The 42,512-nt window shown below is 71.3% G+C and carries 24 protein-coding genes; 14 read left to right on the top strand and 10 right to left on the bottom strand.

The window, feature by feature from the left end; all coding sequences use genetic code 11:
• Positions 1 to 369: 369 nt before the first annotated feature.
• A complete protein-coding gene (locus tag ACWCPF_RS38210) occupies positions 370 to 4,332 on the top strand; it encodes an NACHT domain-containing protein (RefSeq protein ID WP_451049732.1) in 3,963 nt (1,320 codons plus the stop codon).
• 389 nt (positions 4,333 to 4,721) lie between these two features.
• Complete coding sequence (locus ACWCPF_RS38205) at positions 4,722 to 5,447, top strand: hypothetical protein (RefSeq protein ID WP_451049731.1); 726 nt, start codon at positions 4,722 to 4,724, stop codon at positions 5,445 to 5,447.
• 253 nt (positions 5,448 to 5,700) lie between these two features.
• Here ACWCPF_RS38205 and ACWCPF_RS38200 read toward each other — a convergent pair whose 3' ends face one another.
• Together ACWCPF_RS38200 and ACWCPF_RS38195 are read right to left on the bottom strand one after the other, a co-directional pair.
• On the bottom strand, positions 5,701 to 5,958 hold the full coding sequence (locus ACWCPF_RS38200) for a site-specific integrase (RefSeq protein WP_451049734.1): 258 nt from the start codon (positions 5,956 to 5,958) through the stop codon (positions 5,701 to 5,703).
• A 237-nt stretch (positions 5,959 to 6,195) separates the two neighbouring features.
• Positions 6,196 to 7,461, bottom strand: coding sequence for a hypothetical protein (locus ACWCPF_RS38195; protein WP_451049730.1), 1,266 nt, complete (start codon positions 7,459 to 7,461; stop codon positions 6,196 to 6,198).
• A 1,674-nt stretch (positions 7,462 to 9,135) separates the two neighbouring features.
• On the opposite strand from ACWCPF_RS38195, the gene ACWCPF_RS38190 reads away from it, so the two are divergent.
• Both ACWCPF_RS38190 and ACWCPF_RS38185 read left to right on the top strand, forming a co-directional pair.
• Positions 9,136 to 9,456, top strand: coding sequence for a hypothetical protein (locus tag ACWCPF_RS38190; protein WP_451049729.1), 321 nt, complete (start codon positions 9,136 to 9,138; stop codon positions 9,454 to 9,456).
• A 469-nt stretch (positions 9,457 to 9,925) separates the two neighbouring features.
• The gene (locus tag ACWCPF_RS38185) at positions 9,926 to 10,363 is read left to right on the top strand and encodes a hypothetical protein (RefSeq protein WP_451049728.1); all 438 of its coding nucleotides are present in this window, start codon (positions 9,926 to 9,928) and stop codon (positions 10,361 to 10,363) included.
• A gap of 514 nt (positions 10,364 to 10,877) precedes the next feature.
• Here the strand turns inward: ACWCPF_RS38185 and ACWCPF_RS38180 are convergent.
• The 3 genes from ACWCPF_RS38180 to ACWCPF_RS38170 all read right to left on the bottom strand — a co-directional run bounded on the left by ACWCPF_RS38180 (position 10,878) and on the right by ACWCPF_RS38170 (position 14,726).
• Positions 10,878 to 11,438 carry a hypothetical protein gene (locus ACWCPF_RS38180; protein WP_451049727.1) on the bottom strand — a complete coding sequence of 187 codons (561 nt, stop codon included), beginning with the start codon at positions 11,436 to 11,438 and terminating at the stop codon, positions 10,878 to 10,880.
• Between the two features lie 500 nt (positions 11,439 to 11,938).
• Positions 11,939 to 13,063, bottom strand: a complete 1,125-nt coding sequence (locus ACWCPF_RS38175; RefSeq protein WP_451049726.1) for an NAD(P)/FAD-dependent oxidoreductase — start codon at positions 13,061 to 13,063, stop codon at positions 11,939 to 11,941.
• A 25-nt stretch (positions 13,064 to 13,088) separates the two neighbouring features.
• A complete protein-coding gene (locus tag ACWCPF_RS38170) occupies positions 13,089 to 14,726 on the bottom strand; it encodes a LodA/GoxA family CTQ-dependent oxidase (protein WP_451049725.1) in 1,638 nt (545 codons plus the stop codon).
• Between the two features lie 430 nt (positions 14,727 to 15,156).
• On the opposite strand from ACWCPF_RS38170, the gene ACWCPF_RS38165 reads away from it, so the two are divergent.
• A complete protein-coding gene (locus tag ACWCPF_RS38165) occupies positions 15,157 to 15,864 on the top strand; it encodes a DUF899 family protein (RefSeq protein WP_451049724.1) in 708 nt (235 codons plus the stop codon).
• A 21-nt stretch (positions 15,865 to 15,885) separates the two neighbouring features.
• Here ACWCPF_RS38165 and ACWCPF_RS38160 read toward each other — a convergent pair whose 3' ends face one another.
• A complete protein-coding gene (locus ACWCPF_RS38160; RefSeq protein ID WP_451049723.1) occupies positions 15,886 to 16,647 on the bottom strand; it encodes a hypothetical protein in 762 nt (253 codons plus the stop codon).
• A 586-nt stretch (positions 16,648 to 17,233) separates the two neighbouring features.
• Positions 17,234 to 18,496, bottom strand: coding sequence for an MFS transporter (locus ACWCPF_RS38155; protein WP_451049722.1), 1,263 nt, complete (start codon positions 18,494 to 18,496; stop codon positions 17,234 to 17,236).
• 368 nt (positions 18,497 to 18,864) lie between these two features.
• On the opposite strand from ACWCPF_RS38155, the gene ACWCPF_RS38150 reads away from it, so the two are divergent.
• Entirely contained in the window at positions 18,865 to 19,602 is a 738-nt protein-coding gene (locus ACWCPF_RS38150; protein ID WP_451049721.1) for a hypothetical protein, read from the top strand.
• 42 nt (positions 19,603 to 19,644) lie between these two features.
• Here the strand turns inward: ACWCPF_RS38150 and ACWCPF_RS38145 are convergent, their stop codons facing one another.
• Complete coding sequence (locus tag ACWCPF_RS38145) at positions 19,645 to 20,397, bottom strand: hypothetical protein (protein WP_451049720.1); 753 nt, start codon at positions 20,395 to 20,397, stop codon at positions 19,645 to 19,647.
• Positions 20,398 to 20,744: 347 nt separating this feature from the next.
• Between ACWCPF_RS38145 and ACWCPF_RS38140 the strand changes: the two genes are divergently transcribed.
• The 7 genes from ACWCPF_RS38140 to ACWCPF_RS38110 all read left to right on the top strand — a co-directional run bounded on the left by ACWCPF_RS38140 (position 20,745) and on the right by ACWCPF_RS38110 (position 38,789).
• Complete coding sequence (locus ACWCPF_RS38140) at positions 20,745 to 23,435, top strand: DUF6603 domain-containing protein (protein ID WP_451049719.1); 2,691 nt, start codon at positions 20,745 to 20,747, stop codon at positions 23,433 to 23,435.
• Complete coding sequence (locus ACWCPF_RS38135; RefSeq protein WP_451049718.1) at positions 23,432 to 26,962, top strand: hypothetical protein; 3,531 nt, start codon at positions 23,432 to 23,434, stop codon at positions 26,960 to 26,962. The genes ACWCPF_RS38140 and ACWCPF_RS38135 overlap by 4 nt, the downstream gene beginning before the upstream one ends.
• 57 nt (positions 26,963 to 27,019) lie before the next feature.
• Positions 27,020 to 31,648 carry a hypothetical protein gene (locus tag ACWCPF_RS38130; RefSeq protein WP_451049717.1) on the top strand — a complete coding sequence of 1,543 codons (4,629 nt, stop codon included), beginning with the start codon at positions 27,020 to 27,022 and terminating at the stop codon, positions 31,646 to 31,648.
• 2 nt (positions 31,649 to 31,650) lie between these two features.
• Complete coding sequence (locus ACWCPF_RS38125; RefSeq protein ID WP_451049716.1) at positions 31,651 to 33,369, top strand: hypothetical protein; 1,719 nt, start codon at positions 31,651 to 31,653, stop codon at positions 33,367 to 33,369.
• Positions 33,366 to 34,328 (top strand): WD40 repeat domain-containing protein, encoded by a 963-nt coding sequence (locus tag ACWCPF_RS38120; RefSeq protein WP_451049715.1) that lies wholly within the window; start codon positions 33,366 to 33,368, stop codon positions 34,326 to 34,328. Before ACWCPF_RS38125 ends, ACWCPF_RS38120 begins: the two co-directional genes overlap by 4 nt.
• A gap of 71 nt (positions 34,329 to 34,399) precedes the next feature.
• On the top strand, positions 34,400 to 36,880 hold the full coding sequence (locus ACWCPF_RS38115) for a peptidoglycan-binding protein (protein WP_451049714.1): 2,481 nt from the start codon (positions 34,400 to 34,402) through the stop codon (positions 36,878 to 36,880).
• 49 nt (positions 36,881 to 36,929) lie between these two features.
• A complete protein-coding gene (locus ACWCPF_RS38110) occupies positions 36,930 to 38,789 on the top strand; it encodes a M64 family metallopeptidase (protein WP_451049713.1) in 1,860 nt (619 codons plus the stop codon).
• Positions 38,790 to 39,705: 916 nt separating this feature from the next.
• On the opposite strand, the gene ACWCPF_RS38105 is transcribed toward ACWCPF_RS38110, so the two are convergent.
• Positions 39,706 to 40,482, bottom strand: coding sequence for a hypothetical protein (locus ACWCPF_RS38105; protein ID WP_451049712.1), 777 nt, complete (start codon positions 40,480 to 40,482; stop codon positions 39,706 to 39,708).
• A 193-nt stretch (positions 40,483 to 40,675) separates the two neighbouring features.
• Here ACWCPF_RS38105 and ACWCPF_RS38100 point away from each other — a divergent pair, with 193 nt between their 5' ends.
• Positions 40,676 to 41,071, top strand: a complete 396-nt coding sequence (locus tag ACWCPF_RS38100; protein ID WP_451049711.1) for a hypothetical protein — start codon at positions 40,676 to 40,678, stop codon at positions 41,069 to 41,071.
• Here ACWCPF_RS38100 and ACWCPF_RS38095 read toward each other — a convergent pair whose 3' ends face one another.
• A complete protein-coding gene (locus ACWCPF_RS38095; protein ID WP_451049710.1) occupies positions 41,072 to 41,854 on the bottom strand; it encodes a hypothetical protein in 783 nt (260 codons plus the stop codon). It lies immediately after the preceding gene.
• Positions 41,855 to 42,512: the final 658 nt, after the last annotated feature.

Here is a 42,512-nt window from a genome sequence, read left to right as displayed (position 1 = left end):
CGTGTCGTCCGGCGCCACGAAGAACTTCACGATGATGCTCACCTGGGCATCATGCCCGACTATCCAGAGCCATGATCGGCCGGACAAGTCCTAGCGGGGACGATGGTGTGGGCGGGCTTGCGGCGGCGGTGAGCCATGGTGGGTTTCCCCCTGGGTGGCGATGCGGATGGTGGTGCGCCGGGCCCGGCGTGGGTTCCAGATTGGGCTGGTGAGGGTGATCTGGTCCCAAGTGCGGGGTGCGTGAGGTGGGTTGGGTACTAATCTGCTGGTCCGCGCTGGTGCGGCGCGGTCGCCTGATGCACCCGTTTCAGGCGGCCGCCAGCCTTGAGGTGGCGCGGCACAGGGCCGGCATCAGGGGGGACCAGGGCTGTGGGAGTTCACCGCGAGACGCTCTACCGCAGGCTGCGCACCCTGCGCACGGACGCGGAGACCGCGTACAGGGAGCGGCACGGGGTCGGTGGCTTTCAGGCGCCGCTGGAGCGGGCGGTGCGCAGGACCGGGCTGCCGGGCACAGCCTTGTTCGAGGGGAAGGTTGCCAGCCGGTGGGCACCGCAGCGCCTGGAAAGGTTCAGTACTCCTCGGTCGGACAGTGTCGAGCAGGTCCTGGCTGTCATCGCGGTCTGGGAGTCGTGGACCAGCATCCGAACGCTCGGGACGGATGGCCGGATCCGGCAGGCATGGCTTGCTTCGGAGGCGTGCAAGGACTGGCGGCGACTCCTTGAAGCGGCCCAGCGGGAGATCGCCGATGCACGGCGGCGCGCGCAAGCGTCCTCCGGCAAGGAGGCGGAGGTGGATGCCGCTGTCGCCCGCTACTTCGAGCGGTTGGTGCAGACGTGCGGGCGGTTGAACCTCGACGTCCTCGGCCCGGGTGAGCGGGCGGGTGAGCAGCCCGCGATCCGGTTGCGGCAGGTGTTCGAGGTGCCGCTGATCTCGTGGGATCCGCCCAAACCGGAGCTGCCGGCCCCGTTGTGGCAGGAACTTGTGGAGCGTGGGGAGGTGTCGGCCGAGGATTTGCCGCCAGGCTTGCACACGGAGCAGGTCGCAGCGTGGCGCACGTCCCGTGTGGAGCGGCCGCCGGTGCCGGTGGTGGAGGCGGTGGCCTCATCGCAGGGTCGGCGGCTGGTGCTGCTGGGGGATCCCGGGGCAGGCAAGTCGACGCTCTCGCGCTATCTGGCGCTGGCGCTCGCCGGCGGCCTGGAGGAGGTGCCGGCCGAGCTGAAGGACTTGGTGGAGGCGGGCACGGTGCCCGTGGTCGTGGAGCTGCGGCATCTCGCCGACGGCGAGCGGTGGCGAGGCCGGACGGTGGAGGACTTCTGGGGGGAGTTCGACGCCACCGAACGGATGGGGCTGCCGCGGGACGCCTTCGAGTGCCTGCTGGAGCGCGCCCCTCGGCCGGTGCTGGTGGTGTTCGACGGCTTGGACGAGATTTTCGACCCCGCCCGGCGTGCCGAGGTCGCCCGGCAGGTGGCTGCGTTCGCCGAGGTCCACGAGCACGTGCGGGTGATCCTCACCTCGCGTGTCGTCGGATTCGCCCCGGGGGTGTTCGCGGCCGCAGACTTCAGCCAAGCCAAGCTGGAGGATCTGCCGAGGCGGCAGATCGAGTCGTTCATCCGGCGCTGGTACACCGCCGCGCACCCTGCAGACCCGGGCGAGGCCGCTCGCCTGAGTGAACGTCTCATCAGCGCCGTGTGGGGATTCGCGTCGGTGGCTGAACTCGCCGGCAACCCGCTGCTGCTGACCATCCTGGCCTCCATCGGCCTGGGAGCCACCATCCCCCGCGATCGCCGCGAGGTCTACCGCCATGCCGTCGATGTACTGACCGGTCGCTGGGACCGTGATGCCAAGCACCTCTCTCTCCCCCGCCAGGCCCACCCCGATGTCGCCGCTGCTATCGACGAACTCGACAGCGGCCTGCTCCAGGAGCTCCTCGAACGCCTGGCCCGCCACCTTCAGGCAAGCGCCGGCAGCGCCGAAGGCAGCACGCTCATCGCCCGCACCGACCTCACCACGATGATCGCCGAGTACGTCATCGACATGAACTACCCACCGCATGTCGGACGCATCGTCGCCCATGCCATGGTCGAGCGGCTGCACCACCGCGCGTTCCTGCTGCACCCCTACGGCGCCGGCATGTACGGCTTCGTCCACCGCACCTTCCTCGAGTATCTCGCCGCCCGCGACCTCAGCCAGCGCTACAGCAGCCGCGAATGGACCCCCGAGCAGCTCATCGACATGCTCGCCGAACGCGCCCTGAGCCCCGTCTGGCACGAGGTGATCCTGCTGTTCATGGGCCAGATCAGCCGTCAGGCAGAAGCCGAACATGCCACCTTCATCGCACGGCTGCTCCGCATGCACCGCCGCCGCAATACCACTGTCTACAGTCGAGCAGGCGGCGACTCAGAATTTATGGAATTCGCCATCCGTGTGCTCGCAGAAGCCCATCGCATCCCCCGAGCGCCCTCTGAGCCCGGCGACCATCCTGAACGCTCGCTCGCCATCCAGAGCGACGCTGTCATCGACACGCTCACCGCCCATCTTTCGAACCATTCCTGGGCAGTGCTGGACGGCGCTGTGCCCGCGTTGATGTCTTTTCCTTGGTCGTGGTCCGGCCGCGAACGATACCAACGCTGGCACCGTACGGAGATCCCTTCCGATACAGGACGCACAAAGGATGTCGTCGCAGCCTCGCTGTGCCGCACACCCCAGGAAGCCAGCCACCTCGCTCGAATTCCCTGGGGAGGCAGAACGCCAACTGCCGCGGTGCGCGTGCTGGGGGAGCGCTGGCCCGACCGCGAAGACGCCTACGCCGCCGTCCTCGAGACCGCTCGCGATCCCAATGCCAGCACATCCGCCCGCGATGTTGCCGTGGAGGTGCTGGGGGAGCGGTGGCCCGACCGCGAGACCACCTACACGACCATCCTCGACGCAGCCCGCAACGTCCACTCCGTCTCCCGAGACGTCGCGGTGCGTGTGCTGGCGGAGCGGTGGCCTGAGCGAGAAGAGGCCTACACCGCCGTCCTCGACACCGCGCGCGACCCGGACGCCGGCGGCTTCGCCCGCTCTGCCGCTCTGCGCGTGCTGGGGAAGCGGTGGCCCGACCGTGAAGATGTCTACACCGCCGTCCTCGACAGCATCCGAGACCCCAATGCCAGCACGAACGCCCGCGATGTCGCCGTCCATGTGTTGGGGAAGCGGTGGCCCGACCGCGAAGACGCCTACACCACCATTCTCGACACCGCCCGCAACATCGACTCGGTCTCCTGCCACGTCGCCATGAGAGTGCTGGGGGAGCAGTGGCCCGACCGCGAAGACGCCTACGCCGCCGTCCTCGACACCGCCCGCAATACCCACTCCAGTTCTCGCGATGTTGCCCTGCAGGTGCTGGGGGAGCGATGGCCTGAGCGGGAAGAGGCCTACGCCGCTGTCCTCGACACCGCGCGCGACTCCGACGCCGGCGACTTCGCCCGCTCTGCCGCCCTGCAGGTGCTGGGCGAGCGGTGGCCCGACCGGGAAGACGCTTACGCCGCTGTCCTTGACACCGCGCGCGACCCGGACGCCAGCACGAACGCCCGTTCCATGGTCGTACAGGTGCTGGGGGAGCGGTGGCCTGAGCGGGAAGAGGCCTACACCGCCGTCCTCGACACCGCGCGCGACCCGGACGCCAGCACGAACGCTCGCTCCGTGGTCGTACAGGTGCTGGGGGAGCGATGGCCCGACCGCGAAGCGACCTACATCGCCGTCCTTGACACTGCCCGCGACCCCAATGCCGGCGACTTCGCCCGTTCTGCTGCCGTGCGTGTGCTGGGGGAGCGATGGCCCGACCGCGAAGCCACCTACACCACCATCCTCGGCATCCAGTCCACTTGCCGTGATGTCGCAGTGCAGGTGCTGGGGGAGTGGTGGCCCGAGCGGGAAGACGCTTACGCCGCTGTCCTTGACACCGCGCGCGATCCCAACGCCGGCACGAACGCCCGCTCTGCTGCTGTGCGCGTGCTGGGGGAGCGGTGGCCCGACCGCGAAGACGCCTACGGCATCATCCTCGAGACCGCCCGCGACCCCAACGCCAGCACGAACGCCCGCTATGCAGCCTTTCGAGTCCTGGCACAGCGGTGGCCGGAGCGCAGAGACGCATGGAACTGCGCAGCGAGAGGCGTAAAGGAAAGCTCCAGCGAAATGCGTGGCACCTGGGTGAAGCTTCTGGTTTTGGTGTGGCCAGAGCTTCAGAAAACAGAGGATCTCCTGCGCCAAATGATCGAAGAATATCCGAATGACATACTCGCAACTTGTGCGCTTTCTTATGTAGTTGCAACTAAGGGGGTTGCAGAAATCTAGTCGCCTGCGAACAGTGCGAGCTTTCCGGTCCAGACCACGATTTCCCGGCCGTCGCCCGCCGGTCGCATCCTGCGGGCACGGAATCTCGACAGCCGTCCGCCCGTGCTGTGGCGGTGAGGTGATCCTGTCCGAGGCGAAACTCGCCCCCGAGGTCGGTTCGCCGAGCACGACCAGGTGTGGGTGACTGCGGCGTCCGCGCTCGACGTCGACCACCTCGTATCTGCAACTGCGATGTCCTGAAGAGGTTTTTGGGCGGCTCACGGTGTCCGCGGCATGCCGCTGACGGTTGTGGACGGGGTGGATGGCGCGGCCTTCTGGCCCACGCCGTGAGCTCCGCGATAGGGTGCCGATCTTGCTGAAATTCGCTACCTCTGGAAATGAAGTACAGGATGCACATCCTGGACAATCCCTCCGAGCTGTCGGAGCGTGCTCAGGATCTCCTCCGTCGTACAGGTCGACGAGAGAATCCGGTCAGGTTCGAAGTCCCGATAGAGATGTGGCGGGTGCACGATCGCGCGGGCCACCTCGTCCCGGCGCCCATGAACCTCATCATCCGATGCGAGGGCTTCGAGCACAGGTTCGGTGGCCTGCGCTACAAGGTGCGGAGCAGCTGGACCTTGGACGGAGAGCGATACGAGACGGCCTACAGCTGGGAATACGAGCATTTCGGCACGAGAACACGGGCCTGGCAGGATCCCGCGCGAGGCGGCTGGTATTTCGAGTGGCGCGGAGAGCGCGTGTCGAAGCCATGCCGGGACCTGATCCATACAGATGGCAGTGTCGGCACCGACGTAAACGGCAGCAGTCCCTACCTCCCCGTCGCCCCCTCGATCACCCACCTGATCGAGTCCCATGCCCTGACCGATGCCGTCTCCGTTTGGCGGCCCTGGCCTGCCGGCGGTTCTGCCGCCGCCTCGGCTGCCGAGACTCTCGACGGACTCGTCCAAGTAACAGAAGCCTCGTGGGAAAGCTCGCGATGGCGACTGTCTGAGTCAGTCGCAGTCTTCGACAACGAAAGCTGGGACCGCGAGAACCCGAGTCGTCGTGTGCGCATTTGGTCGCGGGACGAGGTCGGCCACCGTCAGGTCCAGGAGGCCTTCGAGAGCGGCCGGTGAGCGAGATCTCGGCATTTCGGGTTGCGGATGCCCAACGGCTGAGCCGTTCTCGTATCGGGCCAGGGGTCTGCGCAGAAGGAGGTTCTCGCCGTCGGCAATCTCCAGGTCCTTCCGGCTCTTGTCCTGGGCGAGGCGTGCGACCAGTGCCCGCACCGCAGATGAGGTGGACGGGCGATGGCCGGCTCCGGGGCGGGCCGCCGGGGCCGCCACTGTTTGTCGTGGTGGCTGGCGTCGGTGACGAACTTGTCGCAGGTCAGGCAAGCGTTCCCCCTGGAACAGACCTGCTTCTGCGGGAGCATGCACCACCCGTTCGGCAGCACCCGGTCGGCTCGGCGGTGACCTTCCTGTAGCGCGGAAACTCGCGCTCCGCTGTGGCTGAGGGGGTCTTGGCAACGTGCATGGTCACGGCCGGTGTCAGGTGCCCGAGGCAGCGCATCACGACGTGGATCGGCACGCCTGCGTTGATCAGGTCGGTCGCGCGGCTGTGTCGGAAGGTGTGGGTTCTTGTGATCTAAGGCTGTCGGTGATGGCCAGTGTCCGGGGCAGGGGTCGACATCCGGGGTTGGCACCACGGCGCCATCCGCTTCGGCGCCGACTCGCGGACCCAGCCCCGGAGCCGGGGCCGCGGCGGGCACGTCCGGCCGGGGCGTGGCGGACATCAAGGCCGGCAGGTGGGAACGCCGGGTTGCAGGGATGGCTGGTGGCTCCCTGTCATTCCGGGCCCGCCCGGCGTGCGTACGTGACGGCGTCACTGGGCCTTCGGGGCCGGCTCCACGACGTGTATCGCCTCGAACTTCGGCAGGGCCTTGTCGGCGTATTTCTCGTCGGCATTGTGCGCCTTGAACGCCTTCCAGGCGAGTTGCTCATCATTGAGCGCCTTGTTGTTCTTGTTCCCGATGAGTGCCGTCACCCGGTCCTTGACGTCCGTCCGTCCGAGCGTCATGCCCTCGTCGTCTTCGGCGGACTGCTTCACCTTCGCCCCGATCTCCGGCAGCGACTTCTCGACCGCGTAACGCAGCCAGGCAGCCTGGTCCTCACCCCAGTGCGGCTTACCCCGCTTGGTGTCCATCACCTTCTTCTGCTCGGCGATGTAGCGTGCCGCCGACCGCTCACCGATGCCGATCCCCGCGCCTGCGCCGGCTTTGGCCAGCCGTTCCACGACCTGCCGGTCGCCGACCACGGCGGCGAGGCCCTGGCGTTCCTGGTCGGTGAGGTCCGCGACCGTGGCGGCAGGCGGGGGCTTTTTCTTCTTGTCCTTGGCCTTTTCCTTGCGCCATTCCGCCAGGGCCCGCTGGTTCGCGGGCGCCAGGGCCTTCTTGAGCTCCTTGGGAGTGGCCTGTGCCGCGAGGTCCTCCGCGCTCAGCTTGTTCAGCTCCGCGATCTGCTCCGGCCGCTCGGGAAGCCCGGTGATGACCTCGCTGCGCCAAGCGCCGAACTTCCGCATGCGTTCGAGGTCGGCGTCGTCAAGTCCGGTCTTCGAGAGGTTCGCCGAGACGACGCGGTCCGCCTTCGCCTGGTCGAGGGTGGTTCCTGGCGGAAGCGCCATGACGGCCTGCCAGACCGCCTTGACCGCTGCCGCGCACTTCTTGGCGGCAGCCAGTTCGTCCGGGGTGAGGCCGAACTGGCCGCGGAGTTCCTTGTGTCGCCCCAGCAGGTCCAGCGTCCAGACCAGCGTCGCCTGCACCCTGCTTTTGTAGCTGGCCCGGGTTCCCGAACTGGTGTCGTAGGACGACTCCGTGACGGGCTTATCCTCGCCGCCGACCTCCATCTCCACGATCACGCGCAGGATGTCCGCGATGAGCCGCTCGATCTGCTCGGGCGTGCGCTCCGTCTTGGCTGCGGTGGCGGTGGCGGTGGCGGTGGCGGTGGCGGTCGCTGGCGCCCCGCCCCCGGCCCGCTGGATCATCACCGCGCCCAGGTGGCCGTGCACGCGTTCCGCTCTGGGGGCCTCGGCCCATGTCTGGCGCCCGGCCAGGAGCCGTGTCACCGCCATGTTGCCCGCCAGTCGCTGCAACTCCAGCAGCGAAGCCCGCCCCCGCGCCGGCCCACCCTGACGGAGCCTCTGCCGACCGGTCCGCTCAACGTCGTCCGAGTGCACTGCGGGGGCATGCTGGGTGGTTTGTCCCCGGCGTCGCTGCTCCATGCCATCAGTATTCCCCGGACCACCACCGGCGGCACGACCCGTCCCCGCCCGCTGCCGAGGACTGCCCTTTCGGGCACAACGCGCCTCCCTTCCGGCCGTAGTACGAAGGGCTGCACCTCGAGCGGTGGGCGTGCTGCTCGCTGTGCGAGGGGCGGACAATGCGAGGCCGTGCATTTGAGCTGCTGTGCAAGCCGGGTGCGCTGCCTGGGGCGGCGACCGCGCTGGACCAGGCCCGCGCGGCAGGAAAGTTCACCCCGGTGCACGATGCCTGGTGGGAGGCCGCCAGTTGCGCACACGGCGACGCGGTCGGCACCCGTGCGCTGATCGAAGTCCTGCTACTACACTGGCACATGAGCCATGACCACATCGTTGCCGGGATCGCTGCCGCCCTGCGGGCAAGGCGCTCTGACCTCGGATGCGGTGGCCCTGGAAGCCCGACTGGCCGCCGAACGCGACGCCAGCGGCGAGCCGTGCTCAGACACGGTGCCGTGCCTTTTCGCCTCTCCGGTGGTGTCGCTGACCGCGCGCAGGCTGGCCGCGCTACCCCCGGACCCCAGGCCACTGCCCTCGGTGGCCGCCTACGACCAACTGCTTCGAGAAGCTGAAGGCGAACCCCCCGGAGCAGCCACCAGTCGGCTGACCCCTGGCCAGTCCGAATGCCCGGCTCAGACGAGCACGGACAACGGGTAGGGCCAAAATACTCGTTCACATCACGCCCCCCCATGATCGCTACCTGGGGCCACCAGACTTGTTCCTGTGGGGCCAGCCGACACGTTCGAAGCCAGCCGGGGTCAGAGGCTCGCTGACGGCGCCTGGCTCGGCGCCCGGCAGTTGAGTTTGGTGTGATCCCCCTGGTTCCGTCGTGCTCACGGGCTTAGCAACGAGCGACTATGAGGTCGGCGGACCGACCGCACCCGCCCGTCCGTCCGTGCGCAACAGCGCGTCGCACAACTCGAACAGAGCGTCGCCCCGCGCGTTCAGACACGCGTACAGCTCCGTCGGGAAGCGTGACACTTCCGCGAACGCATCCCGCAGGACGCCCTGACGCCCAAACTCACGACCACGGCCTTCGTGTTGACTTCTCTGCCTCTGCGACGCAGCACATCATCAGATGAAGGCCGCGTTCATGTCCGCTGAACTGCGAGAACGCCGACCAGGTTCGAGCCGCGTTCGACGCCGGACCTCAAGCGACGAGCTAACGCCTGGGCGGGTTCTGTCGGCGAAGGAACTACCCGCGGTGGGCATCCGTGTCGTCGGTGCCAAGCACGATGCGCGGATGGCGCTGCTCGCGCCCAGGAGCGTGGGCTCGGTGCTCAGCGAGGGTCAGCCGAGTGTCAGATCCATCATGCCTGTGCGGAGGCGGTTTTCGGTAGGACGGAGCGCACGTCCGTTCGGACTTGTCGCAGGTGGTCGCCCGCCCGCAGACTCGTCGTCATCCACTCTCCGACGTCCGTGTCGGCATCCGTTCCCGGCTGCCGATGCGTTCGCTGTGCTGTCTCGTCGCGTGACGGGAGGGCCGGGGGGTGAGGGAACGAAGGGGGATCGATGGATCAGGACATGGTTCTGCGGGCGAGGGTCAAGCTGCTCGGCGCCAACCGGCGGGTGGTGCGCGGCGTCGAAGGGCTCTGGATCTACCGCCTGCTGACGCAGGTCGAGCCGGAGGTGTACGGGTCGAAGCTGGCGTACGTCCTGGTGGAAGCCAGTGCCTCGCCGCTGGTGCGGGAGCTGCCCGAGCAACGGCTGGCCCTCTTGGACGAGGCGGTGGCGGTGGGGACGGCCCTCAGCGCCGCGAATCCTTACCGGGCCAAGGTGCTGGCGAGGGCACTCGCCGCCCGGCGGGAACTCGACGGCCGACAGGCGACGTAGCAGGAAACGCGGTATCCGGTGCGCATCAGGTGCGCCGCGCGGTGCGGGGGGTGCGCGGCACCGGATGCGCACCCCCCCCCGCACCGCCGTACTGCATGGAGGTGGTGCGCGCACCCGGTGCGGGGTGCGCACCGCGGGCCCGGTCCAAGGCGGCGGCCCCCAACTGCTCCAGGGTCTCCGCGATGTCCTCGGGGTGCTCGGGTCCTTGGTGAGGATCACCTCGGCAACGCCGAAGATGGCCGAGGCGATGCCCGGGGCCGACGACGCGCACACATCGTCCTCGGTGTGCAGGACGCTCAGGAGGATGCGTCCGAGCCCTTCCAGAGCGACGGAGTCCGAGCTCGGGCCGCCTTGGTCCGGGCTGGGCAGCGCGGCGATCGGGGTGACGACGCGGTCGGCGACGTCCAGGAGCGCCGTGCGCAGCTGCGCGTACTCTCCGAACGTGCTGTCGGCGTGCCGTGCCCGGCCGATGCTGCTGCCCGTCCTCGATACCAACGCGCTGCTGGTCGAAGTTTGTGCTCTGGCCAAGGCCGGCGGTCGGCAGGACCGGGTCACCGCGCTGGCCGTCACCGGCCGCGCTACCCCGTACACCGCCGCGCACGTCCCTGGCGAAGTCGACGAACACCGGCCCAGGATGGCTGCCCACTTCGAGGTGCCGGAACGTCAGGCACGCCGCGTGCTTGATCAGCAGATCCTGCCCGCCCTTCGAGTGGTTGACCTGGAGATCCGAGACCACCTGACCGCGCAGACCCGGCACATCGTGCACGTCGACCCCAAGATGCCGCGGAAGTACCGGGGCGACCCGGACGACGCGCCCACGATGGCGCTCGCGGAGTTCCTGGGGCCGTGCGTCATCGTCTCCAAGGACAGCGTCTTCTCCCGCTTCGGATACTCAGTCATCGACTGAATCCCCGTCGCGGAGAGCGTGCTGCGCCTGGCCCGCCCGGAGGCCACCGACCCGAACGCGCTGGTACTCATCGACATCGCGTTCCAGCTATAAGGCACCGGCGTTCACCGCCTGGTGGTCCTCGCCGCGAACAACCCGCTGGCCGCGACGGCCGTCGTGGGTGGGCTGCTGTGGTGGTGCCGCCGGCCGCCACGGCTACCTGAGCCGCGTCAACGGGAGACGTCGCCTGTCGCAGGCAGGGGGTATCGAGGCCGCTGCTGGAATTGGCGAAAGCCGGGATGACCGAGTACCAGGCACTCAGCGACGCACTCCTGGTGGGCACACCGACGAGCAGAACACCGCCGACGCCATCACCGAAGGCATCAGCGGACCACCAAAATCCCGGCACAGCCGCGGCCCGGTGGCGTCGTCCGTGACCACGACCAGCCGCAGCCGGGGCGCTCCGTCACTGGCCACGCGGCCACCACGCGGTGGGCAACCGCACCCGCCCCGCCCCTGGCCGGCAGGCCGTTCCTTATGGCAGAGCAGGTGGCCACTGTGCGCCGGGACACAAGGTGAGGACGGCGAGTGCGTCCTGCGCGGCCATGGGGCCGAAGACCGTGGTCTGGGCTGCTTGTCCAGGGTGGAAGAGCACGTAGTGGGCGGCCAGGTAGGACAGGTCGCCCCAGGCTTCGCGCTTGTGGGCACGGCCCAGAAGTTGCCCACAGCGGACGCAGGCGATCCACGGGACCACGAGCAGACCGGCAAGCTCTGGCGCGGAGCTGAGCGAGGCCCCGTTCAACGTGACGGCGTCTGCCAGGGCGACCAAACGCACGCTGAGGCTGTCGGAATCAGTGGAGCGGCACTGCCTGATCTGTTCGTCAAGGGCTTCACGCTGGCCCCACTCTTCAGCGGTGACTGCCAACTGTGCACGGATTTCCTCGCCAATCGGAATGCCCTGGGCGAGCAGCCCGGAGACGACCAGGTCGAGGGCGGACTCCTGCTCTCCGATGGAGCAGGAGTCCATGACCTCTTGCGCGTGCGCAGGAGGAAGGAGGGCGGCCAAGGTCCGCCACACAGTTGCTTCATCTGCCACACAGGCAGGCTATCCATCCCCCGGAGTGGCCCCAGAAGCGGCCAGTCATGGCGACCCGCTAGAGGCGACAAGCCCCCGACTGCACGTCACGCCCGCTCGACTTGTCAGCGCGAGGATGAACCAGGCGGTGAAGCAGGCCGCGACGATGAAAGTCCAGCGAGGGCCGGAAAACCAGCAAGGGCGACCAGGGCAATGATCGTGACGACCAGGCCAGGCTATGGGGCTCCGTCAACGCCGTCAGTGCCGTTCCCACGGCGGGGTTTGGTGTCGACCTTGTGGTGGGCGGGACGGTTGGCCCACGACGAGCATCACCGGATGGCTCTGCCCGAGGCATGGGGCGAGCTGAGCCGTTGCCTGTCCCGGGTCGGCCGGTGCCGAACAGGTGGCCAGAAGCATGCGGTCCGTAGCACGGGCGCCGGCTGGGGCGTGGCGGACGCGCCGGGCGACGGCGTGTTCGACAGCCCGACCAGGACACGTTCCTGGTCGGAGAACCGCACCGCTCAGCGCCGACGGTTCCAGAACGGGGTGTCCCAGCGTTGTTCCCGGCGGTACTGCGCGGCCTGTGTCTCCAGGTACTCGGCCTGAACGGCTGTCATACGGCGGGCGTAGGCCGCCATGGCATTGGCGTCACCGGCCCGGGCGGTCAGGATCGCCCGTGCCCCGAGCAGGCCGGTGGCCAGTGCGGTGACGATCCCCCGGGCAGCCAGCGGGTCGGTGGCGGTGGCGGCGTCTCCCACCGCCACCCAGCCCGGGCCGGCCGCGGGAGCGGCGCAGGACGAGCCGGCGGCGAGCACGCGCAGCCGCCGCGGCGGTCGCTCCCAGCCGGCGATCCGTTCCCGGATATGACCGGCATGCTGCACCTGGGTCCACCACACGCCCGGGTCGAGCAGACGCACGTCGGCGAGGAGATCGGCATCGGTCATGGCCATCAGAATCCGCTCACCACCGGGTAGCGGGGCGGTGTACCACCACCCCCAGCGAGTGGACTGCACCAGCGACGTGCGGTCCAGGTGGGTGCGGTCCAGGTAGACGGCCCGCCTCCTCGGCGGGCCCAACAGCCCGGCGACCGCGATCAGGCGGTCGGAGCGGGTGCGTGCCGCGCCGACGCGACGAGCCAGCCGAGCGGCCCGGCCCGTGGCGTCCACCAGAAAACCGGCCTCCAGGACAATGCCCTCGCCAGTGGTGATCTGCCAGTGGTTCTGATGCCGACGGGCGTCGCGGACCTGTCCGGCGAGCCAGAGAGCACCACTCGCGCGGGCCGCTTCCAGGAGGGCGGCGTCGAACCGGGTGCGGTCCAGATGCCAGCCCTCGCCGTACGGACCGAGCCGATGGTCCACCTCGGTGAGCGCATCCTGGCCCCAGGCGGCCTGGTTTCCGTGGCAGGGAGTGTGCCCGGCGTCGGCGAGCCCGTCGAGCACCCCCAGTCGTTCGAGAAGCGGGCGGGCGGTGGGAGCGAGACTCTCTCCCACCCGCCAGCCGGGGGAGCTCACCGGGGAAACGAGGACGACGCTCGCCCCTGCCCGGACGAGGGGCAGCGAGGCTGCGCACCCGGCGGGGCCTGCGCCGGCGACGAGAACGTCGAAGCGCCCGCTCCTCCCACGGCCGCTCGGCCCGCCGCTGTCCAACGCGCCGCTCCCGCCTCTGCCCGGCCTACCCGGTCGCGTGGTCGGTCCGTTCCGTCTCGACCAGGATCACCTCGCCGTTCGGCAGGGTCCGGGCGACGATGAACCCGAGAGTGCTCCACTTCTCGACCATGTCGTTCATACCCTTTTCGTCGTTTTTACCGTCGCCGACACCGCGGTCCCACTCCTGGAACGCCCCGGCCGCCGCGTCCTGTACCAGCCCGTCGTGCGCCGGCTCGGGAAGGACTTCATCGGGCCGGGAGGCCGGCCACCAATGGGTCTTGCACATGTAGAAGTCGGCCTGCCAGGGCAGGGCCATGTACTTGGTGACATCACCGGCGACCAGATCCTCGCGCAGTCGGAAGGGTGCTGCCCAGGTGGACTGCACGTCAGCGATGTACGTCATCTCGATGCCCGGGAGGAATCCGCCGCCGCTCGCCGTCTCCAGCGCGGCGCGCACCAGGGCGTGGGGCTGGTCGGCCAGTGCGAGAGCCTCGAACGGGAGCGGGGCGGGCACTCCCGTCCAGTCGGCCAGGAAGTCGCCGGCGGCCCAGCGCTGCATCTGCGCGTACTGGCCGGGCAGCAGCGTCAGCCACGTCCGCGGCTTGTTGAGCTGAGCCTTCCCGTCATCGCCGGACAGGAGGGGCATGAACCCCTTGTTCGCCTGGCTGGTGTCGTCCACCAGTCCGGGCTTGCGCAACCTCTTGAAGACGTTCTGACGCGCGGTGGCGTTGTCCGGGGCGTTCGAGGACAGCCGGGCGAGACGGGCCGGCGTGAAGAAGTTGCGTCGAGGGTCGCCGTGCGTCTTCCGCGCCGTCTCGTTGACCCATGCGAACGAGACCGGGCGGGCGAGCAGCGGGTAGATGTCGCGGGTGAAGGAGACCTCCGGCGGCGTGGGCAGTCCGCCCGATGCGCGGGCGACCTCCAGGACGACGTCGTAGAGGGTGACCAGGCTCGGTACGGCGGGGGCGTAATCGGGCGGGCCCACCACGCACCAGGCCGAGGTCACCGGGACCCGGCGCCCGTCCGGGCCCAGGCGCACGGTCGCGCTGACCGAGCCGTCGGAGACGTCGTCGAACCAGCGGTCGTTGTTGGCGTAGTCGCGGACCGGATCGGCGGGCTCCACCGAAGCCGACGTGCCGAAGCCGCCGAGGACGAGCAGCCGACCGGCCTCGTCGGTGCGCAGTTCGCCCAGGGGAACCGGGGTGCCCAGGAACGTTCCGCTGTCGAACCTGGCATCCGTGCCGTCCTGGGACGGACCGGTCACGCTGCGCGGCCCCGGCCGGATGACCAACCGCGCCCGAGCGGCGGGATCAGCGGGATCGATGTGCTGATTACGGCGGGCGGAGTCGGCGGTGGACTCATGGAAGCGCCCGGCGAACGTGAACCACTCACCCTTGGCATTGGCCAGTTCGGCGGTCCAGACGATCTGAGCCTCGGCCGACGTGAGCTCGCCCAGGACGGTGCCGGCCCGGTCATAGGCGTACACACGGAACCGGGCGGCCTGACGCTTGATCCGCCCGTCGGCGTCCTTGAAACCGCCGGACGGACTCGACGGGATCCCGGGGGCCTCCGAGCCGATGAAGAACCCGTCGGGGCTGTTGCCCACCCGGGCGATGCCGATCGTGGGATGGATCTCGCAGCGTGCGACGTCATCGAGATTCATGTCAGCTCCCGGTGAGGGCGAAAGGTTCGGGATCGAAAGACCAGTGATGGTGCTCCGGCTCAGCTGGGCGCGGAGTACATGACGGCGTCCCGGAACGGCTCTCCTTCGGCTGGCCGGTGCTGTGGTGCACCGCTCTCGTCCTCACGAGGGTGCGGCAACGCTGAATGTTCGCTCGCCACCCGCTTGAGTCCGGCGGTACGGCCCAGCCGTGGAGGACGCATCCATCGTCCCCCCGATCGTGGGTGGTCGCAATCCAGTGGCGAACCGTTGCAACCCGGTGCCGGCATGTGTTCCGAGGCGATGTCCGAGGGACGAGCGGCACAACTGGTCGCTTCAGGTGAACCGCGTTGCGCGCCTGGCGTACCACGGCGGGTCGACCTGTTCTTCTGGGCGGTGAGCCGCGCCGAACGGCGACTGACGAGGAGGAAAAATGCGCGTGACCAACCTCGGCAACGAATCCGCACAGTACACCGCTGCCGTCGAAGAACTGCGCCGGGCGGAGGCCGAGATGATGCGCCGGCGCGAGCACGTCGCCGAGCTGAAGCGACGCCTGCCCGAGGGCCCGGCCGTCGAGGACTATCTGTTCCACGAGGGGCCGGCCGACCTGGCAGCCGGGGACGATCCGGTGCGCGACGTCCGGCTCAGCGAGCTGTTCTCCGGCCCTGACCGGCCGCTGATGCTCTACCACTTCATGTACGGCAAGGAACGGGACCGGCCCTGCGCCTCGTGCACGATGTCGATCGACGGCTTCCAATCGGTCGCCGACCAACTGGCCGGCACTCTTGACTTCGCCGTCGTGGCCGCCGCCGAACTGCCCGCGCTGCGCGCGTACGCCAGGGAACGGGGCTGGACGGGCCTGCGGCTGCTCAGCGCGGCACCCAGCCGCTTCAAGTACGACCTGGGCAGCGAGGACTCCGCCGGTGGCCAGGACGCCACCTTGTCGGTGTTCACCCGCGACGAAGGCGGCGCGGTCCGCCACTACTACAGCACCCGTGTGCGGATGGCCGACGGCGGCGGCTACGACGGCGACGGCGACGGCGACGGTCAGCAGGCCACCGACCTGCTCAGCCCCGTCTGGCACCTGCTCGACCTCACCCCGCAAGGCCGTGGCGGCTGGTATCCCCGGCTCCCTTGGTGACGGTCGGAAGGTGTCACTGCGTCAGCGAGGCGTCAGTTCGCCGGTTTCGAAATACAGCTCTGTGCCGGCCTCGACCTCGATCGTGACCTGCCCGCCGTTGACCGCGGCGACGGCAGCCGTTCGTTCACGTTCCCCGAGCTTCCCGCCGGGCTCGTCCGGACGACCTGTGACGGTGACCTCGATGCCATGGCGCAGCTGCTCGTCGGACACCTCCAGGCCCTGGACACCGGCCGTCATCAGGTGATCGAACTCCTGACGGCTCGTGGGCCGGAAGGGGCCGGTGATCCAATGCGCCAGGAACCGCTCGGGCCCCTTGCCGAACAGGAGGTACGTCAACTCCTCCGGCTGTTGGTCGGCCGCGGTGAACTTGTGGTGGTTGACCACGTTGGTCACGTTCACCATGACATCGGAGGCGATCTCGACAGGCGTCTCGGGGTGGGCTTGCGGCTGTTCGAAGTGGTTGCGGAACAGACTCCCGGTGAACGACGTGCGGGCGGGCGGTTCGCCGTTCTCGCCGGGATAGAGCTCGGAAAGCGTGAACACCTCGGGGGCGAAGGTGTAGAGCCGGGCCTCCGGATGCGCCTTGCGGTCGTCGCGATACGCGCGGTGGGCAGCCCCGAAGGCAGCTTGCACGATCGTCTGCTCGTTGTGCGGTGGTTCGGTCATCGGCAGGTGGGAGAGGAAGGGGGTGCCGTCGCCCACCACCGCCATGCCGTGGAAGGCAGGGGCGTCGGGTTGCGGGTGTCCACCTGGGTGGTGCATGTGGCCGCCGTGCTCGTCCATGGCTCTCCACCTGTTCGCTCGGACCCGCCGGGGGCTGCTGTCGGATGGCGGCGGTGTGTGGATTCAGAGCGCGGTCAACGATCCCGCGCGCGGGAACGACCGGCCCCGGGCGCGCGAGGAGCATCCTGGCGCGCCTGTGCCCCTGTTCCAAGCATGTGACGGGCCCGGTTGTGACGCATCTTGGGAGGGCGGCCCGGTGCGTGGGCTGGAATCCATGCGTTCGACGAGCGCCGGGGGAGAGCTACAAACCGCTCTGAATGGGACGGTGTTGTCGTCATGACGGCAGGATCTTCATCGTCTGCTGTGCCGCCCAGGTGGCGACCGTGACGGGGAGGTCTCACAGACCGACCGGGCGTTCGCCCACCGCCTTCATGGATAGCTGGCCGTCATCAGGGTGCTGCCGTCGGAGCTGAGGCAGTGGCATATCAGGGTTGCAGCGATGGCAGTGAACGCGAGAAGTGTTCCGGCTTGCGCTCGTGGCAGCGGTGGAGGCGTCGGCAACCGGACAGCCAGGCGGTGAGGTGCCCGCCGTGGCAGGTCCTGTTCCGCGCGGCCTCCCGCCGAACCGGGCATGACGGTTTCCCGGTCATCCGGCTCTGGCGGACTTCTCGAACTCGGTGGTCACCCGGGCCCCTCGGAAGAGCACCGGGAGCCACAGGAGACATGCCAGCAGGGGGACCGCGGCGTAGGCGGCCATGCCCGCGCTGGAGCCCAGCCCGTCCATGAGCGCGCCGAGGACGAGATAGCCGATGCCGATGAGGGCCGACTCCACGAATGCGATCATCGACAGCAGGCTCGCCCGGTGGCGCGACGGCACGGCCTCGTTGAACGCGTTGTCTACGATCACGGCGGTGATCTCGGGAATCCCGACCAGGGCCAGGAACGCGGCGATGGTGACCCAGACAAGGCCGAGGCCGCTCAGGCCGAGTGCCGCGGCGAGCGTCAGGAGGGACACCGGGACTATGACGCGATACCCGATGCGCCGGTCCGCGCGGTCCGAGAGCAGCGGAGTGAGCCCGCCGGCGAAGAATCCCGCCGATATGACCACGCTGACCAATGCGGTGCCCGCTCCCTGATCGGAGAGGGCCTTCTGCGTAAAGATGATGTACGGCGTCAACGTCGCATGCATCAGTCCGGAGACCACGACAAGCGTCACGAGTGCCGGCGTGGCGACTCGAAGCATCGCCCGCCATGCTGTGGCGTCGCCGTGTTCCTCGGCTTCGTCCTGCTCGTCCACCGCGTCCGCGCCGCGGATCTCGGGCACCCGTGACATCAGCACCACCACGGCCAGGGCGAGGCATGCAGCCGAACCGGCGTAGACGACTCCCCAGGAGATCTGCTGCAGTTGGCCGCCGAGGACGATGGCGGCTCCCGAGGTGACCGTCCCGAGCATGGTGAACCGGGACTTGATCCTGACGTAGTCGGCCGTTGCACCACGACGCACGAGCAGGTCGTACAGCAGGGCGGTGTCCGAGCCGGACACACATGCCATGCCCACGCCCTGCCCGATGAACAGCGCCAGGAACACCCAGTAGTGGGAGAACGTCCCCTGGCCGAGCAGACATCCGGCTATCAGCATCTGGCCGATCACGATGCTGGCACGCCTGCCGATTCGGTCGGCGAGGACTCCCGTCGGCAACTCCGACAGTCCGCTGACCAGGTAGAGCAGCGTCTGCAGTAGGGCCACTTGGCCGGCGGAGAAGCCTCGCTGCTGAAGGAAGAGGACGAATACGCCGCGCTGGAAGAGCGAGTTGGCGAGCACGGCGTACACGTAGAACGGTCGCGTGACACTTCGTGCTGCATGGTCGACTGCAGCCGAACCGCCAAGGGCCTCCGCGGTGCCGGTCACGCTGCGGGCTCCCTGGTGACTCCGGTGATCATTAGTGTTGGGCCTCCGTAGCCGACCGGAACCTCCAGCCCGTACTTCGCGCAGGATATTGGGCCGGCCATCCGCTCGTCGAGGACGAACCGGGCATCGCCGAGGCGCGCTTCAGCCGCCTTGCCCAGCTGGCCTGTGGGGCGGCGTGCTGCCCGAGGTCACGCTGCCGGCGGCATGGCCCGAAGGCGCCGGAGGTCGCCGAGCTCGGCTGAGCCCGTGCCGACGGTGTTCAGCCAGGGGGAAGCATGTCGCTGACGGGTCGGAGCGTGCCGCCGGGCTATAGGTGGAGATCGTCGGAATCTTGCCCATTTCCGGCGGTCACCGAGAAGGAGTGAACAATGGCCGACCCCGAGCTGGACGTAGACGGAATCGCCGTACTGCGCAACAAGGTGAGCATCGGTAAGTACGACCCCGACTGGGTGGAGAACGCCGCACAGCTGGAGGTGTCCAACAGCAGGGAAGGCGGCGGGAACAACAGTCACGCCGTGAACGCGTACTCCAAGACGGGCGTCGGGGTGGACGCGACCAGCGCGACCACCTATGGCGTGGTCGCGAGCGGCGGTTACAAGGCCGCCTGGTTCCGTGGCGACGTCATGGTGGACGGAAAACTCACCAAAACCACCCTTGAATTCACCATCGACCATCCGCTGGAGCCGGAGAGCAAGTACCTCAATCATGCTTCCGTGGAGAGCGACGAGAGGAAGAACGTCTACGACGGAGAAGTCGTCCTGGACGGGACCGGAGGCGCCGAAATCGTCCTGCCGGACTGGTTCCCGGCACTCAACGAGCGGTTCCGCTACCAGCTCACGGCCGTCGGCCGGGCGGCCCCGAACCTGCATGTGGGACAGGAGCTGGACGGCAATCGGTTCACCATCGCCGGAGGCGACCCCGGCACGCGCGTCTGCTGGCAGGTGACCGGGGTCCGGCACGATCCCTACGCGCGCGCCAACCCGCTGGTCGTCGAGACCGCCAAGAGCGGGGACGAGCACGGCAAGTACCGGCATCCCGAGGCGTACGGACTGTCGCTCGAGCGGCGGATCGTACCGCCCGCGTACGTCTCACCCGTGAGGGCGTGAGACGACGGCATGAGAGGGCGGCCCGCGCAGTGATCAACCGGACTAACCGGACTGCCGGGCCGCCTCGGCCAAGGCGGTGAGGATGCGCTGGGTCTTGTTCTCGGACTGCTCGGAGACCGTCAGCCCGCGCTCGCGCACCGCTTCGATCAGGCGTCGCTGCTTGCGCTCGGCCCGCGCGGTGAATTCGTCGGCGCTCTCGCCGTTCTTGGGCTTCACCCGGATCGAGACCTCCAGGAATTCCAGTCCGGCGGCCGACCAAGTCTCCAGGTTCACCTCCAGGTCCCCGAGCGGAACGTCCCGGGCCTTGGCGGAGAAGACCGGACCCAGCGCCACCAGCCCGTCGAGCCGCACCGCGGGAGCGCAGACGTCCACGAACTGGTCCTGCACCTCGTGGATCGGCGCGGCGGGATCGGCTCCGGGCTGCACCGCGGCCGCCAGCGCGCCCGGCGGGTGATCGTGCACCAGGGAGGCGGCCAGCACGCGGCCGCTCACCGACCAGTCCTCCTCGACGCCGTAGGCGAGCGGCCCCGACTCGAAGGGCGCGGAGAACCTTCCGACCAGCCGCTCCCGCTCACACGGACGCAACTTGACGGTCAGCTCGTCCGGGCCGCCACCGCCGATCCTGAACCGTACGATCACCCCGCCCTCCAGCAGGGGCAGTCGCCCCTGGGCGACGCCGTCGCGGTCCTCGGCGAACCAGATCCGACGCATCGTCATGGCGTGGCCGTCCGACCCGCCGAGGGCATCCAGCCCCGCCACCACGTTGACCTTGATCTCGACCGGCAATAGGTCCATCGCTTGGTTCCCTCACCCTTCCCCGTGCACGGAGGTCGGTCGTGGACGCCGGCGCGGATCACGCGGCGCCGCGGCCAGCCTTCGCGACGCGTCCGCCGCCTCGCCCGGTCCGGCCGCAGGACACGCCTCATTTCACCCGTGCCGCCCAACGTCGTGGACGCCCGAGCGCGGGGCTTCGCGCCGGGGGAGCAATTGCGCTGATCCGGCCGGGTGATCCCGGCGTTTCCGGGTTGCAGCGGCGACCGGCCGACGCGGATAGTCGTGCGTCGGGCGCGTGGCCGGCGGCCCTGTGCCGGGCTGCCGGGCCCCCAGTAAGGAGCCGTCGTGCCGCAAGCGGGTGGGATTCCATGAGCGGGACCGTCGCCGCACTCGCCGGGCAGCTGCGCAGCGCGCTGGGCGGAGTTCTGCCCGCTCTGGCCGCCCTCGACGACACGCACAGGCGCGCGAAGCTGGCGGAGGCGCTCGGGCTTCCGGGAGCGCAGCTGAGTCCCGGCGCCCTGCTGTCCCGCCTCGGCGCGCCGGACGCCGACCAGGCAGGAGACCTGTGGCCCGGGCTGCTGGCACTGCTCGCCGGCGCAGCCGACGGGGCGGTACCCGACTGGACGTTCACCGTTGCGGATGTCCTCGCGGTGACCGCGGACGACGTCCAGGTGCTGGGCGAGACGCTACCGGCCGACGGCACGATCACCTTCTCCCTGCACCTGGGGCCGCTCCGGCTCGCCGACGTCCTCCACGTGCGCCAGGACATCGACCTGGTCCTCACCGCGCCCCCGGCCGGCCAGGCCGCGGCCGCGTGGCTGCGGCTCGCCGTGCGCGGCGTGCGGCTCACGCTGCCGACGGACCCGCTGATCCGTCTGCTCGCACCGGGCGGGCCGGTCCTGGAAGGCGATGTCGAGGCCCGGTTCGACGCGCAGGGCGCCCGCTTCGGGGGAGGGGGGAAGAACGGCGTGTCCCTGCCGCTGCGGAGCGCGCCGCCGGGACTGCGCGCGCCCACCCTGTACCTGGCGCCGGCGCCCGCATCGGGGGCCGGCCGAGGACTGCGGTTCACCGCGGCCTTCGGCGCCTCCCTGCTGGGGCTCGCCGACGGCACCGTCGACGGCATCGGCAGCGAGCTGACCCCGGGAGGCGCGGCCACGCCGGTCCCTCCGACCGGTCTGGGACTGAGCCTGTCGGTGGGGCCCGCGCGGGGCCGTGGCTTCCTCGAACGGCGGGGCGACGAGTACCGGGGCGCCTTGGAACTCGCCCTCGGCGTGGTGGAGGTGCGGGCCTTCGCCATCCTGCGGCCGCAGCAGCCGGCCCTGCTCGTCGCGCTCAGCGCCCACTTCACCCCGGCGATCGAACTCGGCCTCGCCTTCACCCTCAACGCCGTCGGCGGCATCGTCGGCATCGGCCACGCCATCGACCGGGCAGGCCTGGGAGCGGCCGTGCAGTCGGGCCATCTCGATCGGGTGCTGTTCCCCGACGATGCGGCGCGGGCCGCGGCGCAGATCCTGGACACCCTCGCCTCGGTGTTCCCCGCCCGACGGGGCGCCGTGGTCGTCGGGCCGATCCTCCGGCTGGGCTGGGGGCGCCCGTTCTCGTTCGTGACCGCGGACCTCGGGATCGTCCTGGACCTGTCCGGCGGGGACATCGCCCTGCTCGGCCGGCTCAGGGTCGCGCTGCCCGCGCCCGAGGCGCCGATTCTCGACCTCAAGGCGTCCGTGGCGGGCTTCGTGGACTCCGGCGCCGGCCTGGTGGAACTGGTCGGCGACCTCGCCGGATCCCGGCTGCTGACCGCCGGCATCGACGGCGGGATCGCGGTACGGCTCCAGACCGGCTCCGGCACCGCGTTCGTCCTCAGCGCCGGCGGGTTCCACCCGGGCTTTCCCGTGCCCGCGGGGTTCCCCGTGCCCCGGCGGCTGTCCCTCACCATCGCCGACTCCCCGACCCTGCGCATCGTCTTCAGCGGGTACTTCGCCGTCACCCCCGGCACGGTCCAAGCCGGCGCCACGCTGAACGTCGTCGTCGGCACCCGCGACACCGGGGTCAGCGGACAGCTCGGCTTCGACGCGCTGCTGCGCTGGGAGCCCAGCTTCGGGGTCGTGCTCGACCTGCACGGCTCCTTCCACCTTCGCTTCGACGGCCTGAGCCTGTGCTCCGTCGGCCTGCGGGTCCGCGTCGAGGGGCCGACGCCCTGCTGGCACGTCGCCGGCCGGGCCTCCGTCTCCCTGTTCTTCGTCGACGTCGACTTCCCGTTCGACGAGCACTGGGGCTGCACCGCGGTGGCCGCGGCCCCGCCGGCGCCCGACATCGCGCTGCTCCTGGAACGGGAACTCGACAACCCCCGCAGCTGGGAGCCGGTCCTGCCCGAAGGCGCCACGGGCCTGGCGGTGCTGCGCCGCGACACGGTGGGCGAGAGCGCCCGGCTGCTGCACCCCCTCGGCAGGCTCCGTTTCAGCCAGCGCGTGGTCCCCCTGGAACTGAAGGTGACCCGGTTCGGCCCCGGCCGGCTCCCGACTCCGACGGCCTACAAGGTGACCGTGCGCTTCGCCACGGGTCCGGCCGTCGACTCGCCCGTCCAGGAACAGTTCGCCCGGGCGGACTTCTTCGACCTCACCGACGACGAGAAGCTCACCCAGCCCGCCTTCGAAGCCCTGCGCTCCGGCAGCGAGCTGACCCCGCCCGCCGACGGGCCGGCCGTTCCCCGCCGTACCGTGGACGTCCGTTACGAGACCAAATGGATCGGCAAGAGCGGCGAACCGCAGCAGGGCGCCTCCTGGCTGCTCGGCGCCGACCACCTGGCAGCCGCGCTGCTGCACGGCGCGGTCGCGACGAGCGCGATCCGCGGCGACCGGATCCGGTACCACGGCCCGCCCGTGAAGGCGGCCCTGAAACCCGTCATGTTCGCCGTCGCCCGCGCGGGCACCCTCACCGAAGCCGGGCTGCTGCGCAAGGCCACCTTCACCGAGGCGGCCCTGCAGTTCGACGCCCCGTCCGGGCGCACCGCGCTGCTCCACGTCATCCCCGCCCACGAGCTCAAGACGGTGGTCACACCATGACCCGGTACGCCTTCTCCTCCTGGGACCGGTCGGGAGCCGCGGCCTCCCTGACGGACGTCGACGACCTGCACCGCATCACCCCCGTGCGCGGCGACCTCGCAGCCGTCGCCCTCGTCGACGGGCGTCCCGAACGGCCCGTGCCCATGCACCTGTACGGACCCGGGGACGTACGCTCCCTCGACGTGCGGCAGATCGTACGGAGGTATCCACTGCCCGGTACCCCCGACGCCGAGACCACCAGGTTCCCGATGGTGGAGTTCGACCGCACCGACCTGCCCTGGCTGTTCACCCCGCTGGCCGCGGCGCCCGGCGGTGAACTGAGGCCGTGGCTTGCGCTGGTCTGCGTGCCCGTCCGCAGCGCGCGTCCGCAGCGGGAGGCCGGGCGGCCGCTGCCCGTGCTGCGGGTGTCCGGCCGCGAACTCCCCGATCCCGACCACCTGCACCTGTGGGCGCACGCGCAGACGATCGTCGGGCACGAGGACGACGACCGGACCTCCGTCTCCCGGCTGCTGGCTCCGCGACGGCTGCTGCCGCACACCGCGTACGCGGCCTGCCTGGTGCCCTCGTTCGAGGCCGGGCGGCGCGCCGGGCACAACGAGACCGGGGGAGACCTCTCACCTGCCTGGAAGGCGGATCCGGCCGTCGAGTCCGACCTGCCGGTGTACCACTCGTGGACCTTCTCCACCGGTGAGGCGGGCGACTTCGAGAGCCTCGTCGACCGCCTCCGGTGCCGGTCCGTCGACGGAGCCGGCCGTAGGCCGATGGACATCAGCAGGCCGAGGCCGCAGGACCCGGGGCCCGGGCAGCTCGTGCAGAAGGTCGAGAGCGCGCTGTGCAGCCCGCACCTCGACCCCCGCGAACCCTGGCCCGTCGACGCGCCCAGCAGCCAGTGGCGGACGTCGCTCGCCGCCTCCCTCGTCGGCCTGCACAGCGACGACAGCGACGAGGACCCGGAGGTGGCCCCGCCGCTGTACGGAGGGTTCCACGCGCTCGCCGACAAGGCCCTACTCGGGTCGCCGGGCTGGCTCGGCACGCTCAATCTGGACCCGCGCTGGCGCGTGGCCGCGGGCCTGGGCACCCGGTCCGCCCAACGCGAACAGGAACAGCTGATGGCTTCCGCCTGGACCCAGCTGGCCGGCGCGCGGGAAGTCAACCGCTTCCTCGACCTGGCCCGGCTGGCCAAGCTGGTCGGCGCCCGGCTGCACGAGCGGCACGTACAGCCGCTCAGCACCGACGAGTTCCTGCACCTCGTGGCGCCGCTGCGCAGCCGCAGCCTCGTCGGCGCGGCCACCCTGGCGCACACGGTGCACGCGAGCAGCCTGCCGAACGCCATGGCCACCACCACCTTCCGGCGCGCCGTCCGCCCCCTGGGGCTGCTCAGCCGGCGCGTCGCGCTGGTGAACCCGCAGGCGGACCCGTCGCACGCGGTTCGGCCCTTCACCACCGCGATGACGGCGCTGGCCGCGGCCGGGGAAGGGCTGGCCACCGTGCCCCGCCGCCCCGACGGAACCCTCGCCTTCGCCGTCGCACCGGAACGCGTCGTCGGCGCGGACCGGTTGCCCGCCGTCCTGGCCGCCTTCGGCGCGTCGGCGGCCGCGGCGCCCGCCTGGAAGAGCCTGGGCGCGGAGGCGCTCCGGCACGCCGAGGTCCGCGACCTCTCCGCCGGGCAGCTCGGCGCCCTGCCGGCCATGCGGCCCGACGTGCTCGACGCCGTCTTCCGGCTCGGCTCGGTACGGGAGATCGAAGTGCCGGCCGCGTTCCTCGCCGACACGAAGCTGACCCCCCGGGGCACCCTGGTCTTCCCGTCCGGCCGCGTCGCCCCCGTCGGACTGCTGACCGCCGCGGGCGGCACCGCAGCCACCACCGGCTTCAAGGGCATGTGGTCCGGCCACTGGGGCCCCACGGCCAGTACCGGCGGCCCGTGGACGGGACAGGCACACGGGACGTTCGGCCCCGGCGGCATCGGCCCGGGCACCTGGCGGGGCGTGTTCACCGGCAGGTACGTGTCGAACGGCCCGGGCACGCGCGACGGCGTCTGGCACCTCGTCTTCACCGGCACCTGGCAGACCCCCGACGACGAGGGCACCTGGCAGGGCGTCGCCGCAGGCGTCTGGGACGACCCGGCAGACGTCTCCCAAGGCGCGTTCCACGGCGCCTGGCGCTCACCGACCGCCTTCGGCGTCTTCCACGGAGCCTGCCCCGGCGTCTGGGACTGGGACCACACCACCAGCGAGGGGACCTGGCGCGCCGACTGCTCCGGCGGCTGGCACCGCCTGCCGGAGGGCTCCCCGCCGCCCGGCGAGGTGTGGACGCCGGACCGGCTCGGCGAGATCCTCGGCGGCTGGCAGCAAGGCGACGGGATCACCCTGGGCGACCTCTTCGGGCAGGACGGCCTGGCCCACCTCGGCGAACGGCTCCCCGCGCCCGCCGTTCTCGGCCTGACCCCGGGCGACACCCACGGCATGGCCGTGGACGCCCAGGAACAGTCCGTCCGCCCCGCCGACCTGCCGCCCGTGCCGCCCCGCGACCCCTTCCCGGCGCCCGAGGCCCACACCGCCGTCACCGAACAGATCCACCCGCACACGAGCGTGGACACCGTCGTCGCCGCCCGCGTCGAACGCCCCGAAGGCGGCGCCGGCACCGCCCCCGTCCAGTGGGCGCCCCACTTCCCCGACGCCATGTGGCGGCCGCTGGCCGCCCAGTCCACCGAGTGGATGCTCGCCGGCCTGAACAAGGTGCCCCCGGACAGCGCGGCGCTCGTCGTCACCAACCCCCAGTTCGTCGCCTCGTACATGACCGGCCTCAACCACGAGTTCGCCCGCGAACTGCGCTGGCGCGAATACCCCACCGACCAGCGCGGCACCTACTTCGACTGCTTCTGGGGCATCGGCACCGAGATGCCGAAGCTGCACGAGTGGACCGCCGGCGCCCCGCTCGGCAGCCATCTGACCGTCCCCGCCGACCGGGTCGTCCTCCTCCTGCGCAGCGCGCTCCTGCGCCGCTACCCCGGCGCGCTCGTCTACGCAGCGCCGCTCCAGGCGCCCACCGCCCCCGGGGCCGCGAGAGAACCCGACGAGGCCCAGGCACGCCAGCCGCTCTTCCGCGGCGTCCTGGACCCCGACACCGCCTTCATCGGCTTCGACCTCGGGATCGCAGAGATCGTCGACCACGACTGGTGCTTCGTCATCGCCGAACAGCCCACCGAACCGCGCTTCGGCCTCGACGACCCCACCGACGAGGTCCTCGCGAGCCCCCCGCCGCCAGGCCTGTGGGGCCGCCCCTACCGCGCGCCCGCCGACACCGATCCGCCCACCGACGCCGACGACTGGAACAACCTCGACTGGAGCCACTTCTTCGGCTCGTTCGAGGACCTCGACCGCGCCACACACGCCCCGGGGGACCGCCGCGCCAACGTCGCCCTCCCCGACCTCGTCTGGGGCGACGCCGGCGCCGCGGGCATCGCCCGGCAGTGCTTCCAGCAGCCCGTACGCGTGGTCATGCCCGCCGAGCGGCTGCTGCGCCCCTAGCGCGTCCGATCCGGGAGACAGGCCCGCACCCGCACCGACCTCAGGGAGACAGACCGGATGACTGACCTCGCACCGCTGCGCGCGGCCGTCGCCGAGGCCGAGCAGCGACGCACCGGTCTCGGCCCCGAAGCCACCCCCGCGCAACGCCGCGCCGCGTACGAGGAGGCCCGGGCCGCCCACCGCGCCCTGCACGAGGCCCTGCGCACGTTCACCGCCGTGACCGACGTGGACGAACTGCTCGCCCGGCTCGATCCCGAGGTGCCGCTCATGCTCGCGCCGGTGCGCCTGGAGACCCGGCTGCGGCCCGCCGGCGGCCCGGCCGACAGCCTCGACGTACGGATCTTCCCGGACGACGTCCACATCGACAGCCACGAACCCCTGCCCACCGAAGGCGAGGTCCAGCAGGGCAAGCGGTACTGGCGCACCGTTTTCCGCGCCGGGCGCACCGAGAACGCGGCCGGAGACCGGGACCGCATCAGGCTCGGCGCCTGGGAGCAACTGCGCGGAGCGCTCGGCGCCGCCCGAGCCCGCCGGATCGCCGCCCTGCTGGCCCCCACCGCCGACGACCGCCCCGAACTGCCCCTGGCCGAGAGCGAGACGGGCCCCGAACCGGCCTGGCCCGCCGACGTGACCACCCGCTCCCGCGGCTGGGACCGGGCGGCCACCGCCTCCACCCTGCCCGACCAGTTCCTCGTCCAGGCCTTCCAGCGCACCCCCGACGGCGAGATCCTCGTCGGCGAGAAACGAGGCGCGGCCGTACCGGACACCGTCCAGGTCGGCCCGGACCCCGACGCCCCGGCCGCCCCGCCCGGAGCGGACGACGCCGGCCCACCGATCGAACCGGGCCTGCGCTGGCTCACGGACTTCGCCGCCGCGCGCGAAGACGGCCTCGCCGTCACCGTCCCCCTCGACAGAACCGGCTACGACCCGCAACGCCGCCCGCTGCTCTCCCGCGTCATCGCCTTCGGAGTCTCCGCCTCCCTGGACCCGCAGAGCTCCGCGGAGCGGGTGGCCCGGCTGCTCACCGGACGGGCCCGCGACGGACAAGCCGCGTTCGTCGCCCAGGGCACCCCCACCAACAACGTCCCGCAGGCCCGCCGGCCCGCGGAGCCGCCCCCCGACGTGGACGCCCTGCTGCCCGCGGCACCGGCCCCCGCGCCCGACCCGTGGGCCAACGCCGCCCGCCTCGCCACCGCTCTCGGCATCCCCGAGACCGCGGCCGCCGAACTGCCCGGCGGCGCCGAACCGGAACAGGCCGACGCGCGCGCCCTCCAACTGGCCCTGTGGAGCGCCACCGGAGACTTCTTCCTCGACCAGCTCATGGAGAGCGACAGCCACACCCAGGAGACGGGCATCGACCTGGACTGGCTGCGCCTGCACCAAGCGGACCTCGTACGCGCCCGCGGCCCGCTGCCCGCCCTGCGCCTCGGCAAGCAGCCGTACGGTGTGCTGCCCCTGACGGTCATGCACCGCTGGCAGCCCGACCCGCAGGCCGACCGGGAACGCGGCCAACTCGCCGGACTGCACCGCGTACTGACCACCCTGCGCCCCTTCTGGCACGTCGGCGTCGAAACCCTGCCCCGGGTCGGCGGGCCCGACCAGCCCGACGACACCCTTCCCCTACCGAAGCCCGAACGCGACGTCCTGCGCGCCCTGGGCCTCGCCGCAGTGTCGAGATCGGTCGACGTACGCGACGTACGGGGCGCCCTCAACGCCTGCTACACCAACCGCCTCCTGGGCCTGGTGCCCGACTGCGGCACCGGACCCGAGACCCGGCTGTCCGCCGCCCTGAACCGGGCCCTGGGCCTGGACTACGAGCCCGTCGTCTCCCACCACCAGAACGCACCGCGCCCCAGCCGCCTGTGGCTGCCCGCCGCCCGCCTGACCGAACTGCCCGAAGGCGCCGACCCCGTCGCCGATCTCGCCGCGTTCCTGGAGGGGGTGGTCGACCGCTTCGAGCTCATCCACCTCCTGGTACGCCCCACCCGGGCCCGCACCCTCCTCGAAGCGCTGCTGCGGCACACCGCCAACCTGGAGTACGGCCACGCCGCCGCAGCGGCCGCGCACTCCGCACAGCTCGTGAAGGCCAACCGGCTGCGCTTCGCCGAGGTCATGCTGTCGTCCGGGGCAGCGCAGACGCTCGCCTCCCAGGCCGGCCTCAAACTCAAGCCGTTCGCCATGAAGTCCACCCTGGGCCTGGCCATGCCCGCCGCCGGCGCCGACGCGCACACCGTGCACGACGCCGTCGACGCCGAGCGCGCCCTGCTCGCCCCCGCCGTCGCCGACGCCGTCCGCAAGGACCGGGGCATCCTGCGGCCCCTCGACCTCGAACGCCCGTGGAGCGTCCGGCTGGCCGAGATCGACGCCGCCCTGCGCTACCTCGCCACCCGCGTCCACGCCTGGCACCAAGCGGGCGAGGACCCGTTCACCGTCATCGAACGGCTGCTGGGCGAGTGCCTCGACCTCGCCTCGCACCGCCTCGACGCCTGGATCACCTCGCTGGCCACCGTGCGCCTCCAGGCCATGCGGGCCGACGGCCGGCGGCCCACGGGCATCCAACTCGGGGCCTACGGCTGGGTGCAGGACCTCTCACCTCAGGAGGGCCGCCGCAGCGAAGGCTTCGTACTGGCACCGTCGCTGGCGCAGGCCGCCACGGCCGCCGTCCTGCACAGCGGATACCTGTCCCACCCCTCGGACCCCGGCGCGTTCGCCGTGAACCTGACCTCCGGCCGCATGCGCGCCGCCATGGCCGTCCTGGACGGCGTACGCCAGGGCCAGCCCGTGGGGGCGCTGCTCGGCTACCGCCTGGAACGGAGGCTGCACGAAGCGCGGGAGAACACCTCCGGACTCCTGGAACTCGACCGGGTCATCGCCCCGCTGCGCGCCCGGTGGCCGCTGCGCGCCCCGCACCACCCGGCCCCCGGCGCCCAGGGCTTCGTCGCGGCGCACGACGTCACCGACGGGGCCGCCGTGGGCGAGCTGTCCGTCGCCGCCGCGATGAGCCTGCTGGAGGGCGGCATCACGCCGCCCCTGGACCCGGACCGGGAGCAACCCGCCGTCCGGGCCGCACTGGAGGCCCTGCACGAGGACATCGACGCGGTCAGCGACCTGCTCCTCGCCGAAAGCGTGCACCAGCTCGCCCAAGGCAACTCCGACCGGGCGGGCGCCACCCTCAGCAGCCTCGCCGCGGGCGGCCAGGCCCCGCCCCGCCCGGAGTTCCTCGACACACCCGCCCAGGGCACGCCCGTCACCCACCGCGTCCTGCTCGTCGTCCCGGAGAACACGCCGCCGGCGGCCGACTGGGACGGCCCGGGCCGCCGCGAGCGGCCCCGCGCCGCGGCCGAACCCCGGCTCGACGCCTGGGCGGGCCACCAGCTGGGCCGGACCGACCGCATTCGGCTCCGCGCCGCCTGGCGGCGGCCCGGCCACGCCGCCCCGGTCGCGACCCGCACCCACCCCTGGCCCCTCACCGGTCACTGCGCCCTGGACGTCCTCGCCCTCGCCGCCGCCGGAGACCTGCGCCCCGCCCTCGGCCAGGCGCTCACCGCACACCGGCCCGACGACCTGCCGAGCGACGCCGTCGCCGAACTCCTCGACGGGCGCGGCGCCGGCTGGCCGCGCTCGACGGTCTCCCTGCAGGAGTTCGAGGCGCTCGCCGGCGCCGTCGCCGCCGTCCTCGCCACCGGCCGGCCCGGCGCGCCCGCCGACCTCGCGCCCGCCGCCGGCCCGCCCGAACAGGTCCTGGACGAGACGGAACTGCGCGGCCGCGCCCAGCGCACGCTCGACACACTGGACGACGCCGCACAGGCCGGGGACCTGCAACGGCTCGCCGCACACGGCATCGTCGTACCGGCCTCGGCCGCCGACGACGACCCGGCCGCCCGCACGAAGGCCGCCGTCCAGGAGGCCGGCGCCCGGCTCGACCTCGCACGACGAGCCCTGGCCCTTACCGGCCCGCAGGCCGCCGTGGAAGCCCTGCGGGAAATCTTCGGACCCGGCTTCCGCGCCGTCGGCCTCGGCACCGCACCGGCCGCACTCGCAGCCTCCTTCGGACCCGGCCTCGACCGCGGCGGCACGGACGGCACCATCCCGCGGGACTGGCTCGAACGCGCCGCCACCGCCCGCCCCGGCGCCGCCGCCCTCGCCGACCTGCTCGTCCACGGCGAAGCGACCGGCACCGGCGGGGACTTCGTCCTGCGCATCGGACAGACCCCCTTCACCCCCGGCGACCGGTGGGTCGGCGCCCGCCGCACGGACGAGCCGCCCCCCGCCACCGGCCTCGCCGTCCACGGCCGCCCCACCGCCGACCCCGCGGAGCCCGCCGCCGTCCTCGTGATCGACGAATGGACCGAACTCATCCCCGCCCAGCGGAACACGGCAGGGGTGTCCTTCCACTACGACGCCCCCGGCGCCCGCGCCCCGCACGCCGTCCTCCTCGCCGTGCCACCGGTCGTGGGCAGCCCCTGGACGGCCGGACTGCTCAGCGAAACCGTGCGCGAGGCCCTCGACCTCACCGGGCTGCGCCTGGTGGACCTCCAGGCCCTCGGCTGGGTCGGCCGCTATCTGCCCGGCGTCTACCTGCCCCAGGAATCGCTCGGCGCCCTCCCCGGCATCGCGCTCCTGGAAGCCATGAAGTCCCACATCTCCAAGGGCGCCATGACCAAGATCAGAGACCAGGAGGCCTGAGCATGGCCGACGACAAGGCGGTCTTCGCCCACTTCCACCGCATCGAGCCCAACGTCCGGCCGCAGGGCACCGGGGGACAGCTCGACGAAGCCCTGGAAGCCCGGATCGCCGACCCGCTGTTCCTGCTGGCCCGCCAATGGCAGCTGGCCGAGTTCCACGGCGAGGACGGCGGCTCGCCCGTCGGCTGTTCCGTGTCCACGGCGGCGGCCGCCGTGGACCGGTTCCGGCCCGGTGACACCGGCCCCGCCACGGCCTGTCCGCCCGGCGTCCCCCTCGACTACCTCGTCGAGGCGGGCCGCGACCCGGATCCCGCGGACCGCGAACTGCCGCTGCGCGCCGCCGCACGGGCCGGACTGCGCTTCCTCGGCCTGCTCCGCGCGCTGCCCGCCGCAGTCCGGGACTCCGTCACCGACCAGGCCCTGGCCGAGTTCCCCCTCGTCGACCCTCCCGCCCAGGAAGAGCCCGACGCCGGGCCGCACGCGGACCCGGCCGGGCAGGCGCTCGCCCAAGCCCTGCTCGCCCGGGCCCCGCACGGCGGCAGACTCGCCCGCGCACTGGCCACCGGCTGGCACCCGACCGGTCTCGGCACGGCCCACCTGAACGCCTTCGAGCAGGCCGCGACCGCATGGCGCGCCTGGTTCGCCGCCGAGCACACCCCGCCGACCCGCTCCAGCTGGGTACGCGACCGCCTCGAACACCACTTCGCCGTCGAGGCCTCCCACGGCAGCCGACGCATCACCCTGACCGCGCCCGAGTACCCGGGCGGCGGAGTCGAGAGCTACCACTTCGACATCGACGCCGAAGCCACCGCCCCCACGGACCCGCACCCCGCCACCCGCACCCTCCTGCCCACCCGCGCCACCTACCCCGGCATGCCCGCCGAACGCTGGTGGGAGTTCGAGGACACCACCGTCAACCTGCCCTCCGTCGACGCCGGCCCCACCGACCTCGCCCGGCTGCTGCTCGTGGAGTTCGCCAACGTCTACGGCAACAACCACTGGGTGGTGCCGCTGGAGCTGGACGTGGGCCATGTGCACGCCGTCACCGACCTCACCGTCGTGGACACCTTCGGCGAGCGTCTCAGCCTCGACGCCGCAGGCGACGAGCACTGGTCCCTGTTCCGGCCCGGCACCGCCGGCACCGGCCGTCCCGGCCCCGCCGTGCTGCCGCTGCTGCCCCGGGCGGCGGCCCGGCTCGAAGGCCCAGCGGTCGAAGAAGTGCTGTTCGTACGCGACGAGATGAGCAACCTCGCCTGGGCGGTCGAACGCACGGTGCAGAGCGCGACCGGAAGACCGCGCTCGCGCGCCGACGAGACCCCCGCCGCCGCCCCGCCCGCCCCTTCCGACGTCCCCGGCGCCCTCATGTACCAACTGGAGACGGCCGTGCCCTACCACTGGATCCCCCTGGTACCCGTACCGCTGGAACCCGGCTCGGCCGCCGTCCGGTTCCGGCGCGGCAGGATGACCCTGCCCACCGCACACGGAACCCTGCACACCCAGGCACGCGGCCGCCTGCTCGAACCGGAGGTCCCCCGCGTGTACTTCCGGGACGAGGAGATCCCACGCTCCGGTGTCACCGCCGGCCGGATCCCCGCCACCGCCCGCGGCCACGACGGCCGCCACTACTCCTGGACCGGGCGCCGCGCCCGGTCCGGACAGGGCGAGGGCGCTTCGGGGCTGGAATTCGACGGCGTGCTCCCGGCGAAGGAGACCACCGAGTGAACCACGGTCAAGGCGCGGTGACCGCCCTCGCGCTCACCCAGGGCGAGACCGAGCTCGTCAGCGCGGACGGCGCCGGCCGGCTCCTGCGCTGGCGCCGCGAGACCGGCGAGGCCCTCTGCCCACTGCTCGTCGCCCATCGGAGCAGCATCTGGGCGATGCTGCTCACGCCCGACGACGCCGAGATCGTCACGGCGGGCAGCGACGGCACCGTGAACCGCCGGCACCGCACGACCTCGATCTCGGCGGCCGACCCCGTCCCGGCCCACGGCGACTGGATCCTCGCGCTGCGCACGGCGCAGAACGGCTCCGAACTCCTCACCGCCGGCTACGACGGCACGGTACGACGCTGGAAGCGGGCCGACGGCACCTCCCTCGCCGACCCGCTGACCGCCCACGACGGGCCGGTCCGCGCCATGGCCCTGACCCCCGACGAACGGGCCGTCGCCACCGCCGGCGACGACGGGGCGGTCCGCCTCTGGGATCGCGAGAGTGCCGAACTCCTGGCCCGGTTCGGCGGCCACACCGGCCCCGTACCCGCCCTCGCCGTCTCCGCCGACGGCGGCGAGATCGTCACCGGCGGGCGGGACGGCACGGTGCGTCGCTGGGACCGCGCGATCGGCGGCCCGATCGGCGCCCCTCTCGTGGCCGGCGCGCCCGTCCACGTCCTCGCACTGACCGCGGACGGCGAGATCGTCGCGGGCTGCGACGACGGGACCGTACGCCGCTGGCGGCGGGCCGACGCCGGGCCCGTCGGCGCACCCCTGGAGACCGGCCACATGAGCGTCTGGGCGATCACCGTCACTGCCGACGGCAGGGAGATCATCACCGGAGGCTGGGACGGCTTCATCCGCCGCTGGGCGCGCGATCCGGCCGAGCCGGGAAACCTGCGGCAGGCCCGCAACCGGTCCCGGATCGTGGCCGCGCCGCGCCTGCTGATCCGCGGCGCCACGCCGTTCTGACGCACCGTTGCTCTGACCCTTCGCCGCACGACCCTCCGTCCCCACGACCGCCCGACAGCGGGGAGCAACCGATGGCCGACATCCAGATCGACACCTCGCGCCTCACCGTGCCGTCGTTCGGCGTTCCCGAGGCGGGCCTCGGCCCGGTCGACGGCTCGAAGAGCCCGCCGCCCACCCTGACGCTCCCAGCACCCGGCACCTACCACCTGCGGCAGGACCCCGCACCCGCCTCCGACGTCGTCTTCTCCGTGGCCGCCGACGGCACGCTCGACTTCGACGCCGCCCTCGACGGCATCGCCGAGGGACGGGGCACCCGCCTTCTCACCCTCCACGGGCTGCACGTCCGCGTGGACGGGACCGCTCTCGACCACGACCTCACGCTGGAGGCCGGCAAGAGGCCCCTGAAGTCGGACCGGCCCCACGACCTGTCCCTCCTTCCGTGCGGCCGGTACCGCCTCGGCGGAGGAAACGGCAAGCTGGACTTCGCCGTGGCCGTCGACGGCTCGGTCCACACCGCTGCGGACACCGCCGGCTACGCCTCCACGTCCGGCAACACCCTCACGGTCCACGGCCGCACGATCCGCATCGACGGCACGGCGTTGTCGCACGACCTGCTGCCCCTCGGCCTGGCCCGCCCCGCGGAATGGCTTCCCCGAGCTGCCGTGAACGAACTGACGGTGCTTCCGGCAGCCGGATACGGCTTCCAGACAGGGGCGGGGATCGTCGCGGACTTCCGGTACGGCGTGGACCGTGCGGGACGTGTCACGGTGGGCCAGGAGTTCTCCGGCTTCGCCGCAGCCGACGGCAGCACGCTGCTGCTACAGGGGTGCGCCGTCCGCATCGACGGCACGGCGCTGTCGCACGACCTGCTGCCGCTGGGTCTGGCCCGCCCGTCCGAGTGGCTTCCGAGAGCCACCGTGAACGAACTCACCCTTCTCCCGGCGGACTTCTACGGCTTCCAGCCAGGGCCGGGAGTCGTCGCGGACTTCCACTACGGCGTCGACCGGGACGGGCACGTCTTCGTGGCCTCTCAGTACGCGGGCTGCGCCGCGGGCGTCGGCGGCACGCTCGCGTTGGGCGGATACCCCGTCGTCATCGACACGAACGACGCGGACAGCGACCTCGTGGGGATCAGCAACATCCAGACGAGCAGCCCCGGACCCCCGCCCTTCCGGCGCGGCAGCCGCGAGGCCGAGTTCGTGCTCCTGCCCGCCGCCGGCTACGTCCCCCGGACGACGAAGGGCGTCTTCAGGAGAGGGTTCGACGTCGAGCGGGACGGCACCCTCGCCTTCCCGTATTCGGTCGCGGGCCGCTACGCCGTCAGCCCGCCCACCTCGCCCAATCCGTCGGAGGAGGGGCAGGAAGTCGTCCTCGGCACGTTCGTGCGCCCCACCGACCCGGATGCCACGGACCCCGCCGGGCCGCAGGGCACGGTCACGTTCTCCCTCCAGGGCGGCCCCCTCCTCGGGACCGCCGAACCGGACCAGCAGGGGCGGGCGGCCCTCACCACGAGCGCGCTGCCGCTCGGCGAGAGCGTCATCGTCGTCGAATACGCGGGCGCCGGGGCTTTCGCGCCCGCGGCGACGACCGTCCGCCACCATGTGATCCCACGGCTGGGCGAGCCCCTCGCGGACGCCGCCCTGCCCGAGGTCCTGGAGTGGGCCCTGCTGCCCGTACTCGCCCGGATGGCCGATCCGCACGCCGTCGACGGCCACGTCAAGCTGGCCCAGTGTCTGCTGAACGCCGTCGGGGTCGCGCAGCCCGCACTCGTCGTCGACGGCAACTTCGGAGTCCTCACCCTCGCCGCCGTACAGGCGTTCCGCTCGGGCCCGCTCCTCACCCCCGGGGACGAGGTCGACACGCCCGTCTGGTTCGCGCTCGCCGTGGCCGCCCCCTTCCCGCTACTGGAACCCGGCCCCCGCCTGCCGCCCATGAAGGGCCCGCCGGTGGCCCTCGTACAGCAGCTGCTCAACCGGAAGGGCGCCGAACCGCAGCTCGACACGGACGGCACGTACGGGCCGACCACCGAGGCGGCCGTACGCGACTTCCAGGCGGCCCACGGCCTCACCACCACCGGAACCATGACCCCCGAGACGTGGTCCGCACTCGCCGGCTCGCCGCCCGACCCGGACCCCACCCCCGCCGAACCCAGGGCCATGCGCCTGACGTTCTCCTACGACGGCGCGGACTGGGCCGCGGGCGGCCCGGTCGTGCGGTTCGTCTCCCGCCAAGACCTGGAGATGACCGCCCCGCGCGGTGCCGACCCCGACGACTCGCCCGAGGGGCGTTCCGGATTCTGGTACGAGGTCCGCGACGCCGCGGGCCGGGTGCTCTACCGGCGCAGCCGCCATCGGCCGATCGAGGTGGTCCGGGAGGTCCCGCACCCCGAGGACGGTCTGTCCACCGTGCCGATCGACAGTCCTCGGGGCGCCTTCGAACTGGTGGCGCCGGTACTGCCCGAAGGCGCCTCCGTCGTGCTGTTCAGCAGCCCGCCGAGCCCCGGAAGACTGACCGAACCGGCGTCCGAGATCTTCTCCCTGCCCCTCGCCTAGCGCATCGCCCCGGCCTGACGACCCGCATGGTCCGACCGAAGGAGTGCCCGTGAAGGTCGTCGAGTTCGCCCTCGGTGACATCAGCCGAGTCGCCCACGGCTGGACCGTCGCCGTGGTGCCCGAGGGTTATACGCAAGCCGACCTGAAAGACGGGCTGTTCGACGCCGACGTGGCGAAGTTCGTCAAGAGGCTGCTCGTGAGCGCGCCGTTCTCCCGGCCCGAGCTGCGCCCGCTGCTGAACGTGGTCATGGTCCGCAAGGCCTCGGCACACAGCGGGGAGGACATCCGGCTGCTCACGCCCGCGCCCGCCGTATCCCCGTTCGGCACGGCGTTCGACGCCCTCTTCGGCCGTGACACCTTCCAGGGCGCGCAGATCGAACGCGTCCTCTACGGGGACTCCGCCAAGGTGATCAAGTTCGTGCGGGACCAGCCCGGCCTTCGCCCGGTGAGCCACTTCCTCGTCATCGTCAACAACACGGACATCTACGGCGGATCCATGCATGCCGAAGTGGGCTGGTTCAGCAAGAACCGAGACTCCTGGCCGGACGTGGCCCTCCACGAACTCGGGCACCAGGCCTTCGGGCTCGCCGACGAGTATCCCTACACGCGCGGCTGGGACGACCCCGTGTCCGTGTTCCCGGCCGTCGCGCCGGAGCCCGAGGAACCCAACGTCACCAAGGTGAAAAACGCCGTCAAGATCAAGTGGTCCGACCTCCTCACCGTGCCTGCGTGGCAGGTGCCCACCACGGTGACCAGCACGCCGTGCACGCGCGAACACCGCGTCATCGCCGACCCCGATCCACCGATCCCCGCCGGCGCCGTCGGCGCCTACGAGGGCGCGTACAACTACGACTGCGACGTCTTCCGGCCGTCCCTGCAGTGCCGCATGCGCGAGAGCACCGATCCGTTCTGCCGGGTGTGCGAGACGAGGGCACGTCTGGACATCGGACGCCACCTGCTCCTCCTGAGCCAAACCACCCCGTGCCCCGCGGGATCCTGGACGCACGTGCAGAGCTTCGTGGCCGCGGCGCACCCACCGCGCATGCTGTCCCACAGCATGGTCACCGGCGCCTACGCGATCTCCCCGGCCATCGGCTACAAAGGCGTGCCCCGCCGCCCCGACGGCACACCGCCCCTCTTGGAGTCCAACCACTCGTTGGGCACAGGGTCCATCGGCACCGGCTGGAGCTCGCTGGTCCCCTTCGAACTTGGCGGGACTCTGCACTTCCTCGGCCACCAGGCCGGATCGGGCGCGCAGGCGATCTTCGCCCTGAACGAGTTCGCGACCGTACTGACCCCCACCCACACCACACCGCCCGGCCACGCCTCGCACACCCACGTGGTGACGCTCGACGTCGCCGGGGCGCCGCACTACATCGGCTACGACTACCTCAGCGGCGACGCAGGGCTCTTCCGCCTCGACAGCGCCACCGCCGCCCCCGTACCCGTCAACACCATGCAGTGGGGACGGGGCCACACGGCCGTCGTGGCCCTGATGATCCGTGGCGAACCCCACGCCATGACCTACCGCATGCACACCGGCGAGGTGATGATCCGCCGCCTCACCCCGACCGGCTTCACGATGGCCTTCGCCTCGCGCTCCGGCTTCTGGAAGCGCGCCATCACGCACGTCGCGCCCCTGGACATCGACCACCAGCCCTACCTGGTGCGGTATTCCGGCGTCGACGGCAGCGCGTACATCCACTACGTGCGCGAGGACGCGACAGGCGTCGACCCGGTGTGCCACGTCCCACCGCCCGGCATCGGCGGCCTGTCGCTCTTCGGGGTGGGCGCCTCGGCCATCGGCCAGGTGGACCTGCCCCACGGCGACGGCAGTCCTGGACGGGACCTGTACTTCTACAACGCCAAGGACCAGTCGCTGAGCATCTCTCCCCTGAACCCGAAGTGAGAGCCGTCAGCCGCGCCGCAACTCCACGCCCGCCAGGGCGACGGTACCGCCCCGGGCCGCACCGGCCGGCGCGGCGAGGGACAGCCGGATGGCCCGTGACGTCGCCGACGCCGACGGGGAACGTCTGCGAGCCGGGCTCGTCGCCCAGACCGAGTCCCTTGTGGACCCTCCGGCCGTCCCGCGCCGTCACCTCCCCGCCGATCCGAGGGCCCGCCCCTGGCGCACATACTCCTGCGGCGACGTCGAGGCCCTCGTTGACCACCGACACGCCGCGTCCGGGCGCGCCCCAACAGCGGTGGCTGATGATGTGGAATCAGGTTTGTCAAGGCTGAGTAGCTACGATGCGACGGCGGTTTCCCTCACGTCCTGCCAGGTGGCGTGATGCACGCGCCTCTGTGTCACTGCACTACCGGGCAGCACGGCCGGACTGTGGTCCGGGCGAGCGCCGCAGTCCGCGCGCGCCGGGATTCGCACGAAGGTCTCGGTCTGGTGCAGGGTGGCGGCCAACTGTGCGTCCGTGGACGCGGACAGCACTGACTGGCCGAAGCGGTAGAACGGCAGTGCGACATCACCATCGCGGGATCAATCGGCAGTTGCGATGATTGGTCGAGGCCGGGCGCGCATGCCTATCAACTTCGAGGCACACAGTTTTCTCGCAGACCCTTGCAGCAATCACCCGCGAGTACGGAGCGATTTCAGTCAATTCCAGAACGAGCCACGACGGGTGGCGCGGTCGTCACGGCCACGCCCACGTGCCGAGAAACTCTCACCTTCTTTGCCTGTGACTATGGGAACGGCAAAGAGAGCACGGGGCTTTGTTCACTTCTAGGGGCAGCGTTTGTCTGCCGGTTTGGGCAGCAGTTGCGGATCCTGGCGCCCGTGAATGTCCCCGAGGATTAGCAGCGCCCTCGGGGTGTCACTGCCCGCCGCGTGGCCGGGTGAGTTCAGCTCCGACCTTGGTCAGCATCTGGCCGAGGAGGTGGAGAGCGCGTGCCCGTGTCGCCACTCCGCGCGCTGTGCCCGTCCAGTAGGCGTCGGTGAGTTTCTCGGTCACCGCGAGGGTCTGGCTGTCGTCTTGGGCGGCCAGCACGAGGACGAACCGCACGTAGTCACCGATGTCGGTGCCCTGGGGGTGCTGGTTCATGAAGGTGCGCAGGCGCGCTGTCAGGGCGGGCAGGGTGCGGTCCGTCGGGAAGACGACTGCGAGGCCGGCGAGGGCCAGCCGAACTGCGGGGCATTCGGCTGGCCAGCGCGACAGCAGATTCGGGGTGTGCAACTGGACTGCGTTGCAGGCCCGGGCCTCGCTGTCGGGATCGGAATGTTGTGGGGTGGCTGGCCAGGTCTGGGCGAGGTGGCGCTCAGCGACGGTGGCGGCGCTGAACAGCAGGTCGACGGCTTGGAACCGGTTCCGGGTGGGAATCCGGTCGTCGACGGCCAGGGCCGCGAGCAGGGCGAGGCCGTCGGCGGTGTCGGGCTGACAGGTGTCCTGGTGGAGGATCTCGTTGTAGAACTCGGCGAGGAAGGTCCGGTCGTCCCAGGCGGGGTCGATCTCTGAGTCGAACAGCATCGCCGCTTGGAGCGGCCTTCGGTCCGGCAGGCGGTCGGCGATGACGTCCCGGAAGAGCTGCCGGATCGGCGGACCACAAGCGGTCGCGTCGTGCTGAGTCTGCTCGGGTGCGGCGTGCGTGTGCATGACCAACGCAGCCTACTGGAGCATGTTGGGCCGATGGCCCGGCGCCTGGAGGGCGGCGGGCCATCGAGGCGGGCAGCGGCAGAGGTCAGCCGGCCTTGGCCGCCTCTTCGGCGCGAGCGCGGGTGCTGGCGAGGCGGTAGGAGTTGGTGAGGGAATCGACCACCCCAGGGGGCGAGCCCTGCTCGCCTACCACATGGGAGCCGCGTACACGGCCCTGCACCGCCACGCCGACGCGGAACGCACTCTGCGCGTCGCGCGTCAGCGGTTCGAAGAACTGGGCGACGGGCCCGACATCACTCTCAACGTCGCGAAGACGTGGCTGCGGTGTGCGGAGGACCGGCGGGCCTGCGGACAGTTCGAGGCCGCGATCGAGGCCCTGGACTCGGCGGCGGTCGGCATGCGGGAGGCGGGTTCCCCGTACTTCCTCGCCGTGGTCCATCTCCTGCGCGGCGACATCCGTACGGACCTGGGCGACGACCGTCTCTCCGCCGACGACTGGGAGTGCGCCCGGCGGCTGTTCGACGAGGCGCGCAGCGGCCGGGCGGCGGAGGCCCGCCGACGATTGGAGGAGAACCCCGCACAGGAGTGATCACAGGACGGTGAGCTCGATCAGCCCCTGGTCGAGGAGGCTGCCCGCGCGGACGGAGATCCGGCCCCGGGCACCGGGGTGGATCGGCTCAGCCGTGGACTGCGCCCAGATGTGAGCCACCGAAGCCGCGACGGCGAAGGACGCCCAGGCCGGGGCCACGGCCCAGCTGCATCGCAGTCGTGTGCCGTCGTCCAGCACGGCGGTACAACTTCGGTCGGCCTCCTCGACGGCGACCATGCGACACCCGGGAAAGCGGTGCGTGAAGTCGGACCACTTCACTTCCGCGGGCGACAGGCCACGCTCCAGGGGCAGCAGGAGCACGTCGGCGGACCGGGGCCAGCGGGGGTCGGGATCGTCAGGGTCGGCGGCGAGGTGTGCCGAGACGAGGTGACGGTCCTGGGTGCGCTGCAGCGCGGCGGGGAAGCGCCGCAGCCACACGGCGGCGTCCTCGGCGCAGACACCTTCCGCGGTCGTCGCGGCGGTGACGAGCGTGGCCGGCAGATGAGGGACTTGGCGCGTGGACGGCTCGGGGGACGGAACGGGTATCGCGCGGGTGGCGGCCGGCTGTGTCGGCTCAGGAAGATCCAGCCACAAGTAGAAGAGTCGTCGCAGCAGGACGGCTGATCTGCCCGGCTCCGACGTCACGCTCTCTCGCAGGGCGGAGAGTTCGGGGTTGTCGGGCTGGGCGTTCGCCGCGTGCAGGAGTTGGGGGAGCAGGGGGTGTGCGGGCGAGAGGCGGGGAAGGAGCGTCCCGAGCCGCCGCATGGGGGAGTCAGGGGCCACGCTGTAGTCGTTGAATGCGCCGAGAACGCATGGAATTCCGAGAGAATGCCCATACATGGTCAATGATCCGTGGTCACCTACAAGGAAATCTGCCGCGCAGAGCGCCGCTTTCCATGTTTCGGTCTCCGGGGCGGGGAGCAGGAGTCCGGATTCGAGCAGAGGGGCGAGCCATTTATGTATTTGCCAGGCTCCGTGAAAGTGCCAGGCATTGGGATGCACGGCGGCGAGCACCCGGAATTCGTCTGCCGGGAGTTCGGCGAGTGCCCGACGCAACACCCCGGCCTGCGGCGTACCCAGTACCGAATCACGTCCCCAGGTCGAGGAGACGACCACAAGCCGCTGGCCGGGGAGCAGGCCCAGTGCCCGCCGGTAGGTCCCCCGGAACGGCAGCCCGGCGTTGAGCTGGTCGAGGCACGGGTCGCCGGCGACGAACGCTCTGGGGACTGCTTCGGGACACCCCTCGGCGAGTCGTTCGAGCTGTTCGGCATGGGACAGCACGATCACCGACGGGACCACACGCCCATCGTGAACAAGCCACTCGCCGGTGAGTCCGAAGGCTCCCGGCTCCCGGCTCCCGGCTCCCGGCTCCCGGCTCCCGGCTCCCGGCTCCCGGCTCCCGGCTCCCGGCTCCCGGCTCCCGGCTCCCGGCTCCCGGCTC

This window comes from Streptomyces sp. NPDC001858 (assembly GCF_053594615.1).
Note: the sequence above shows the minus strand (reverse complement) of the source record. Positions and strands in the feature narration are given on the sequence as shown.

Excerpts from the sequence above, each read along its gene's own strand:
- ACWCPF_RS38205 (WP_451049731.1), top strand. The coding sequence starts at position 4,722 with ATGCACATCCTGGACAATCCCTCCGAGCTGTCGGAGCGTGCTCAGGAT.
- ACWCPF_RS38190 (WP_451049729.1), top strand. The coding sequence starts at position 9,136 with ATGGATCAGGACATGGTTCTGCGGGCGAGGGTCAAGCTGCTCGGCGCC.
- ACWCPF_RS38185 (WP_451049728.1), top strand. The coding sequence starts at position 9,926 with ATGCTGCTGCCCGTCCTCGATACCAACGCGCTGCTGGTCGAAGTTTGT.
- ACWCPF_RS38170 (WP_451049725.1), bottom strand. The coding sequence starts at position 14,726 with ATGAATCTCGATGACGTCGCACGCTGCGAGATCCATCCCACGATCGGC.
- ACWCPF_RS38165 (WP_451049724.1), top strand. The coding sequence starts at position 15,157 with ATGCGCGTGACCAACCTCGGCAACGAATCCGCACAGTACACCGCTGCC.
- ACWCPF_RS38160 (WP_451049723.1), bottom strand. The coding sequence starts at position 16,647 with ATGGACGAGCACGGCGGCCACATGCACCACCCAGGTGGACACCCGCAA.
- ACWCPF_RS38150 (WP_451049721.1), top strand. The coding sequence starts at position 18,865 with ATGGCCGACCCCGAGCTGGACGTAGACGGAATCGCCGTACTGCGCAAC.
- ACWCPF_RS38145 (WP_451049720.1), bottom strand. The coding sequence starts at position 20,397 with ATGGACCTATTGCCGGTCGAGATCAAGGTCAACGTGGTGGCGGGGCTG.
- ACWCPF_RS38140 (WP_451049719.1), top strand. The coding sequence starts at position 20,745 with ATGAGCGGGACCGTCGCCGCACTCGCCGGGCAGCTGCGCAGCGCGCTG.
- ACWCPF_RS38135 (WP_451049718.1), top strand. The coding sequence starts at position 23,432 with ATGACCCGGTACGCCTTCTCCTCCTGGGACCGGTCGGGAGCCGCGGCC.
- ACWCPF_RS38130 (WP_451049717.1), top strand. The coding sequence starts at position 27,020 with ATGACTGACCTCGCACCGCTGCGCGCGGCCGTCGCCGAGGCCGAGCAG.
- ACWCPF_RS38125 (WP_451049716.1), top strand. The coding sequence starts at position 31,651 with ATGGCCGACGACAAGGCGGTCTTCGCCCACTTCCACCGCATCGAGCCC.
- ACWCPF_RS38115 (WP_451049714.1), top strand. The coding sequence starts at position 34,400 with ATGGCCGACATCCAGATCGACACCTCGCGCCTCACCGTGCCGTCGTTC.
- ACWCPF_RS38105 (WP_451049712.1), bottom strand. The coding sequence starts at position 40,482 with ATGCACACGCACGCCGCACCCGAGCAGACTCAGCACGACGCGACCGCT.
- ACWCPF_RS38100 (WP_451049711.1), top strand. The coding sequence starts at position 40,676 with ATGGGAGCCGCGTACACGGCCCTGCACCGCCACGCCGACGCGGAACGC.